The 42,085-nt window shown below is 49.0% G+C and carries 30 protein-coding genes and 4 pseudogenes; 18 read left to right on the top strand and 16 right to left on the bottom strand.

Features of this window, described 5'->3' with window-relative positions; all coding sequences use genetic code 11:
- Positions 1 to 131 precede the first annotated feature (131 nt).
- The 5 genes from SIK97_RS29655 to SIK97_RS29635 all read right to left on the bottom strand — a co-directional run bounded on the left by SIK97_RS29655 (position 132) and on the right by SIK97_RS29635 (position 4,583).
- Positions 132 to 803, bottom strand: a complete 672-nt coding sequence (locus SIK97_RS29655) for a hypothetical protein (RefSeq protein WP_224239842.1) — start codon at positions 801 to 803, stop codon at positions 132 to 134.
- Positions 804 to 1,183: 380 nt separating this feature from the next.
- Positions 1,184 to 1,495, bottom strand: coding sequence for a PTS lactose/cellobiose transporter subunit IIA (locus tag SIK97_RS29650; RefSeq protein ID WP_049594032.1), 312 nt, complete (start codon positions 1,493 to 1,495; stop codon positions 1,184 to 1,186).
- Between the two features lie 10 nt (positions 1,496 to 1,505).
- Complete coding sequence (locus SIK97_RS29645) at positions 1,506 to 2,885, bottom strand: glycoside hydrolase family 1 protein (RefSeq protein WP_049594011.1); 1,380 nt, start codon at positions 2,883 to 2,885, stop codon at positions 1,506 to 1,508.
- Between the two features lie 38 nt (positions 2,886 to 2,923).
- The gene (locus SIK97_RS29640) at positions 2,924 to 4,258 is read right to left on the bottom strand and encodes a PTS sugar transporter subunit IIC (RefSeq protein WP_049594012.1); all 1,335 of its coding nucleotides are present in this window, start codon (positions 4,256 to 4,258) and stop codon (positions 2,924 to 2,926) included.
- 19 nt (positions 4,259 to 4,277) lie between these two features.
- Positions 4,278 to 4,583, bottom strand: a complete 306-nt coding sequence (locus SIK97_RS29635; protein ID WP_012540235.1) for a PTS sugar transporter subunit IIB — start codon at positions 4,581 to 4,583, stop codon at positions 4,278 to 4,280.
- Between the two features lie 1,200 nt (positions 4,584 to 5,783).
- Here SIK97_RS29635 and SIK97_RS29630 point away from each other — a divergent pair.
- From SIK97_RS29630 to SIK97_RS29620, 3 genes are all read left to right on the top strand, one after another.
- Positions 5,784 to 7,073, top strand: coding sequence for a carbohydrate porin (locus SIK97_RS29630; protein ID WP_049594013.1), 1,290 nt, complete (start codon positions 5,784 to 5,786; stop codon positions 7,071 to 7,073).
- A 125-nt stretch (positions 7,074 to 7,198) separates the two neighbouring features.
- Entirely contained in the window at positions 7,199 to 8,098 is a 900-nt protein-coding gene (locus tag SIK97_RS29625) for a MalM family protein (RefSeq protein ID WP_224360808.1), read from the top strand.
- A 101-nt stretch (positions 8,099 to 8,199) separates the two neighbouring features.
- On the top strand, positions 8,200 to 9,216 hold the full coding sequence (locus tag SIK97_RS29620) for a LacI family DNA-binding transcriptional regulator (protein WP_224239844.1): 1,017 nt from the start codon (positions 8,200 to 8,202) through the stop codon (positions 9,214 to 9,216).
- 738 nt (positions 9,217 to 9,954) lie between these two features.
- On the opposite strand, the gene SIK97_RS29615 is transcribed toward SIK97_RS29620, so the two are convergent.
- The gene (locus SIK97_RS29615) at positions 9,955 to 12,294 is read right to left on the bottom strand and encodes a glycoside hydrolase family 9 protein (protein WP_077260801.1); all 2,340 of its coding nucleotides are present in this window, start codon (positions 12,292 to 12,294) and stop codon (positions 9,955 to 9,957) included.
- Between the two features lie 541 nt (positions 12,295 to 12,835).
- On the opposite strand from SIK97_RS29615, the gene SIK97_RS29610 reads away from it, so the two are divergent.
- From SIK97_RS29610 to SIK97_RS29600, 3 genes and pseudogenes are all read left to right on the top strand, one after another.
- Positions 12,836 to 15,562 (top strand): glycoside hydrolase family 3 protein, encoded by a 2,727-nt coding sequence (locus SIK97_RS29610; RefSeq protein WP_053094427.1) that lies wholly within the window; start codon positions 12,836 to 12,838, stop codon positions 15,560 to 15,562.
- 293 nt (positions 15,563 to 15,855) lie between these two features.
- A protein-coding gene (locus tag SIK97_RS29605) for an IS3-like element ISEc52 family transposase (RefSeq protein WP_319611000.1) occupies positions 15,856 to 17,024 on the top strand; the annotation gives its coding sequence in 2 pieces (ribosomal slippage) (positions 15,856 to 16,105 and positions 16,105 to 17,024; 1,170 coding nt in all).
- An 8-nt stretch (positions 17,025 to 17,032) separates the two neighbouring features.
- Positions 17,033 to 17,596, top strand: a pseudogene (locus SIK97_RS29600) (ArsA-related P-loop ATPase); the annotation flags it as partial.
- A 30-nt stretch (positions 17,597 to 17,626) separates the two neighbouring features.
- Here SIK97_RS29600 and arsC read toward each other — a convergent pair.
- Genes arsC through arsR form a run of 5 tightly spaced genes read right to left on the bottom strand, consistent with a single transcriptional unit; the run spans position 17,627 to position 21,934 of the window.
- Positions 17,627 to 18,052 (bottom strand): glutaredoxin-dependent arsenate reductase, encoded by a 426-nt coding sequence (gene arsC / locus SIK97_RS29595; protein WP_049594017.1) that lies wholly within the window; start codon positions 18,050 to 18,052, stop codon positions 17,627 to 17,629.
- Positions 18,053 to 18,064: 12 nt separating this feature from the next.
- Positions 18,065 to 19,354, bottom strand: coding sequence for an arsenite efflux transporter membrane subunit ArsB (arsB, locus tag SIK97_RS29590; protein ID WP_049594018.1), 1,290 nt, complete (start codon positions 19,352 to 19,354; stop codon positions 18,065 to 18,067).
- 47 nt (positions 19,355 to 19,401) lie between these two features.
- Positions 19,402 to 21,153, bottom strand: a complete 1,752-nt coding sequence (gene arsA / locus SIK97_RS29585; protein ID WP_049594019.1) for an arsenite efflux transporter ATPase subunit ArsA — start codon at positions 21,151 to 21,153, stop codon at positions 19,402 to 19,404.
- A 17-nt stretch (positions 21,154 to 21,170) separates the two neighbouring features.
- Positions 21,171 to 21,533: an arsenite efflux transporter metallochaperone ArsD gene (gene arsD / locus SIK97_RS29580; RefSeq protein ID WP_000783215.1), complete on the bottom strand. Its 363-nt coding sequence runs from the start codon at positions 21,531 to 21,533 to the stop codon at positions 21,171 to 21,173.
- 47 nt (positions 21,534 to 21,580) lie between these two features.
- Positions 21,581 to 21,934 (bottom strand): As(III)-sensing metalloregulatory transcriptional repressor ArsR, encoded by a 354-nt coding sequence (gene arsR, locus SIK97_RS29575; RefSeq protein ID WP_001114073.1) that lies wholly within the window; start codon positions 21,932 to 21,934, stop codon positions 21,581 to 21,583.
- Between the two features lie 276 nt (positions 21,935 to 22,210).
- Between arsR and SIK97_RS29570 the strand changes: the two are divergent.
- The 3 genes and pseudogenes from SIK97_RS29570 to tnpC form a co-directional block, all read left to right on the top strand.
- Positions 22,211 to 22,525, top strand: a pseudogene (locus SIK97_RS29570) (transposase); the annotation flags it as partial.
- Positions 22,526 to 22,601: 76 nt separating this feature from the next.
- Positions 22,602 to 22,949, top strand: a complete 348-nt coding sequence (tnpB, locus tag SIK97_RS29565; protein WP_064355312.1) for an IS66 family insertion sequence element accessory protein TnpB — start codon at positions 22,602 to 22,604, stop codon at positions 22,947 to 22,949.
- A 49-nt stretch (positions 22,950 to 22,998) separates the two neighbouring features.
- On the top strand, positions 22,999 to 24,537 hold the full coding sequence (tnpC, locus tag SIK97_RS29560; protein ID WP_163473372.1) for an IS66 family transposase: 1,539 nt from the start codon (positions 22,999 to 23,001) through the stop codon (positions 24,535 to 24,537).
- Positions 24,538 to 24,572: 35 nt separating this feature from the next.
- Here tnpC and SIK97_RS29555 read toward each other — a convergent pair.
- The 3 genes and pseudogenes from SIK97_RS29555 to SIK97_RS29545 form a co-directional block, all read right to left on the bottom strand.
- Positions 24,573 to 25,043 (bottom strand): annotated as a pseudogene (locus SIK97_RS29555) (transposase); the annotation flags it as partial.
- Between the two features lie 45 nt (positions 25,044 to 25,088).
- A complete protein-coding gene (locus tag SIK97_RS29550; protein WP_004181990.1) occupies positions 25,089 to 26,009 on the bottom strand; it encodes a response regulator in 921 nt (306 codons plus the stop codon).
- A complete protein-coding gene (locus SIK97_RS29545; RefSeq protein WP_049594023.1) occupies positions 25,972 to 29,352 on the bottom strand; it encodes an ATP-binding protein in 3,381 nt (1,126 codons plus the stop codon). The genes SIK97_RS29550 and SIK97_RS29545 overlap by 38 nt, the downstream gene beginning before the upstream one ends.
- Positions 29,353 to 29,566: 214 nt before the next feature.
- Between SIK97_RS29545 and urtA the strand changes: the two genes are divergently transcribed.
- Genes urtA through SIK97_RS29515 form a run of 6 tightly spaced genes read left to right on the top strand, consistent with a single transcriptional unit; the run spans position 29,567 to position 35,444 of the window.
- Entirely contained in the window at positions 29,567 to 30,847 is a 1,281-nt protein-coding gene (urtA, locus tag SIK97_RS29540; protein WP_224239845.1) for an urea ABC transporter substrate-binding protein, read from the top strand.
- Between the two features lie 56 nt (positions 30,848 to 30,903).
- Entirely contained in the window at positions 30,904 to 31,830 is a 927-nt protein-coding gene (gene urtB / locus SIK97_RS29535; protein WP_004181993.1) for an urea ABC transporter permease subunit UrtB, read from the top strand.
- A gap of 18 nt (positions 31,831 to 31,848) precedes the next feature.
- Positions 31,849 to 32,955 (top strand): urea ABC transporter permease subunit UrtC, encoded by a 1,107-nt coding sequence (gene urtC, locus SIK97_RS29530; RefSeq protein WP_004197508.1) that lies wholly within the window; start codon positions 31,849 to 31,851, stop codon positions 32,953 to 32,955.
- Positions 32,952 to 33,701, top strand: a complete 750-nt coding sequence (gene urtD / locus SIK97_RS29525) for an urea ABC transporter ATP-binding protein UrtD (protein WP_049594025.1) — start codon at positions 32,952 to 32,954, stop codon at positions 33,699 to 33,701. The genes urtC and urtD overlap by 4 nt, the downstream gene beginning before the upstream one ends.
- Before the next feature lie 10 nt (positions 33,702 to 33,711).
- The gene (gene urtE, locus SIK97_RS29520) at positions 33,712 to 34,401 is read left to right on the top strand and encodes an urea ABC transporter ATP-binding subunit UrtE (protein WP_049594026.1); all 690 of its coding nucleotides are present in this window, start codon (positions 33,712 to 33,714) and stop codon (positions 34,399 to 34,401) included.
- A gap of 35 nt (positions 34,402 to 34,436) precedes the next feature.
- On the top strand, positions 34,437 to 35,444 hold the full coding sequence (locus SIK97_RS29515; RefSeq protein WP_004181997.1) for a formamidase: 1,008 nt from the start codon (positions 34,437 to 34,439) through the stop codon (positions 35,442 to 35,444).
- Between the two features lie 207 nt (positions 35,445 to 35,651).
- On the opposite strand, the pseudogene SIK97_RS29510 reads toward SIK97_RS29515, so the two are convergent.
- A pseudogene (locus SIK97_RS29510) lies at positions 35,652 to 36,166 on the bottom strand (IS1 family transposase); the annotation flags it as partial.
- Between the two features lie 274 nt (positions 36,167 to 36,440).
- On the opposite strand from SIK97_RS29510, the gene SIK97_RS29500 reads away from it, so the two are divergent.
- A complete protein-coding gene (locus tag SIK97_RS29500; RefSeq protein WP_049594027.1) occupies positions 36,441 to 37,181 on the top strand; it encodes a tyrosine-type recombinase/integrase in 741 nt (246 codons plus the stop codon).
- Between the two features lie 801 nt (positions 37,182 to 37,982).
- Here the strand turns inward: SIK97_RS29500 and SIK97_RS29495 are convergent.
- Positions 37,983 to 38,993 (bottom strand): RepB family plasmid replication initiator protein, encoded by a 1,011-nt coding sequence (locus SIK97_RS29495; RefSeq protein WP_049594028.1) that lies wholly within the window; start codon positions 38,991 to 38,993, stop codon positions 37,983 to 37,985.
- A gap of 740 nt (positions 38,994 to 39,733) precedes the next feature.
- Here SIK97_RS29495 and sopA point away from each other — a divergent pair.
- Together sopA and SIK97_RS29485 are read left to right on the top strand one after the other, a co-directional pair.
- Positions 39,734 to 40,900 carry a plasmid-partitioning protein SopA gene (gene sopA, locus SIK97_RS29490; protein ID WP_000523815.1) on the top strand — a complete coding sequence of 389 codons (1,167 nt, stop codon included), beginning with the start codon at positions 39,734 to 39,736 and terminating at the stop codon, positions 40,898 to 40,900.
- Positions 40,900 to 41,865, top strand: coding sequence for a ParB/RepB/Spo0J family plasmid partition protein (locus SIK97_RS29485; protein WP_049594029.1), 966 nt, complete (start codon positions 40,900 to 40,902; stop codon positions 41,863 to 41,865). The genes sopA and SIK97_RS29485 overlap by 1 nt, the downstream gene beginning before the upstream one ends.
- Positions 41,866 to 42,085: the final 220 nt, after the last annotated feature.

The raw sequence follows: 42,085 nt of genomic DNA, 5'->3' as shown, positions 1-42,085 counted from the left end.
CCTGAAAGAGAGGGACTCATGAACTTAAGAGCAAACCCACCATATTTAACATAATCTTTGTTATCCGCACTGATGTTGTAACTCCCATATTCTAATGTCACTTTCGGGGCTGCGGATGTATTCCTGGACTGTTATGTTGTGATCCCAAGATGCTGCCGGTACTTCACCGGACTCATTGCACCTAATAAGAGCGCATTCCCGGAGACCATCTGCGGCAGTGCGCTAAGCAGCGCTTCAATCCTGAATCTGTCATAGCACCGGACGGAATCCACAAAACGGGATCTGAACAGCGCGACGTACAGGTCCGCAATCACGCTGGCGGACATTTCTGCAAGGGGCCGGATTTCCCCGCCTGCACTTATAAAACGTTTTAGTTCACCATTTCGCTTCCGGGTCGTTTTCGTCGAAAACGACTCTTTAATTCGGTAAACCTCAGGCGCCTGGCCAAAGGCCGGAATGGAATTGAGCACGCATCCACGAAGGACCGACGAAAGTCGGTTAGTTTTCGTCGGGAGAATCACCTTATGTTCGGGAGCCGCAGGCAGAATGATTTCGTCATAGGATATGGGATAATCCTGCCAAACATTCAGGCCGGGATATTTTTTATTCGTCACGAAATATGCGGCAGTGATATCCCCATTGTTTTCGGTATGCCAGAAATCGAATGTTAGTATTTTTTCGTCCATAAAAAAGCGAACAACGTCTGGGTGCATATTCACACTGCCACCGTACTTCAGGTATGTTTCCTTGTAGAGGTCAAAATCCGAAGGTACCCATCCGCACAGCGCATGCTTTAATTTCATGTTTAATCACCCTTCAAGCCGAGGTAACTATCGATATTTTCGTCAGAAATAATCAGATAGCATCAGGTCCGTCTTTGTGTGCGCCGTCCGGGGCGATAAAAGCGAAGTAAACTGGCATTTCCATGACCGACTGCTGGTAGTAAAAAGCCGAATACTAATTCGGTAATATAGCGTTTACCAATTTACTGATCGTAGCCGGCTTAATTATGCTGTTATGAAGCTTATTCGCATAGTCAAATGTCCATGCTTCGCGGCTAAGTTCAGCTCTGAAAATAAACCATGACGTAGACCCTTATAGAAGGACGCCCCGGATAATAGGGTCACGCTATCTTTGCTGAGCGAGCGCGGTTGCGAATCCAGGACGCCTTCTTTATTCAAGGCTAATTCAATTTACTTTTATAGATCTGAACCAACTCGGTTATCATTTCGCGACACAGGATAGATGTCATCAGATGATCTTGCGCATGTACCATCACAAGCGTCATCGTCGTTTTCCCCATTCCTTCGTCTTCTTCAATCAGCTTAGTCTGTATGGCATGCGCTTCTTTACCCGCTTCAGCGGCCATCTCAAGTAATTTGCTGGCATGATCAAAATCACCTGATTTCGCATGATTTAATGCTTCATAGCATAAACTTCTTGAATGGCCGGCATTAACAATAATACCCATAACGACTTCTTCGGTATCTAACATACTATCCTCATCAAAATCCATTATTCACGGAAACTTCTGCAAACCATTCACCGCTCTGTTTCACGGTGCGAACTTGAGAATCCAGGTCCAGGCTAATGAAACCATATCGGTTTTTGTAAGCATTCATCCACGACCAGTTGTCAATAAAGGTCCATAAATGATATCCCTGGCATTGAGACCCTTCGCTAATAGCACGGTGTACCCACTTCAGGTGCTCCCGAATAAAATCAATTCGGTAATGATCTTTTACCTGCCCGTCATCAGCAATAAATCGGGTCTCGTTCTCAACACCCATGCCATTTTCAGAAATATAGCAAGGGATATTTCCATAGTTATCGCGTAGGTTGATTAAGATATCGTAAATACCCTGTTCATAAATTTCCCAGCCACGATATACGTTCATTTTACGGCCAGGCATTTCATAGTTTTCAAAAAACCAATCGGGCATGAACGGTGAATCAGGATTGATCATCGTTGCCCTGGCTTTGACTCTTCGCGGTTGGTAATAGTTAACGCCGAGGAAGTCAACCTTACCCTGCTGGATGATTTCCAGGTCTCCACTTTCGTATTCTGGCAACTGATCGTAGGTTTTTAAAATCTCTATTAGTTCGACCGGATAGATACCATTTATTGCTGGCTCCAGGAATGAACGGTTGAAGAATAGGTCAGCAATAAACGATGCTTTCAAGTCCTCTTCATTATTAGACCGAGGGTATGAAGGCGTCAGATTAAGCACTATGCCAATTTTACCGGATAGCCCCATGTCTTTATACGCTCTTACCGCTTTACTGTGTGCCAGCATGATATGAAACGCAACTTGCGCCGCGCTGCGGAAATTTACATTATTCGGGTAGTGGAAGTCGTATAAATATCCCCCTTCCACAACGACAACCGGCTCATTAAAGGTAACCCAGTGCTTAACTCTATCACCAAACAGTTCAAAACAAACTTTGGCGTAGGTTTCATAGGCTGCAACCGTTTCCCTGCTTTGCCATCCTCCTCGCTCCTGCCAGTATAGCGGCATGTCGAAATGGAAAAGCCCGAAAATCGGTTCAATGCCATTTTCGATTAAATCATCAATGACATTATTATAAAATTCGACGGCTTCCCGGTTGATTTTTTCGCCATCCGGCATCAATCGGGCCCAGGAGATAGATGTCCGGAAGCTGTTATGTCCAATACGCTTCATCAACAGAATATCTTGATGATAATTCTTGTAAAACGTGGATGTTTCAGCCGGACCAATTTGCTCATGAAATCTGTTCGGCTCAAGATTATACCAATGATCCCATATGTTTTTTGCTTTTCCATCGCCATCAACCGAACCTTCTGATTGCGTCGCAGATGAAGCGCTCCCCCACCAAAACCCATCCGGGAATTTATATTCCATACATCACCTCATGACTTAAAATATTTAAAATTAACGTATTAAACTTTTTCTGACTTTAATTCAAAACTTTCTTCATTTTTACTTTCAACGTTTGAATTATCGGCTGCCAGCAACGTTTTCTCGTATGCTTTGACGAACGGGTAATACATTAACGCGGCTATAGCCATACAGATAAAGCACAGTATTACCGGAGCAATAGCCCAGTTAGTTGCCCATGATGCGCCAATGGGAGCGGGAGTCGTCCATGCGGTCATCATAACCACTTTCTCTACCAGCCCCAGATCGATGGCATACCATGCAAGAATGGCGTTAATCACAGGGATAAACACAAACGGAATGAACAAAATCGGGTTCATGATGATCGGCGCGCCGAACAATATCGGTTCGTTGATGTTGAAAAGACCGGGTACAAAGCCCATACGGCCGATAGTCCGAAGATGAGCAGCCCTACTTCTGATCAGCAGAATTGCCAATGGTAAGGTTGAACCCACACCTCCTATAAACAGGAAATGATCCCAGAAGCCTTGTACAAAAGTATGCGGGATCGCTTCTCCTGCTGCCAATGCGGCCTGGTTAGACGCAAGGTTCGCCATCCAGAAAGGGTTCATGATCCCGGTAACAATCATCGTCCCATGTATACCCGCGAACCACAGGATTTGGCACAACAGCACGGCCAGAATCACCGCTAAAAGGCTATCCGATGCCGCGACTAAGGGCTTAAGCATCGCCATAATAGCTTCAGGTAAAATCATACCTGTAGCATGCTCAATGAAAAGATTCAGAGGATGTAAGGTAATCATAATAACAATGACCGGGATCAGCACCTCAAACGACCGGGAAACACCAGGCGGCACCTGCTCCGGTAATTTAATTGTAATATTCCGTTTTTTCAGCCAACGATAGACCTCTGTCGCATATATTGAACAAAGCAACGCGGTAAAGATACCTTGGCCAGAAAAATACTGCATTGACAGGGCGCCGTTCTTAAGGTCGGCGGCAACCAGCATAAACGACATCAGCGAAAGAAGACCCGTTGTTATAGGATCTAAAGAGTATTGTTTTCCTAAACTTGCCCCTACCCCGACTGAAATAAATATGGTCATTAACCCCATACTCATATTAAACGGTAACATCAACTGTTCGCGATAGTTTGCAGAGAAATTCAGCCAGGCTTTCGCAAATTGAAAAGTGGTATTAGTTGATATTGGAGGAAAGATAAAAACAAGCATAAAGCTGCCAACAATCATAAACGGCAGCGCGGCGATGAATCCATCACGTATTGCCAGGACATATCGTTGCTGAGCAATAACACCAGCCATCGGCGCAAGCCGTTTTTCAATGATGCCAACCAAAAAATTATAAAATGAGTTCATCTGATGTTTCACCCTACCGTCATTTAGCCAGTTCTAATGCAATATCCAGAACCCGATCTCCGCGCAGCATCCCATAGTCCAGCATCTCGATAGGTTGGACTTTAATTCCATAAACGGACGCTTTAGACGATAAATTATTCTGCATATACTTAATTTGCGGTCCAAGCAGCACGACATGGTAGTTGGGCATGTTTTCATCAAATTCAGCTACGCCAAAAGCCTTGATTTCAACATCCAGGTTCTTCGCTTCCGCGGCTTCTTCCATTTTTTTTACCAGCAGGCTTGTAGACATACCTGCGGAGCAACAAAGCATGATCTTTTTCATTTTTAAATCTCCATATTGATAGTTCGAAGCAATATAAATCCATATCATTTTTTAGGAAATCGATTTCAATCATAAATGCCGTAATCGTGACAGCGATCACTATCCTTATCATTAAAGTCTATATATATCAATGTGTTATAAAAATAACATTCAAATTTTATCGTTATAACCTTTTTTATTGCTCTAAGATACCGGTATCAAACACAATCTTTACCGCAGTCGTCACCGATGTAACCCACTGCGCCAGCCCGCCGTTCAGCGCAAACCTGTGGAAATTACCGATGGAGCTATCCGCTCTGCCTGCCGCTACGACGCATGAAATCTCAAGCTGACATACCCTGACTGCTCGGTTGCTTTAGAGGTAAAACCACCAGGGTTTGAGCGCTGCAGCTTAGGGAGCGAATGACTACAAGTCAGACCAATATGAAACCGATATCTAAAAATAAAAAGAAAAAACCGAATTTTATGAAATGATAATATTGACGCATTGACAGTATAAAATCTATTAGAATCAACATATTATCACATATTACCAAATGTGACGGAACGCACACTTCCTGACAAAAGGTTAAAATTCAGTTGATCATGAAACCGATTTCTTAGAGATTGAATGTCAACCGATGTCTAATGCTGATTTAAGGCTGCCTAAACGCCTTAAATGGGATCTAAGATGACACAAGCGAAACAGGGTCAGGTGAATACCCCTCTTATCTCATTGTGACTTTTTAATTATGCAAAACTTCGATGGAGATATGGCTCAGGAAATTAATTGATAACGGGATATCATTGATACGCCAAAAGTGTAAATCAGCAGCAATCTCAGCGCCTGAAAACGAACGCTGTCGCAGCGTATTTAAATTCCCCTAGCATCTGGTATTAGTTTGCAGGTTAAGAATAGACAACGCGAGTCGAATTTATATAGAACAGTTATCGCTTTCACAGATACATCGCTGATGATCGGTAAAAGAATAGTCATTATTCTGTTCACTATTAAGCTATTAACCCAAACGGTTGATCTCATCATTGATCAGCTGCGCCCCGACTTTCATTTTATTTCATGAAGCAAGGGGAGAACAGAATGCTAACAAAAAACAAAAGTAATGGGTTAATAACCCTTTGCTTTAATAGCACTACCCTCTGGATTAAAACTTTTTACTTAAAGACTTTTAACTTATCAATACATTTTGAAAAGGGATTGTTATGAAAAAGAACTACCTCGCAAGTTCAATTATGCTCTGCTGTGGAATGTTACTTTCCTCACAGGTAACGGCGAGTGAAACCATTGGTTTTCACGGCTATATAAGAGCCGGGTCCCTTTTTGATGCCAGAGATAACTTTAGCAAAGCGGGTTATGCAGATGAGATTGATAAAAACATGGGCCGTCTGGGGGCTGAAGTTGACAATAGCTGGGAAGGTCGGCTGAATAAATTATGGAATTTAAATGACGGTAAATCTGTCGATATTCATCTGACAATCGAGTCTAAAGGGGATGGTTTACAAACCCGTGCGGCACCGCGCGAAACAGGTATTTCAGAAAGCTACGTAGAACTCGGCGGCATTACCCCGACGGGTAAACTATGGGGTGGCCTGAGATACTACGATCGTGAAAACTATGTATTCACAACCGATTATTTCTATACCGATTACTCAGGTACCGGTATTGGGGTTAAAGACCTTGAATTGGGTGGTGGGAAATGGGATATGGCTTACATCGTCAGTAATGATGCTAACCATACTGAACGCCCGGATGGTAATTCGGCGATCATGCACACCGTGCACTCCAGCGCAAAATATGGCGCATGGGATTTTGAGATCGCCGCTAAACAGATGCCAGATAACTCATTTATTGGTGATGACCACAAATATGCAACTAAAGGCATAGAAGGAACCGTCATCTACTCCAGGGATGATTTCTTTACCGCCACTGGCGGTTTTTCAAAAGTCATTTTACAGGCAGGACGCGGACTGGGTTCCGGAGATCTCTTGGGCGCGACATTAACGGATACGTCGATGTATCGTAAAAGCTCTCTGTATCAGAAAACAATGCAGGATGTAAATAACGGCTATAAACCCTATCAAACTAAGGTCCAGGAGGGCGACCAGTCCTATCGTATGTTTGTATGGGGAGGCTGGTATGGTGCTAACGTCAATATTTTACCCACCTTCACCTACCAATATAATGACTATGAAGCAGGCCACCATGACTCATGGTATGCAGCATCATTACGCTCAGTTTTCCCGTTTAATGAGTTCTTCTCAATACAGACAGAAGTCGGCTACGTCGATAACGATCTTGTCGTGAATAATATGGACCAGAGCAGCCGCTCCAGTAAGATTAGCTTTGTTCCGACATTTACCGTTAACACCGGAATGGGGCCATCACCGGAGATTCGACTGCTCGCGACCTATGTCGATCGTAAATACAATGTGAGCTGGATGGACAGTCGTGGTGACTTCCTTGTAGGTGTCCAGGCCGATATGTGGTGGTAATGACGCCAGGTCGATAGTAAAGCGGATGTAACGATCCGCTTTACATCAGATGCAGCGCTCAGCCCACGATCACAATTTTACAATACGCAATCTTAAAACTTACTATCACCGAGTCTCTGTTAAGCATGAAACATAAAAAATCTTCGCTAAATCTCTCTCTGCTACTACTCAGCCTGATGGTTACTGGCTGTCATTCATTTGTAGCATCGACATCAGGCACAAGCGCTCATTCACTGCAGGAACAGGTGGCCATCGACCGGAATGCGCTTGCGGCAAAGTCAGCCATTGATAAGCTCAGCGATATTAAGTACACCCCTATCCAGGGTGATAACGTCATGGCCCAGATCAATGAAAATAGCCAGGTTTTTTCTTTTAACTCAGAGAAGAGTTATGTTGCGGCCTATTCTATCGAAGGTAAACAGGTGGGTCGGTCGGTAAAATTAAGTTCGCCACTCGATTTTAGCGTGTTCATCCCTTCCGTGATGATTTTAGATGAAAACTTTAACGTTGTTAATGTAATAAAAAGTAGCCACTTCCCCTACACCGAGGATTCATTCGGCGCCAATCTTTACAAAGGCACATTCTCATTACCGGATGGTTATACAAAACTGTATTTATTAATTTACACAACCGCTAAAGACGCTTCCGGAAGTACCGTTATTGACAATGAATTGTTACAAAATAGTATGCGTTACGACAGGGTTTCTGATGTCGGTAAATTTTCTAGGCTAGCCGTCCCCCATTCCACCACGGGACGTATAAAGCTTGAACTTATAAAAAGTGCTGATGACCGCTATGTTACAGAAGAGGCCCCGGTAAGGACGCCTGTATGTCTGCAAAATAGGCCCAACACTGCTGCTGGTATAAGCGCACAGGAATATTATGAAAAAATAAGAAAACTCTTATCTTTCAAAGACTATGAACAAGCTATTCAGTATGTTCGTGAAGCTGAGTGTTCAGGCTTTACAAAAGCCAGAGATGTTTTCTTTTCTGTGATTGAGGATAATGAAAGGAAAAATTTATAGTTGAGAACTCGCCATATCTATCGTAACCTTGCTCGATGGGTAACCATGATGATTCTATTGAACCATTAAATGTAATAGAGAGCCACGTGAAGAAAGCCAGGATGAAAAGCACGACAGTCTACGATATTGCTCGTGTCGCAGGTGTCTCTGCAAGTACTGTTTCTCGTATATTGACAGGATCGGCTAAAGTTGCTGAAGAGAAGCGTATTGCGGTCGAGCAGGCTATAAAGGAGTTAGATTTCCGGCCCAATCTCATGGCGCAATCATTAAAGAGCGGCCAGTCAATGACGCTTGGCGTGCTGACACAGCATCTTGATAGTCCGTTTTCTAATGAAATGTTGCGTGGTGTGGAAAAAACCCTTGAAGGTACCGGCTACGTACCTGTTGTCGTGAGCGGTCACTGGAAGTCGAAGCAAGAACTCGAACGTATGCAGTTATTGATTGACCGTCGCGTGGATGGAATAATTATATTAACAGGACACATTAGCCAACAAAGTCTCATCGAGTTATCCCTTCAGGTCCCTATCGTAGCAGCCGGCCATGATATTAATACAGCGCAGGTTCGTTCATTTAATGTCAACAATAGCCTCGGCGGTTATATGGCGACGCAATACTTATTAGATCTTGGGCATCGAAAGATTGCCCATATTCTTGGCAAGATGGATCAAAAGGATGCGGTTGATCGTCTTAATGGCTACCGCCAGGCCCTGAGCATTGCAGGCATTGAGTATAATCCAGACCTCGTTGTACAAGGTGACTTCAGCGAAGAAGGTGGTCGCCAGGCGATTAAGCATCTGGTCTCCAATAATATTGATTTCAGTGCCGTATTTTGTGCCAACGATCAAACCGCATACGGTGCGATACTCGGCCTCAAAGAGGCTGATTTAGACGTGCCTGATGATATTTCCGTGATTGGCTTCGATGACCTGCCCTTTTCAACATATAGTAATCCTCCCCTTACCACCATCAAACAGCCCATTTATGAAACCGGCGTTAAGCTGGCGCAGACGCTGCTTAGCTTAATTAATGGTGGTGATGATGAAGTGACAAAAGAAAGTGAATCCCTGCTTCCTGAACTGCAGATTGTTAACCGGAAAACCGCCTTGGAATTCAAATGACTTACCCTTTATCCGTAAGCTTTTCCGAACAATATGATTTTACGGCAAGCTCACGGGAAGTTTAAATTCTCTTATTAATAATCACGATGAAAAACCCTTGCCTTTATCGTTCGGAGGGTTTTGTCTGATGACGCCGGTCTACTCTCCTGCCCGCCTGAAAAATGAATACGGCTCTTTTCCCGGTCTGCACCCATCATTCGGTAATTGTTAAAGATATCAATTACTATAATAACCCTGTGCAATTATTATATCTTTGCAGCTACAGAGATCATGCTGTCTTTATGAAATAGCCCCGCAATACTCAGACAGCCGATATGGCGGCAATAACGGATAATCTGAATATGTGGTTTGTTGGCCAGTCGTGAGAGACCGGATCAGCGGCATTTAAGACCAGAAAAGCCGACTCGGCGCGGCTCAAGGAAATAGCGGGACTATAAACGGCGTATGGCTACCGGCGCTGCCGGCGAGGAGGTCTGAGATAGCATCCCCAGTGAACGCTCCATCGAAACGTAGTCCCGGGTGGACAAGAAAACACCAGCGGTTGGCTGACTTAAATGGCGGTGATGGTGCTGACCAATAAAACGAACAGGACATCCCCCTTCTTGCCAGAGAACGGCGAATAAGCACCCCGGTTACTGCCACCACTCAGCCCATTTCATGACCCGTCGGTCTTATTGTCAGCAATAAAAAAGGTGCGGCATATATCACAATGTCGCACCTCATATTATATCTTTAACTTTACTTATTCAGATAACCTTCATCTATATAGCTGGTTGTCCAGAAGAAAGGAGCATTCCAGTTGATAGTGACTTCATTCAGAGTCCATGAGCCAATTTCATCTTTCCAGCATGTTTGCCCGGTACAATGTCCTTTGAGACTGGCAGCGATAGGATCGCTGAAGCTGATCGAGTTTGGCCCACCGGACATCACGCCTGGCGGCACCAGCGGTGATGACGGATCGAGCTGCTGAGCCCAGAATCTATGGTGCGGATTCTTGAGCGGTCGGCTACCGTAACCCGACACATAGGATTGATCGAGCGGGTTGCGTCCAAGAACATAATCCATGGCGTCAGACATCGCCTGGACATATTTGCGGTCGCCGGTGAAATCATGCGCCAGCCCAAGGAAAATACTGCGGTTCATCAGGTTCGAGTTAGAACCCCATGGATACTCCACTGCAGAATAAGGAATCAGATACCCCTCAGTCTGTACGCTTTGCGCGTAGGCATTCGCAGTATTAATAATCGTCTGTTTGGCTTTTTTAACGTCTTCAGCAGGAAGATCGTTCGGAACCAGCGCCAGGGTAATAGTCCCGGCAGCAGAGACGTCCTGCCAGAAGAGATCGCCCGTAGCGTCTTTATCGCCTTTAGGGCTGGTTAGGTAGTAGCGTGAGTTTTTTATCGCATCGAGATATTCAGCTTTTCCTGTTGTGGTAAACAGTTCCGCCGCAGCCCAATAGAACTCATCATCCACTTTGGTATCATCATACGGGCCTGAACCGACAAAGTTGTCGTAGGCAAAAACATTTGGATGCTTATTAGCCGATTTCCATGCTTTCTCTGCCGCTGCGAGGCAGCGTTTCGCATAGGCTGCGTCCGTATCTTTCCAGACGCGCGCGCATTGCGCTGCAGTCGCCGCCAGATTTAAGGTCGCTGCAGTACTCGGCTGGCTTAAATAACGCGGCTGGGGATCTTTATGTGGCGGAAGCGGCATGCCAGTCCAGGCCTCATCGGCCACTTTATGAAACGCCATCCCTGAAGCATCGATCTCTGTCAGCTTGAGTGCCTCAAGATGACCGGACTGATCGCCGACGGGTACCCACGCCTTCTTGCCATCAGGAACCTGCATTGCCAGCATAAAGTCCATCATCCAGCGCGCTTCATCCAGAAGATCGTTCTTGCGATTGTTATTTTCGGGGATTTTTACTTTACCATCGCTAAATGCGCTTTCCTTAACGTTGCGAGAGTATTTCTCGTGTTCAAAGAAATTCATTAATGTCCATGTGGAAATACCGCCATTCACAACGTATTTACCCTGGTCCCCCGCATCGTACCAGCCACCGGTAACATCCAGCTTATAATCACAGCCAGGCCATTTATTGCCTTTGGCGTCGGTCTTATTAAAGCACGTTACTCGTTCTGACGGATGCCCTGCCGGACGGGCAAGATCGGGCCGTTGAACGTACTGTTTCTCGATAGGAATACCGCTACGCTGCTGATAGAAGAAAGAGAGCGCATCGTACTTCAGCTGTTGATAGAGTTTGCTGCTGATATTAAATGGGTGGCTCTTTTTATCACCCACCACCAACGTTAACTCGTCTGTTTCTTCCGTGTACTGGCTGAAATCGATAATATGCACATTTTCATTTGATGCACGGTTGATACCGAAGGGTTTAGTCTGACCCTCGGCCACTTTCGTCCCCATGCTATTGAGTAGAGTCCAGCTCAATGGCTGAGTCGAATCACTCACCATGGTTGCTCGCTTCAACGCGTGCGGCAAGTATCCGACCTGGTTTACCCTAATCGGCGCAAAGTTCGACGCGACTTTCAGCCGAGGCCCCTTCAAAGAAACGTTGCTGAGGCAAACCGTGGTCGGAGACTGAGTGCCCAACTGTAGCTGGAACTGAGCCTTCTCGTCTGCTGATTTAGGGGTGAATTTAAAATTAAAGTCTTTCCGTGTTTCGTTTAATTCAACGTCCTGGGCGAAATAGTTCGTATATGGTGCGCCATCTTGTTGAACCAAAATTTTGGCATTAATTGGCTTCTTGGTTACCGCTGTAAAGCTAAGATTATAAGACTGGCCTTCCGCCAGAGGGATCCCGGACTGAGCAAAAATGACATCCCAGGGGTTCGCTCCACCGTTAGTGAAAGTAAAACAGCCCATATTGTCTACACGATCCAACTGGCCTCCTGCGGCCCACCAACCATCCGTCCCCGCGGCAAAACTCCCATTATTCACTAACTCCTCTGCCGGGCTGGCACTCTGTTGAGTGCTACTACCATCGCCGTTAATACAACCCTGTAAAGCAAAAAGACTTGAGAAAATGAGTGAGAACTTAACTGTTCTGCGTGTGTTCATTGAAAACTCTCCGAATTAAACACCCTAAACATAATGATTCCAAAAAATAGACAACAGAAAATAGATCACCGATGAAATAGATTGATACGGCAGCCACCATCGCCTTGTGATAAATCGACCTGTTTACGCTCTAAATGTTTTGTAGCTTATCTTGAGTGGTAAATTCTTATGCGTAGCCTATTCCAAAATAACGATCGGCGTGGTCGGTGTGACCGAAACGATAGTAACTCAATAGCGGTAAGAATAGCTGACATAGGATTTCCATCAGAAACTACATGTAATGCACCTTGGGTCATGTACGACTTCATTGCCATCATATCCACATCACGATTCTTCTGAAATCGATTTCTAGTCAGCTGTGCGATTTTTGTGATTTCCATCTCTGTTTAGAAGATGAGCCTTGCTATTCCTTCATCAAGACATAGATCACAAAGGTTGTTCATGCTCTTATGGCTCACGGATACGGCATGCATAAAACATGAACACGTCACTAGCATGCACGTGAAATCGATTTCTATAAAACTTACTCTGGGGTTTGTGTATGAAAATCATGCTGGGGGCTAACTGCACATTGATTGCCTTATTGAGCGCAAATGTCGCGTTGGCATCTAATGAAGTTGCCGTTGCACCTTACTTTTCCGATTGGCCGGCAATACATAGCGTCATTACCAAAGACGAAACGATTGAAAATAGAGTCAAAGAGATTCTTGCAAAGATGACTCTTGATGAAAAAATTGGCCAAATGCTGCAGCCTGATTTTCGGGAAATCACCCCTGAGGAAGTGGCTCAATATAAAATTGGTTCGGTACTTAACGGTGGCGGTGGTTGGCCTGATAACAATAAACACTCTCTGGCTCGGAGCTGGGTCACTGAAGCAGATAAATACTGGATTGCAACGGATAAGGCCTTTGCTGGTCGTGGCTTCAGAATTCCCTTTATGTGGGCTACCGATGCGGTTCATGGTCATAACAACGTCTTCCAGGCCACTCTCTTCCCACATAATATTGGCCTGGGAGCCGCCCACGATCCTGATTTAATTTATAGAATTGGCCAGGCAACGGCTCTCGAAGTTGCCGCGACAGGTCTTGACTGGACCTTTGCTCCCACCGTCGCGGTGCCACGTGACGATCGTTGGGGACGCACCTATGAAGGTTATTCTGAGGATCCCTCCATCGTCTATGCCTATGCAAAAGAGATGGTCAGGGGCCTACAAGGTTCTGCATCTGATCTGAAGGGACAACATCATGTTATTTCAACCGTTAAGCACTTTGTTGGCGATGGCGGAACGCTGTACGGCGTTGATCGCGGTGATACTAATTATTCAGAGAATGACCTGCGTAATATTCACGCGGTAGGATATTTTTCAGGCCTAGACGCGGGCGCTCAGGCCGTAATGGCGTCGTTTAATAGCTGGAAAAACGATAAAAATTCCGCTATGGGAATTAAGGTCGGGAGCGAGTACAACGGCAAACTGCACGGCAGCTATTATATGCTAACGCAGGTACTTAAGGACAAAATGGGTTTTGATGGCATAGTCATATCTGACTGGAACGGCCATAGTGAAATCTCTGGTTGTAGTATGGGAGACTGTGAAGCTGCAGTGCTGGCTGGCATAGATATTTTCATGGTGACAGCAAGAAAGGACTGGATGTCATTTCGGACCAGCTTACTCGATAGTGTTAATGACAAAACCGTCCCAATGTCCAGAATTGACGACGCAGTCAGTCGCATTCTGAGAGTCAAAATGCGTGCTGGTATGTGGGACAAACCTATGCCGTCTCAGCGTACCCTTGCAGGGAAACAGAGCATTCTTGGGAATCCTGACCACCGCGCACTGGCAAGGGAGGCAGTTCGTAAGTCCCTAGTATTGCTGAAGAACAAAAATAACATTTTGCCTCTTAGCCGAGACCTCAACGTGCTGGTTGCCGGTAGCGCTGCGAATGATATCAGCAAGCAAATTGGCGGCTGGAGCCTCACCTGGCAAGGGACGGAAAATAACCTGTCTGATTTCCCTGACGCCGTTACCGTCGCAGGAGCCATTGAGAAAACCATTGGCAAACACAACGTAATGACACTCTCCTCAAGCCAGCTGGATCTTAAAGAACGGCCCGATGTGGCTATCGTCGCCATGGGCGAAGACTCATACGCAGAATGGTTAGGTGATATTCCTGATAATAAGACGCTATCCTACTCCGAGCTGAAGGCTGGCTATTCCGGAGATCTCAAATTATTAAAAAAACTTAATAAAGCCGGTATCCCGACGGTTGTTATTTTGCTTTCTGGCAGACCGCTCTACGTCAACGAAGAGATCAATCTTTCCGATGCATTCGTTGCCGCCTGGTTACCAGGCACCGAAGCAGAAGGCATTACCGATGTCATCTTCCGCGACACTAGCGGTACGATAAGTCATGATTTCCAGGGGGCTTTGTCGTTTTCATGGCCAGCACAGAAATGTGCGACCACAATCAACGCGGCACCAACCAATATCGCTGGCTGGCAGCGTCCGGAATTTGAACAGAAGCCGGATAAAGAGCATGTGTTATTTAATTTTGGTTACGGATTGACCTACAACCCGCCTTCACGAACGGCGGCTAATTATCAAGATTTGGATCGCTTACCGCTCGATAATCGTCGCCTGGGCTGCCGGGAGTTGAGCATGGAAAAATCGCCGGTGGCCACCACCCGACTCGAGCTGTTCGGTGAAAAAGCCTCCGATGAGCATCGTTTAAGAATGGGAGATGAGAGTAACTGGACCGGTACCGAGGTATCAATAAACGGTAAATCCGCGATGCAGTATATTAGCGTACGCCCTGTCGATTATAAACGTCAGCAGGATGCGCGCGAGGTAACATTTATGGGGACCAGCGAGAGTACCGGTGCATCTATCCAACTCCAGACAACCAATGTTAAAGGGATTAATCGGAATAATTATCTCAAGGCAAACAGTAACTTAATGGTGACTTTGCGCGTTAAGAAAAAACCAGATCGTAAAATGGAGATAGGTATGCAGTGCGGTTGGCCATGCGCTTCCTCTATCGCTATCAACGAGACCTTAAATACTCTCCCGTTAAATAAATGGGTCACCCTCAGCATTCCGCTAACTTGTTTCAAAGAAAATATGGATTTTTCTAAAACTAATACACCCTTTATTCTGACGACCACGGCGAATGCCAAACTCGATTTGGGATTAATTAACTGGACTCCAGCTGGCGTTAATCCGGAGATGGATAACCTCGTCCAGGTTACTTGTGATGGAACCCCGAGATAAATCCACGATGTAAATCACAGTGGCTAACCCTATTCGACAGTCTCTGTATATGGCTGTCGGATAGATAGCCTATCAGGAGCTCCTGCTATCCGCTTTCTACACCCGCAGAAATTAAGTAATGCTGGTGCGACTAATTTCTCCCTTTTCATTAAGCCCTGTAACATATTCCTTTCCCTCTTTAGCCTATTACATTATCTTGGCTATATCCTTATTTCTACCCTTGAAGTGGTTTACTGAATTTGGCCACCTGAACAGAGGTGATATGCTCACCTCAGAACAACACAGGTGTCATAATGAAAAAAAGAAATTTCAGCGCAGAGTTTAAACGCGAATCCGCTCAACTGGTCGTTGACCAGAACTACACCGTGGCAGATGCAGCCAGCGCTATGGATGTCGGCCTTTCCACAATGACGCGATGGGTGAAACAATTACGTGATGAACGGCAGGGCAAAACACCAAAAGCCTCCCCCATTACCCCGGAACAAATTGAAATCCGTGAGCTCAGGAAAAAGCTACAACGTATTGAAATGGAAAATGAAATATTAAAAAAGGCTACCGCGCTCTTGATGTCAGACTCCCTGAACAGTTCTCGATAATCGGGAAACTCAGGGCGCGTTATCCTGTGGCCACTCTCTGCCATGTGTTCGGGGTTCATCGCAGCAGCTACAAATACTGGAAAAACCGTCCTGAAAAGCCAGACGGCAGACGGGCTGTATTACGCAGTCAGGTACTTGAACTGCATGGCATCAGCCACGGCTCTGCCGGAGCAAGAAGCATCGCCACAATGGCAACCCAGAGAGGTTACCAGATGGGGCGCTGGCTTGCTGGCAGACTCATGAAAGAGCTGGGGCTGGTCAGTTGCCAGCAGCCGACTCACCGGTATAAGCGTGGCGGTCATGAGCACGTTGCTATCCCGAATCATCTTGAGCGACAGTTCGCCGTAACGGAACCAAATCAGGTGTGGTGCGGTGATGTGACCTATATCTGGACGGGTAAGCGCTGGGCGTACCTCGCCGTTGTTCTCGACCTGTTCGCAAGAAAACCAGTGGGCTGGGCCATGTCGTTCTCGCCGGACAGCAGGCTTACCATGAAAGCACTGGAAATGGCATGGGAAACCCGTGGTAAGCCCGTCGGGGTGATGTTCCACAGCGATCAAGGCAGCCATTATACGAGCAGGCAGTTCCGGCAGTTACTGTGGCGATACCGGATCAGGCAGAGTATGAGTCGGCGTGGAAACTGCTGGGATAACAGGCCAATGGAGCGCTTCTTCAGGAGTCTGAAGAACGAATGGGTGCCGGCGACGGGCTATGTAAGCTTCAGCGATGCAGCTCACGCAATAACGGACTATATCGTTGGATATTACAGCGCACTAAGACCGCACGAATATAATGGTGGGTTACTGCCAAACGAATCAGAAAACCGATACTGGAAAAACTCTAACGCGGTGGCCAGTTTTTGTTGACCACTTCAGTCCTGGAAAATCAGGGCAAAGGATTAGATGCAGAAGGGCTGGCGGTGCTGGAGGAAGACCTCCGCTCGCCATGCACTGAAGAGATTGCTGTTTTCCAGGCATTCTCGCGGGTAATCAAAGAGGCAGACGACCATTTTGTCATTATGGACACCGCGCCAACGGGTCACACGCTTCTGCTACTGGATGCGACTGGAGCCTATCACCGGGAAATGGTGCGCCAGATGGGGCAAACACATGACCATGTGATGACGCCAATGATGCAATTGCAGGACCCGGAGAAGACGAAGGTGATTATCGTGACGCTTGCCGAAACGACACCTGTACTGGAAGCAGCTAATCTGCAGCAGGATCTGCGTCGCGCTGGCATCGAGCCGTGGGCATGGGTTGTTAATAACAGCCTGGCAGCTGCTCAACCGTCTTCACCTTTCCTGAAGACCAGGGCGAACCGCGAGCTGCCTCTCATCTCTGATGTGGAAGAGCAGTATGCAAAGCGTATTGCATTAACAGCGCTACAGAGTGAAGAGCCTGTTGGTATTGACCTGCTGGAAGAGATGGCGAAGTAATAATGAAGGGGGCATTTGCCCCCTTCATCTTTATTTCAGTCTTTTACCTGTATCATCAACGACTTTTTCACCATCTTCCTTGGTGAAAGCCGCTTTCTGAGCATCCGGAAGAATATCCAGAACCGCCTCTGAAGGACGGCAAAGTTTAGTTCCGAGTGGCGTCACGACAATCGGACGGTTAATCAGAATAGGATGTTGCAGCATAAAGTCGATGAGCTGGTCGTCAGTAAATTTATCTTCTGCAAGACCCAGTTCCTCATACGGCTCGACGTTCTTACGCAGCAAAGTACGGACGGAAATGCCCATATCTGCAATGAGTTTGACCAGCTCATCGCGTGAAGGTGGAGTCTCAAGGTAAAGAATAACGGTCGGCTCGATACCGCTGTTGAGGATCATCTCCAGCGTATTACGCGACGTGCCGCAGGCTGGGTTGTGATAAATGGTGATGTTGCTCATATCAGTATCTCATTACAAAGTGAAAGAGAGACGTAGCGCCAGCGCGGCCAGCGTTACAAACAGCACAGGCAGAGTCATGACGATCCCGGTGCGGAAATAGTATCCCCAGGTGATGGTCATATTCTTCTGTGAAAGGACATGCAGCCAGAGCAGCGTTGCCAGGCTACCAATAGGCGTAATTTTTGGCCCCAGATCGCAGCCAATCACGTTGGCATAAATCATCGCCTCTTTGATAACGCCTGTTGCGGTGCTGCCATCAATAGAGAGAGCGCCAACCAGCACGGTAGGCATATTGTTCATGATGGAAGAGAGGAAAGCCGTCAGGAAGCCAGTACCAAACGTCGCGGCCCAAAGTCCTTTATCTGCCAGCACGTTCAACACACCGGAGAGGTATTCTGTTAGTCCGGCATTACGCAGACCATAGATCACCAGATACATTCCCAGAGAGAATATGACGATCTGCCATGGCGCACCGCGAAGCACTTTGCCAGTGTTAATGGCATGACCTCGCTTCGCCACCGCAAACAGAATGACAGCCCCTACAGCAGCAATCGCACTGACCGGGATACCCAACGGCTCAAGGACGAAAAAGCCAACCAGAAGAAGGATCAACACTATCCAGCCGGTTCTGAAGGTTGCCAGATCTTTAATCGCTTTTGCCGGTGCTTTCAGGAGAGCCAGGTCGTAAGTAGGCGGAATATCTTTGCGGAAGAACAGATGCAGCATCACCAGCGTGGCGATAATGGCTGCGATATCCACCGGTACCATTACCGACGCATACTCAGTGAAACCCAGCCCAAAGAAGTCTGCAGAAACGATGTTAACCAGGTTGGACACGATAAGCGGCAGACTGGCCGTATCGGCAATAAACCCGGCGGCCATGACAAATGCCAGCGTAGTACCTTTGCTGAAACCTAATGCAAGCAGCATGGCGATGACAATTGGCGTCAGAATCAATGCCGCACCATCGTTGGCAAACAGTGCCGCCACCGCTGCGCCGAGCAAAACGATATAGGTAAACAGCAAACGCCCGCGACCGTTACCCCAACGTGAAACGTGCAGCGCCGCCCATTCGAAAAAGCCCGATTCATCGAGCAGAAGGCTGATAATAATCACGGCAATAAAGGTCGCCGTCGCATTCCAGACAATATTCCACACTACAGGGATATCACCAAAATGGACTACGCCAGAGATCAGCGCCAGTACCGCGCCCAGCGTCGCACTCCAGCCGATCCCTAATCCCTTCGGTTGCCAGATAACCAAAACGATGGTCAGGACAAAAATAGCGCCTGCCAGTAACATAAATCCTCCAGACAGGACGGCTTTGCCGCCCTGTATATACAAAAAAATTAAACGGCCAGCTCTCTGAGTTTCTCGATGCCAGTGGGCTCTACAGCCATTACCGGTACTAACGCTATGCGGCTTGCATGCTGGTTTTTCACAACCTCGATTTGAGGAAGCTCTTGTAGGGCACGCTGGCAAAGCAGCGGCGATTGCGTCTGTGCAATCGAAAGGCTGTTATTGATAATCCAGCCCCAGGGATGAATCCCCGCACGTTCAAGATCGGACTGCAGGTTTGCCGCTTCCAGTACAGGTGTGGTTTCAGGCAGAGTGACCAGCAAGACTTTGGTACGTTCCTGGTCCTGAAGCTGCATCATCGGAGTGGTAAAATGACCTTTATCCCCCATTTTCCTGGCAATCTCACGGTGATAAGCCCCGGTAGCATCAAGCAGTAATAGCGTATGCCCGGTAGGTGCCGTATCCATGACCACAAACCGTTTGCCAGCTTCTCGAATTACGCGTGAAAACGCCTGGAACACCGCAATCTCTTCTGTGCAAGGAGAACGTAAATCCTCTTCGAGCAGCCGTTTCCCAGCCTCATCCAGATCCCTGCCTTTCGTCTCAAGAACATGCTGACGATAGCGTTCAGTTTCATCGTGAGGGTTGATTCGGCTGACCTGCAGATTTTTGAGGCTGCCATTGAGCGTTGTACTGAGATGTGCAGCAGGATCTGAGGTGGTGAGATGCACATCAAAACCCTTATCCGCCAGACTGACGGCGATAGCCGCAGCCATTGTGGTTTTGCCCACACCACCTTTGCCCATCAGCATAATCAAACCGTGTTCACTGCGGGCGATATCATCAACCAGGACAGACAACGACATATTCTCTGGCTTGTTCTGTGGGCTTTGTTCAGGAAGCGATGTTATCTCAGCGTGTTCGTTGAGCAGGTCTTTCAATGCGGACACACCAACCATGTTCAGCGGCTGCAGGTATAAGTTGTCTGTCGGCAAATCAGATAACCCGGCAGGAAGATTTGCCAGCGCCTCTTGCTCCCGTTGCCATATTGCAGCGGCCAGTGCATCACGTTCTGCTTCGCTCGCAGGCAGGACACCGTTAATGACTAAATACTGATTTTTAAGGCCAATAGCTGATAATTCGTCATGAGTACGAGCGACTTCCTGCAGAGTTGATTTTTGCAAGCGCGCGACCAGCACAAGGCGAGTTCGTTCAGGATCGGATAATGCCTCAACCGCATGAGCATATTGCTCGCGTTGTTTTTCCAGCCCAGCCATTGGACCAAGACAGGAAGCACCATCCGGGTTACTTTCGATGAAGCTGCTCCAGGCTCCGGGAAGCTGAAGAAGGCGAATAGTGTGGCCAGTTGGGGCAGTATCAAAAATGATGTGATCAAAGCGGGTCAGCAGAGAAGCGTCAGTCAGTAAGCCAGTAAACTCGTCGAATGCAGCGATCTCTGTCGTACATGCTCCTGAAAGCTGTTCACTGATGCTGTTAACAACGTCATCAGGCAAAAGACCTTTAATAGGGTCAACGATTCTGGCGCGGTATTGCTGGGCGGCGTCCTGCGGGTCAATATCCAGAGCCGAAAGACCAGACACAGCAGTCACGGGCTGGATAGTGTTACCGATAGTCTGATCGAATACCTGACCGACGTTGGAAGCCGGGTCGGTACTGACAAGCAGAACACGCTTTCCCAGTTCAGCCAGACGTATAGCCGTTGCGCAGGAAATCGAAGTTTTGCCTACACCTCCCTTACCGGTGAAAAACAGGTAAGACGGGATATTCTCTAAGAATTTCATATGTCCTCCTGACATACTCAACAACAGGAAGTTTTACCACCACAGCAACTGGTGGAAGCTAAACCCACCTTTTCCAGCGGTATACCAAACCAGCGAGCCAGTTCAGCGCGTTTTGGGTATCGCCCGGCCATCACCGTTTCACCATCAAGCAACAGCAGCGGAAGCCCTTCAGCTCCAGAAGCCTCAAGGAATGCTTTCGCTTTTTCGTTCTCAACGAAGCTCATAGGCTGCTGCGCCAGGTTATAACGTTCGATCTGAACCCCACGCCCTTTCAGCCATTGCACATCAGCAGAAAAATTGACCAAAACCTGATCGACATCTGAACCACAAACGCCGGTACTGCAGCACATCGCCGGATCAAACACCGTTAACATTTTCATCTTTAACACCTCACATTCGTAAAAACACATATGTACAGGCAAAATTTTTAGATACAAACAGCCTTACCGCTGCCAGAGCAGTTGGCCGATGCCAGCTTACGGGCGATGGCCTGTACGTCGTCCTGTTGGCTTAACCAGGCCTGCTCAATCACCAGGGCAGCCCAGGAAGGAATATGCGGGGATAAGCGATAATGAACCCATTTCCCCTGTTTGCGATCCAGCAACAGGCCACTTTCCCGAAGCATCGCCAGATGGCGGGAGGTCTTGGGTTGTGATTGTTCCAGCGCTGTGCAGAGATCGCATACGCACAGCTCCCCCATCTCCCTGAGCAGTAGCACGATACCCAGGCGGGTTTCATCAGATAGTATTTTGAAAAGTTGTAGGGATGCAATTTCTGGCATTATGTACTCCTGCTATGAATGGGTATTGTCTCTCCACCAAAACAAGAAATCAAAATCATATGTGTTTTCTCGCATGTGAGTGCAGGTGTCACTATGCGATTGAAAAACGACCTGATGTGCGATCGTTACGTTAGTTGGGTAGGTAAAAAAGTCATTTGAGGCTAAAACATTGCTTAGTGCGGGCTTTCGTTCATAGAGAAGAATGAATAATATCAATTATAACAATTGGTTATTTCCTTAGCGTACGTTTTCGTTCCATTGGCCCTCAGACCCCATGAACTGCGGCGTAAGAAAATCAGCGCCCTTATCCCTCCCCGAAAAGGTGCGGGTTACTGGCCCGGTGAATATGCAGACCGTAACCGTGCAGTGGCTAATCAGCGAATGACCGGGAGTAATGCGCGGTGGAAATGGACAACAGATTACAACCGTCGCTCGATAGCGGAAACGGCGATGTACCGGGTAAAACAGCTGTTCGGGGGTTCACTGACGCTGCGTGACTACGATGGTCAGGTTGCGGAGGTTATGGCCCTGGTACGAGCGCTGAACAAAATGACGAAAGCAGGTATGCCTGAAAGCGTGCGTATTGCCTGAAAACACAACCCGCTACGGGGGAGACTTACCCGAAATCTGATTTATTCAACAAAGCCCTGATACAGGAACTGAAGCGATGATCCCGCTACCAACAGGCACCAAAATCTGGCTGGTTGCCGGTATTACCGATATGAGAAACGGCTTCAACGGGCTGGCTGCAAAAGTGCAGACGGCGCTGAAAGACGAACCGATGTCCGGCCATGTCTTCATCTTCCGGGGCCGCAGCGGCAGTCAGGTTAAACTTCTGTGGTCCACCGGCGACGGGCTGTGCCTGGTGACCAAACGGCTGGAGCGCGGGCGCTTCGCCTGGCCGTCAGCTCGCGATGGCAAAGTGTTCCTGACCCCGGCGCAGCTGGCAATGCTGCTGGAAGGCATCGACTGGCGACAGCCGAAGCGGTTGCTGACCTCCCTGACCATGCTGTAGGCTTCTTTATCCTGGTTGTCGCAGAATAAGCCTGGTAAAATGCTGGCTTATGAATGACATCTCTTCTGACGACATCCTTCTGCTGAAACAGCGCCTTGCCGAACAGGAAGCGCTGAACCGTGCCCTGCTGGAAAAGCTGGCAGACCGGGAGCGCGAAATAGACCATCTGCAGGCGCAGCTGGATAAACTTCGCCGGATGAACTTCGGCAGCCGTTCCGAAAAAGTCTCCCGCCGTATCGCACAAATGGAAGCCGATCTGAACCGGCTTCAGAAAGAGAGCGATACGCTGACCGGTCGGGTGGATGACCCGGCAGTACAGCGCACTCTGCGTCAGACCCGCACCCGCAAACCGTTCCCCGAATCACTCCCCCGCGATGAAAAACGCCTGCGGCCAGCGGGTTCCTGCTGCCCGGAGTGTGGTGGTGCGCTGAGTTACCTGGGTGAGGATGCCGCTGAACAGCTGGAGCTGATGCGCAGCGCCTTCCGGGTGATCCGGACCGTACGGGAAAAACATGCCTGCACAAAATGTGATGCCATCGTGCAGGCCCCCGCGCCTTCGCGCCCCATTGAGCGGGGTATCGCCGGACCGGGGCTGATGGCCCGCGTGCTGACCTCAAAGTATGCAGAGCACACACCGCTGTATCGTCAGTCTGAAATATACGGTCGCCAGGGCGTGGAACTGAGCCGTTCACTGCTGTCGGGCTGGGTGGATGCATGCTGCCGGCTGCTGTCCCCGCTGGAGGAGGCGCTTCAGGACTATGTCCTGACTGACGGTAAACTCCATGCCGATGATACCCCGGTCCAGGTGCTGTTGCCGGGCAATAAGAAGACGAAGACCGGGCGGTTGTGGACGTATGTTCGTGATGACCGCAACGCCGGGTCAGCGCTGGCACCGGCGGTGTGGTTCGCCTACAGCCCCGACAGAAAAGGCATCCATCCGCAGACCCATCTTGCGGGGTTCAGCGGTGTGCTACAGGCGGATGCGTACGCCGGGTTCAACGAGCTGTACCGCGATGGCCGGATAACGGAAGCCGCCTGCTGGCCTCACGCCCGCCGTAAAATCCACGATGTGCACGTTCGCACGCCGTCAGCCCTGACGGAGGAAGCCCTGAAGCGTATCGGCGAACTGTATGCCGTGGAGGCGGAAATAAGAGGAATGCTGGCGGAACAACGGCTTGCTGAACGTCAGCGGAAAACGAAACCGCTGCTTAGTACCCTGGAAAGCTGGTTGCGTGAAAAAATGAAAACGCTGTCGCGACACTCGGAGCTGGCAAAGGCGTTCACGTACACCCTGAACCAGTGGCCGGCCCTGACGTACTATGCAGAAAACGGCTGGGCCGAAGCCGATAATAACATCGCTGAAAATGCGCTGCGGATGGTCAGTCTGGGTCGTAAAAACTGGTTGTTCTTCGGCTCAGACCACGGTGGTGAGCGGGGAGCGTTGCTGTACAGTCTGATCGGGACGTGCAAACTGAACGGCGTGGATCCAGAAAGCTACCTTCGCCATGTCCTTGACGTCATAGCTGACTGGCCGGTCAACCGGGTCAGCGAGCTGCTACCCTGGCGCATCACACTGCCAACTGAATAACACATCCTCGTCAATACGGTTCTCGCTGTACGCTTACGGAAGAACTTCTCCGGGATGTGCTGTTTCAGGCGCGCCACGATGTCCCTCTGCGTCAGCGTCTCTGTGGCCAGCTCGCCCGTGTTGTGGTCGTGGTAGCGAAAGCTCAGCGTGGCACTTCCGGCGTAGTGCGCCAGCCGGGAGCCCGCTATCGGCGGCTTTTTCAGGTAACGCCCCAGGTATTTCACGGTGTTTTTGCCACCGTCCGTCTTTTTTGACATGTAGACGTGCCAGTAGTCGCCTCCGGCCGTCGGTATCAGACTGCGCCATTGTGATTCGGTGGTGATATGTGACAGGGACGGCGGCAGGGCCACGCCTTCGAACCAGACGCTCAGCAGAAGCTGGCGGATATTCCACATCCAGCGGGCGCGCATGGCATCCTTACGGAAGCTGATTTTCTTCCACTTCCCGTGCTCATCGATACCGCCACAGGTGACGGAGACGTGGACATGAGGGTGCCAGTTCTGCCTGATAAAAATGTCAGGGCAGGTCTGCGCGAATACGCCTCATTGTCGCTACATTTTCTCCCTGGCATATAGCGAATTTATTGCCAACGCTGCCGCTGCGGTGCGATTGTCCACACTCAGCTTTGGAAATACAATTTCAAGGTGTTTATTCACGGTTCTGGGGCTAAGGTTTAAAATATCGCCAATTTCGCGGTTTGTTTTTCCTCTGGCAATCCACAGGAGGACTTCGGCTTCTCGTTGCGTCAGCCCTAGGTTGTTTTTCAGGCGTTTCACCGCTTCGACTTCTTCATGTCCTTTGATCTCTTCAATACGTAGCAAACTTTCTCCTTCAGCGGTCCGGCGTGAAAGATAGAATTTCAGAGCGATGCCTTGCGATGAAAGATCTAAGGGTATTTTTAAACCTTCCGTATTGTTCAGCCAACCGATGATCCGGTTTACTATTTTTTTATTGGGTTCATACCCGGTATCGCTGAAGTTTTTCATCAGTTGCCATGCATTGGGCGTGGCCCAGCGTAGTTGCCCCTCTTTGCTAAAAACACATAAGGTCTGGCCAACGGAATCCATCGCGCTATAGGCACTGACCGTTAATTTTGAGTTCCGCAAGTGGGTACGCATTCTGACAACCAGCTCTTCCGTGCGTATCGGCTTAATTACGTAATCGACCACCCCGGCATCAAATGCATCAACGATATTCTGCGTATCACTCAGGCCTGTCATGAAAATAATCGGGGTATGCCGCAGCCCCGGATTTTGCCGCAGGCGCTTACTGGTTGAAAACCCATCCAGATGCGGCATTACGGCATCAAGCAGAATGATATCCGGGGTTATCTGGCTGGTTATCGAAAGGGCTTGATTACCCTCCAGAGCGACCAGAACGGTAAAACCGGCTTCATCAAGCGTGTCATTCAACATACTTACCGTGTTGATATCATCATCGACGATAAGTACCGTCGGCTTTGCTATTGCCATTTTTCTCTCCCTCCGGGCGTTCAAGACTCTCGACTATCTCTTTGAATCGAAAGCGCCTCAGCAACTCGGCAAATTTTTCGCCCTCGGCTTTGCTGATCTGGTTAGCGGAAATATGTTTGTCCAGCAGTTCACGAAACCCTCTCACATAACCCAATCTGGCCATCTCTTTTAACGACTCAATCTGGACGCGGGTAAGCTGCGAGCGTGGTTCATGTATTTCCGGCTGCTTTGGCGGCTGACATTCCGTGCGCCACTGGAGATGCAATATTTCACCGATGTTCTCCAGTAGTAAAGGGAAACGCAGCGGTTTAACCAGGTAGCGAACTTCCCCTTCGCCAGTGAAATGGCGGCATTTACCCTCATCCGCTTCCGCAGAAATCATAATTACCGGCGCTAATTGTCCCTTATTACGTAACTGACGTAGCAGTTCCCACCCCGACATTTCAGGCATTGCAACATCCAGAAGAAGAAGGTCGATATGATTTTGCCGGGCTAAATGTAGCGCGACATGACCATTTTCGGCTGTTAGCAGCGTGAAGCCTATGGGCGTGAGTAAATCCATCATCAGCTGCCGATGGGATTCATCATCGTCAACTACCAGCAGGGTGTGTCGCTTGCCTGGATATCCGGTGATTACCGCAGGCTCGGCGGGTTGGTAGGCATCCCCGCTATAGCTTGGCAGCATCAGGGTGAGTTTAAACGTTGTGCCTTCGCCACGGATGCTTTCCACCTGGAGATCGCCACCCATGATATAAGTCAGAAGCCGGGTAATCGTCAGCCCAAGGCCCGTCCCGATCCGACGACTATCGCCGGATACGCGTTCGAAAGGCTTAAAGATGCGTTCCAGGTTCTCAGGGGCGATGCCGATGCCGGTATCGTGAACCGAGAAAAACGCCACCTCGCTACGATACTGGAAATCGAGGGTTACACTGCCTCTGTCCGTGAATTTAACCGCATTAGAAAGCAGATTGATAAGAATTTGCCGGAGGCGTTTCTCATCCGTCATCACCGCCTCGGGCAGCCAGTGTGGGGCGTTGTAGTGAAATGTCAGTCCTTTATCTCTGGCCTGTTGTTCAAACATGGCGACCAGTTGCTGCACCAAATCGCCAATGCGCACTTCTTCACGATATATTTCTAATTTTCCCGCTTCAATTTTCGAAATATCCAGTAATCCCTCAATTAGATTAGCCAGATGCTCGCCGCTTCTGCGCATAATACCGATACCGCGCTGCCGGGCTGGGGGGATATCATCAGCACGTTCGAGTAATTGCGCATAACCCAGCATCGCATTGAGCGGCGTTCTGAGTTCATGAGTAATGCCGGTGAGATAGCGGCTTTTGGCCTGATTAGCATCGTCGGCATCTTCCTTTGCCTGCTGCAATTGCCGGTCCGTCGCTTCATGGGCAATAATTTCTTTCATCAGACGGTCGCTTTGCAGGCGCAATTCCTCTTGCGCAATCTGGCGACTTTTATTTGTCAGGACAAATAGCCAGGTGGTGACGCCGGTTACGATAAGCAGGATAAAAAAAACTTTCCATAACGCCGCGGCGAGAAGGTCCTGCTCGCTGCCGAATTCATCGCGCATCTGAGCGAAAACCAGCATCAAAAGCAGGCCGATGACGGAACTGAATAACAGCAAAATGCTGATAAAACTCCACACTCTGGGATCAATTTTGCGTAATGATTTTTCTTTAATAAATATCCCGATAAGCTTTGAAGCCTGTTCCGTATAGCGCGCATGAGGTTTGCAAGTATCGTTGCACTGGACATCGAGAGAACAACATAGTGAGCAAATACTGCCCTGATAAAAAGGACAATAGCTCATCTCTGGTTTTTCAAAATAATTACCGCAGACACAGCATTCCGTTGCCGTGACCTGCACCGGCGTCCGGGAAAAATAGTAACGTCCGCGAGTCAGCCAGGCGATGAAGGGGGCGGTGATAAACGTCAGACACAACGATAACATTGAGGCAAAAACCTGTAGAGGATGACCAAACCATCCCATCCAGGCTGAGAGACCGCAGAGCATGGCGAGCGTCATCGAACCGATGCCGACAGGATTGATATCGTAGAGATAGGCCCGGCGAAACTCTATTTCCGCTGGTCGTAATTTAAGCCACTTATTTAACGTGAGATCGGCAACCACGCTGCCAAGCCAGGATGTGGCCGCCACCGCATAAATGCCCAGGATATCCTCAAATACGCGATAAACGCCAAGTTCCATCAATAACAGAGCAATACCGACATTAAAAAACAGCCACACGACGCGCCCTGGATGACGATGGGTCAGGCGCAGGAAAAAATTAGACCATGCGATCGAGCCGGCATATGCATTGGTGACGTTAATTTTGAGCTGGGAGAGCACCACAAAAATACCGGTTAATGCCAGTAGCGTTGATGATGAATGGGTGACATAGCTAAATGCCACCAGATACATATGGGTGGGTTCGCTGGCCAGTTCCGCGCCGAGTCCGTAATTAAACGCCAGCACGGCGAGGAAGGAGCCGAGCAGGATCTTGATGGCGCCGATGACAACCCACCCCGGACCTGCGGCAATTACTGCGCCATACCATCTCCAGCGGGCCGGATGTTGTGGCTTTGGTAAAAAACGAACCTGATCGACCTGCTCTCCCACTTGACTTACCAGTGAGAGCAGTACGGAACAGACGGCGCCGAGCTGAAGGAAATCGAAAGAACCATCGCGGGCTGTAATAAAACCAGGGAAGTCGATCCAGTTTTGCAGCACATGATGTTCACGTATTAAAATGAAAATAAAGGGTAATAGCTGTAGCGCCAGCCAGCAAAACTGGGTGAACTGCTGAAAACGGGAAATAAAAGTGAACCCCCAGGTGACGAGGGGAATAACAACAACGGAACCAATCAGATAACCAAAGTGCAATGGCAGGCCAAACAGCATATTAAGCGCCATCGCCATAATAGCGGCTTCCAGGGCGAAAAATATAAAGGTGAAAGAAGCATAGATTAACGAGGTCACCGTGGAACCAAGGTAGCCAAATCCGGCGCCGCGGGTCAGCAAATCAATATCCAGGCCGTTTTTTGCGGCATTAATGGCAATCGGCATTGATAGCGCAAAGATAATAATGCTAACTAAGATAACCGCCACCACCACATAATTAAATCCATAGGTTAACGTCAGCGCGCCGCCAATGGCTTCAAGCGCCAAAAAGGTAATTGCGCTGAGCGCTGTCATAACAACTCGCTTTGCGCTCCAGCGTCGTGCCGAGACCGGCGTATAGCGGAGCGCAAAATCCTCGAGAGTCTGATTGGTCACCCACTGGTTGTAGCGTCTGCGCGATTTAAACGCCTTTTGCTGAACGGTCATTCACTGCTCCTGAAATGATAAAAATGCTGAACTTAACCACAGGCGCGTCTTAGTATTTTCTTGTTATCGCGCACGTGAGCATGTCTTGATTATGAGAATTAACCAATACGTTAAATGACGTAGCCGCTGCGTTACCTCGCGCATTGTTGGATTGATGGACTCTCTCGCATGATAGCCCCAGTTGAGATGAACCATAACGATTATGAGGGCTACCATGAACATTCGTGATTTACCCCAGCCACATAGCAATATGAAAATCCCGAGCCCAGGCCGGTTTCACCAGGCGTGCCTCAAAGCGAAACTTTTGGCGATTGCCGGCCTGATGATGGCAGCTAATACGGCCATCGCCGCCCCGGCGACGTCAGTGGTTAATACCACGGGCCTGGCGGTCACCGACAATAGCGTCAAGGTCGGGATACTGCATTCATCCACAGGCACGATGGCCATCAGTGAAACCGGCTCGATCCAGGCTGAAAAGCTGGCTATTGAGCAGATTAACGCTGCCGGAGGGGTACTGGGGAGAAAAATTGAATATGTACAGGAAGACGGGGCCAGCGACTGGCCGACCTTTGCAGAAAAAGCGCGTAAGTTACTGGTCAGTGATAAGGTCGCCGCTATCTTCGGCGGCTGGACTTCGGCTTCCCGCAAAGCCATGCTGCCGGTACTTGAGCAATATAACGGCATGCTCTATTACCCAACCTTTTACGAAGGGCTGGAGCAATCGCCAAACGTTATTTATACCGGACAGGAAGCTACTCAACAGATAATCTCCGGCATTGATTGGGTAGTTAAAAATAAACATGCAAAAACCTTCTACCTGCTTGGCTCTGATTATATTTGGCCGCGTACTGCAAACAAAATCGCCCGTCACCATATTGAAAAGCTGGGGCTGAAAGTCGTTGGCGAAGATTATTACCCACTCGGTAATACGCAGTTCAATTCGGTTATAAACAAAATAAAACTCAAGAAGCCTGATGTTATCTATGCCATTGTTGTCGGCGGTTCGAATGTGGCCTTCTATAAGCAATTGAAGGCGGCGGGGATCGATATGACGCAGGAGAAACCGCTGCTGCTGACCATCTCCGTCACGGAAGATGAGATCCGCGGTATTGGCGGCGAAAATATCGTCGGCGCCTATGCCTCGATGAAGTATTTCCAGAGTATGGATAATCCGGCAAATAAAAGCTTTGTCGCCGCATTTAAAAAGCGCTGGGGTAATGACATGGTTATCGGCGATGTCACTCAGGCGGCCTATCTTGGCCCATGGTTATGGAAAGCGGCGGTTGAGAAAGCTGGCTCGTTCGACGTGGACAAAATTCGTAAGGCCTCGCCCGATATTGAGTTCAAAGATGCGCCGGAAGGGTATGTACGCATCCATGATAACCATCATCTGTGGTCCAAAACGGTTATCGGTCGCGCTCGTGCGGATGGGCAGTACGACGTGATTTATCAGACGCCAGAACTTATCGAACCGAACCCATTCCCGAAAGACTAACCGACGCTTCCCCCCATATAGTGTGGGGGGTCTTTGACTTCACCGAGGATACTTCCATGTTCAGCGATTATAACTTCGCCGATTTGGCTTCCATTTTTGTCATGCAGGGGTTTTCGGGGCTCAGCCTGTTCGCCGTGTTTGTTCTGATGTCGCTTGGACTCGCTATTATTTTTGGCCAGATGGGCGTGATTAATATGGCTCATGGCGAGTTCATGATCCTGGGTGCTTATGTCACATGGTTGACCGGTAAGTTTTTCAGCGCTTATCTGCCTTCAATCTTCGGCATCTACTTCTTTGTTGCCATTGCCCTTGCTTTCCTGTGTACCGCCTTGCTGGGTACGCTCGTTGAGAAAATCCTGATACGGCATCTGTATAAACGCCCCCTCGACACGCTGCTGGCGACATGGGGTCTGAGCCTGATTCTACAGCAGTGCTATCGTTCGCTATTTGGTCCCCGCGAAGTCGGCGTTGACTTACCTTCATGGCTAATGGGGTCGTATCAGTTTGCCGACAATATTGATATTCCTGTTAATGGGGTATTTGTTCTGCTGCTGACCGTAGTTATTACCGCTTTTACGGCCTGGCTGATTTATTTCTCCGCCTGGGGAATAAAAGTCCGCGCGGTGGTACTTAACCGCCAGATGGCCAGCGCGGTGGGTATTAATACGGCTCAGGTCGATAGTCGAACCTTCGCACTGGGGTGCGGCATCGCCGGGATCGCCGGAAGCGCCTTTACCATGATCGGCTCAACAGGTCCAACGGCTGGCCAGCAGTATATCGTTGACACCTTCCTGGTGGTGGTGTTTGGCGGCGCGCAAAGTTTGCTCGGCACGCTCGCCTCCGCATTTGCCATTTCACAATCGCAATCCACGCTGGAGTTTTTCCTGAGCGGTTCAATGGCGAAGGTGATTACGCTACTGATCGTGGTCGGCATTCTGCTATTGCGTCCGCAAGGTCTTTTCGCCAACCGGGTCCGCCGCTAGGAGTTTATGATGAAACGCATGCAAAATTATCCGCTACTGGGTATTGCCCTGGTGATAGGCCTTATTTTTATCGTCATGCCGCTAACCCTGGATCTTTTCCGTTTAAACCTGATCGGTAAATACCTGACTTATGCATTTGTTGCCGTCGGGCTGGTACTTTGTTGGGGCTACAGCGGTATTCTGAGCCTGGGGCAGGGCATCTTTTTTGGCCTCGGCGGTTATTGTATGGCCATGTTTCTCAAGCTGGAAGCTTCCTCGCCAGCGGAAACAAAAATGCAAACCACCCCGGGCATCCCGGATTTTATGGACTGGAATCAGCTAACCGCTTTGCCCTCGTTCTGGCAGCCATTCCATTCTTTTAGTCTGACAATTCTGGCTATTTTAATCGTGCCCACTATTTGCGCATGGATTCTCGGCAGCGCAATGTTTAAACGCCGCGTTGGCGGGGTGTACTTCGCTATTATCACCCAGGCTATCTCCGCGATCCTGACGATTCTTATTATCGGACAACAGGGTTACACCGGGGGAATTAACGGCATCACGGATTTACGCACGCTTTTAGGTTGGGATATCCGTACTGATTCTGCACGCTATATCCTCTACTTTATTAATGCTGTTTTACTGATGCTGGTTGTGAGCGCGGGCTATTTTATTGTGAATAGCAAGCTCGGCCGACTGATGGTTGCCATTCGCGATAAGGAAGACCGCGTTCGTTTCTCTGGTTATGATGTCGCGAATATCAAAACGGTGGTTTTCTGCATTAGCGCTCTGTTTTCGGCGATCGGTGGCGCGATGTTCACTCTGCAAGTAGGGTTCATGTCGCCAGGGTTTATTGGCACTGTTGCTTCAATTGAAATGGTCGTTTTCTGTGCCGTGGGCGGGCGAGGTTCTTTGCTGGGGGCAGTATATGGCGCCCTTATCGTCAATGCCGCCAAGAGCAGTATTTCCGAGTCTTTTCCTGAACTCTGGACGATTGCCATGGGCCTGCTCTTTATTGCCGTCGTGCTGATTTTCCCGAAAGGACTGGCAGGGCTTTATCAGCAATATATTCACCCGATCGTGATGTCGCTGCTGCGCAAAAAGAGTATGACCAAACCCAGAGTAAACACCGGAGTGCTGAAATGAAAAATCCGATAAAAGAAATAATTTTAGCGGTAGAGGGATTAACCGTTTCATTTAATGGCTTCAGAGCCGTCGATGATTTTTCAATGTACATCGATGAGGGGCAGATTTACGTTATTATTGGCCCAAATGGCGCGGGTAAGACAACAGTGCTTGATCTCATTTGCGGGAAAACAAAGCTAACCAGCGGCAGCATCAAATTTCGCAATAAGGAACTGAGTAAACTTCGGGAAAATAAAATTGTTCATGAAGGGGTTGGGCGTAAATTCCAGAATCCATCAATCTATGAGAACTTAACGGTATTTGAAAATCTCGAGTTATCTTATCCCAAAGCCAGAACCGCGTTGGGCGCCATGTTCTTTCGTCGCACGCCAGAAATAATCGCTGCGGTCGAACAGGTTGCTGGCGAAATTTTCCTTGCCGATTACCTACATACGCAGGCTGACCTTCTCAGCCATGGGCAAAAGCAGTGGTTAGAAATAGGGATGCTACTAATACAAGATCCTAAGCTCATGATGCTGGACGAACCCGTGGCAGGCATGTCTGTCGCCGAACGCCAAAAAACCGCGCAGCTCCTGCGCAAAATTGCCGGGGGACGTTCTGTACTGGTGATTGAACACGACATGCAGTTCGTCGAAGACATTGCCGATCATGTCACCGTCATGCACCAGGGAAAAGTATTGTCGGAAGGTAGCATCAATAAAGTCAAAAACGACCCTCGGGTTATTGACGTTTATCTTGGTCATTAAGGAGACACGGATGCTGAAAATTTCTGATTATGCTGTCGCATATGGTCAGAGCCAGGTCATCAGTGGACTGAATCTGACGTTAGCAGAGGGTGAAATCGTCGCTCTGGTAGGGCGCAATGGTATGGGTAAAACCACGCTGATGAAATCACTGATTGGTATGATACCGTCCTGTGCCGGTGAGTTAGAGTTTTCCGGTACAAATATTACCGGCTTGCTTAGTTACCAGCGCGTTCAGCATGGCATTGGCTTTGTCCCGCAGGGGCGAATGGTATTTTCAACCATGACGGTTGAAGAAAATATAAAAACGGGGATTCGCCAATCCCGTTCGTTACAGGTTCCTGAATACCTGTATGACTATTTCCCTGTGCTGAAAGAAATGCGCAAACGGATGGCGGGAAATCTTTCCGGTGGTCAGCAGCAGCAGCTCGTTATGGCCAGAGCTCTCGCCGGTAAACCCAAATTACTTTTGCTGGATGAACCAACGGAGGGAATTCAACCGTCAATTATTAAAGAAATGGCAAAAATATTACGTAAGATTCGTGATGCAGAAGGGTTGACCATATTAGTTTCCGAGCAGGTTTTAAGCTTTGTACTCGATGTGTCAGATAAAATTGTTGTTATTGAGAAAGGCAATATTGTTCATCAACAGGCGCGTTCTGGTGCTGATGAAGAACAAATTGCGTCATATCTGTCAGTTTAAATTTATATCACCAACTTAACTACGAGAGGTCTGCTATGGGTAGCACCGGAAGTGTAAGCTCCTGGGATGAAGCGTTATTAATTGCCGCCATCCAATACCCCGTTCCCGTTATTAAAGGACCGGAGGATATCCAGATACAGGTCGATAAGATTTGTAAGGCCGTCGACTCCACCAAAGCCGGATATCCGGGACTTGATGTTATCGTCTTCCCGGAATATTCAACCCAGGGACTGAATACTAAAATCTGGACCTATGACGAGATGTTACTCACTCTCGATAGCCCGGAGATTGGTCAGTTCAAAGAGGCCTGTATCCGCAACGGCATCTGGGGGGTATTTTCCTTAATGGAGCGCAATGAAGACCCGTCTCTTCCACCGTACAACACCGCTATTATCATTAACGATCGGGGCGATATCGCTCTGCATTACCGCAAGCTGCAACCATGGGTTCCGATTGAGCCCTGGATGCCGGGAAATATGGGAATGCCGGTATGCGATGGGCCTAAAGGTTCTAAACTCGCCGTCTGCATATGCCATGACGGCATGTTCCCGGAACTGGCGCGTGAGGCTGCTTATAAAGGCTGCAATGTCTATATCCGTATTTCGGGCTATTCCACGCAGGTGAACGATCAGTGGATCTGGACCAACCGGACGAATGCCTGGCAAAACCTGATGTATACCGTTTCGGTGAATCTGGCCGGTTATGACGATGTCTTTTATTACTTCGGCGAGGGTACGGTCTGCAATTATGACGGTAACGTCATTCAGCAGGGGCACCGCAACCCATGGGAAATTGTTACCGCAGAGCTGTTCCCGCGCCTGGTGGATAAAGCGCGTGAAAACTGGGCGTTGGAAAACAATATTTTCAACCTTGGCTGCCGGGGCTATGTCGGCAAACCGGGAGGCGAACGCGAGAATTACCTGACCTGGGTGCGCGATCTTGCCAATGGCGAATACAAACTTCCGTGGGATGAAAATGTCAAAATTCGCGATGGCTGGAAGTATTATCCTGATGGGGTGCAATTAGGCCCGCTACCTAAATAAATTGAGTGTGCCAGGCGCTAAGTCAATCACTTTAAAGACTGAAGTCTGGCGCAGTAGCCCCTGAAAGTTGAATATCCAATTCCAATGAGTAGGGGGCTGAGCCATCCGGTAAGGGCTGAATTTGCCTGCGGGATTGGCTCAGCCCGCCAGACCGGTTTGGTGTTGCGCCGGACAATGTCCGGCGGCAAAGAAGGTAATGACTCCAACTTACTGATAGTGTTTTATGTTCAGATAATGCCCGATGACTTTGTCATGCAGCTCCACCGATTTTGAGAACGACAGTGACTTCCTGCCCAGCCTTGACAGATGCTGCCTCAGATTCAGGTTATGCCGCTCAATGCGCTGCGTATATCGCTTGCTGATAACGTGCAGTTCTCCCTTCAGGCGTGATTCATAAAGCGGCCAGCCATCCGTCATCCATACCACGACCTCAAAGGCCGACAGCAGGCCCAGAAGACGCTCCAGCGTGGACAACGTGCGTTCACCGAATACGTGCGCCACAACCGTCCTCCGTATCCTGTCATACGCGTAAAACAACCAGCGCTGGCGTGATTTAGCGCCGACATAACCCCACTGTTCGTCCATTTCCGCGCAAACAATGACGTCACTGCCCGGTTGTATGCGTGAGGTTACCGACTGCGGTCTGAGTTTTTTAAGTGACGTAAAATCGTGTTGAGGCCAACGCCCATAATGCGGGCGGTTGCCCGGCATCCAACGCCATTCTTCTCTTCTTTTTCCTGCCTAACATGTACATCCTGGCATTACTCCAATTCTCCCAAAAACCGTAAAACGGCCCTCAGCCCGCGTCATGACTGGCTTCAGCGTGGATCTGTGCTCAAAAAGGATCCTTTACGTATTTGGTTTTACCCGCAATAATGCGGGATAAGACAACAAAAGGATCCGCGCGCTGCGATTTATTGTGATGGCAGGATCGGGCTATTCAGGTCAGAATAACTGTATCCATAACCAGTGCATGCGCTACGTGAAAAATAGCCGATGAACAACATCATTCCCCTGCAGAATTCACCAGAACGCGTTTCGTTATTGCCGATCGCCCCGGGCGTTGATTTTGCGACCGCGGTGGCACTCCGGCGGATGGCCACCTCAACAGGTGCCACGCCGGCTTACCTCCTGGCGCCGGAAGTGAGCGCCCTCCTCTGGTATATGCCTGACCAGCGTCACCACATGTTGTTCGCCACCATGTGGAATACCGGGATCCGTATCGGTGAAGCCCGGACGCTCACCCCGGAATCGTTCGACCTGGATGGTCTGCGCCCTTTTGTTCGGGTGCTGTCGGAAAAAGTGCGGGCACGTCGTGGCCGGCCGCCAAAAGATGAAGTGCGTCTGGTACCGCTGACGGATGCCAGTTTTGTGCGTCAGATGGAAAGCTGGATGGTCACCACCCGCCCCCGCCGGCGTGAGCCGTTATGGCCTGTCACGGATGAGACAATGCGCAACTGGCTGAAGCAGGCAGTGAAACGGGCTGAAGCTGACAACGTGCATTTTTCGATCCCCGTGACCCCACATACTTTCCGGCACAGCTATATCATGCACATGCTGTATCACCGGCAGCCCAGGAAGGTCATCCAGGCACTGGCCGGGCATAAGGATCCGCGCTCAATGGAAGTCTATACCCGGGTATTCGCGCTGGACATGGCCGCCACTCTGGCTGTTCCCTTTACCGCTGACGGTCGCGATGCCGCAGAGATCCTTCGTTCCCTGCCACCGCCCGGATGAGAATGTCGGGCTGGCGGCGGGGGTTTTCGCCGCTACGTGAAAGGGAAAAAGATAAACTCCGCGCCACAGGTGAGGCAGAGGCAATCCTTTCAAAGTCCCTCACCGTGCTGCGTGGTACTTATCCGGTATGAGCCGGGCATCATTTCCGTCCGGTTCTGGTCTCATACCGCATCACGTTCCCCCTCCCCCTTCTCATTGCACCATAACATCATCCGTATTAAGGAGGCCCGTCCTCAGATGACAGCTGGCATTTTCATACCGCAGACAATAAAACTCACTGAGATCCGGATATCAGCAGGAGTCCTGCGCGAGCAGGTTACAGTGAATGTACCTGAGGGGCCTTTCCAAACCGGCAAGCCTGGTCGTTATTCAGTACGAACATATCGTTGGGGACTGCGTCCGGGGCGGTTCTGACAGCCATGGGCTTTCTCTTTACGATTGCAGGCGGGCAGCGGGTACGACAGGATTAGTGAACTTCGGAGGACTGGTTTTAGCGGCAATGCGGGAATCAATGCTCTGCTGAGCGGTTTCATTCAGTGCGGACCGGGGATGTACTGAAATATTGACTGTGGGATGCAGTCATGTGGAGAGCATTCAGCTGGCCGGGTAACGCTCACGTCAAACTTACATACTGCAGTCAATATCAGCATATTCTGGCCAAAAATAACATACCGCAGTCAATATTGTCCGTTCTTCACAAGCAGGAAAGAGAGCGAATATTGACTGTGGTATGCGTGATGCATATCACAGTCAATAACTGATCACTTATGCATACGGCAGTCATGGTAATGCATATCGCAGTCAATTTACCGGCTTCATTGCCGAGAGCGCTTCAGCAAGTTTCTGAGGATCGATGCCTGCAGCCTTCAGAGCCTTAATGACTTCGTCATAATTCTGCTCCGGCGCCAGCTCCTCTTCCTCCCTGCGCGGTACCTTCACCGTCCCGCTGATGAGTTTGGGATTGCGATAATGCACACTGAAGTAAGTCGCCCGGCCACGTTTAAACTCGGTGTAATCCAGATAGCCGATATCCTGCAGCTGCTCCATCGCCTTTCGGACCGTGTGGTTCTGCGTATAGATGTTTGAGGTGAGATTCAGCCTGTCCCGCATACGTTTCATGGAGATAGGCGCGGGATTCTGGGGAAGGCTCTCGATGTAGGTATACAGAGCCTGGGCCGATTCCTTCCGCTGCAGGGCGTCAATCGCTTTCAGCCGAAGCAGTACCCGCCTGTCCATGTGGTAAAGCTCAAAGAGCTTGGGTTCAGCCTTGATCTCCACGATATCCTCGTTGATGTCATAATAGGCTGACTGCACCAGATGGGTGGTCCATCCTTTGGTCTCGCTCTGGAATTTCAGGGTAACCGAGGCGAGTTTAAACAGGGAATTACTGATGCGATCGCGCATTTTCTTGTTTGAGCGCCGGGAGTCAAATCCACACATCTTAACGAATTCAACGAACGACAGTTCCAGGGTATCACTTTTTACCCCATACTCTGACATGGAGCGAATGATCCCGAGCCAGACTTTAAAATCCGTGTCCATATCAAGACGCGAACCGGTGATCTTAACGTCGGTGTACCCTTCGCTTTTAGCAATGGACAGCTGTACAAGCTCCTCAGTGGCATCTGTGACGTTTTTCCGGTTTGCCTTACTCCTGGAGGTTGATTTCAGGGTTGGAACGAAGAGACCGAGCCTCATGAGCGCTACCGGCTGCACAGTACTGGTACTGTTGACATCCAGCTTAACAACTTCGCCGGTTGTCTTGTCCACTTCCTGAAGATTGAGAGGTAAGCTGTTATTTTCGCTCGTCATCTTGATCCTCAACGGTTATCCACAAAAGAATGTCGTCATACGTATCGCAGTCAACGGATATACATACCTCAGTAAATACCGTTGCATATCACAGTATTAGATTTTGCATACAGCAGTCAACATTTTACATTCCACAGTCGATCCAGTATGACGTTCAGGCCAGTCACAGCGCCTGCTGCAGCGATCCGGGGATCTCTTTAGGATCTCAATATGATCTCTTTGGGATCAATTATTGGATCGAAGCAATGAATAACGCTGATCCATGCCCTATCTTCCACACTACATTCAGGGCCCTGCATGAATAACTAGAATGCCGCATGAGTAGCGCTCCCTGATTCAACATTAAATCTTGACTGCGATATGTAGAATCTTCTTTTGCTGTGAACCAGCCTTCAGCTTTTTAACTTCATACCATAGTCAATTTTTTACATATTACAGTCAATTTCATGAAGAGAGACTGATCCGGAGAAGTCGCCGGCATCGTAGCGTTCGTGCTTTGTGCAGCCTCTGTACTTTTCCGCTTCCTCGCCGCGTTCTCACTACGTGAGATCGCTTACTGCGGCGAGCGGCAGTGAGAAATATTGACTGCGGTATGTGATTCACTCCCTTTTCCCCGGTTTACTGCCTTCATTACCATCAGCTTTGCAATTTTCAGATGGCTTTGCGATTTTATTGTTGCTTTGCAAAAAATTCCAAGATTTAATAAAATAATGCAAAGCGATGATTAAAGGATGCTCAGAATGGGACTGATGGACACACTTAACCAGTGCATTACTGCTGGACATGAGATGACGAAGGCTATTGCCATTGCGCAGTTTAATGACGACAGTCCGGAAGCCAGGAAGATCACACGCCGCTGGAGAATAGGTGAAGCGGCGGATCTGGTTGGAGTTTCTTCTCAGGCAATCAGGGATGCAGAGAAAGCCGGCCGGTTACCCCACCCGGATATGGAAACCCGTGGCAGAGTTGAACAGCGTGTTGGTTATACCATCGAACAAATCAATCATATGCGGGATGTGTTTGGTACCCGACTGCGACGTGCAGAAGATGCTTTCCCACCGGTGATCGGGGTTGCCGCTCATAAAGGGGGGGTTTACAAAACCTCCGTTTCTGTTCACCTGGCTCAGGACCTGGCCCTGAAAGGTTTACGCGTCCTGCTTGTAGAGGGTAATGATCCTCAGGGCACAGCCTCGATGTATCACGGATGGGTGCCCGATCTTCATATACATGCTGAAGATACTCTCCTGCCTTTTTATCTTGGTGAAAAGGATGATGCCAGTTATGCGATAAAACCCACCTGCTGGCCTGGCCTTGATATCATTCCGTCCTGCCTGGCACTGCATCGCATTGAAACTGAGCTGATGGGCAAATTTGATGAAGGAAAACTGCCCACAGACCCGCATCTGATGCTCCGCCTTGCCATTGAAACGGTCGCTCATGACTATGACGTGATTGTGATCGACAGCGCACCGAACCTCGGTATTGGCACGATTAATGTCGTATGCGCTGCTGATGTGCTGATTGTTCCCACTCCGGCAGAGCTGTTCGATTACACTTCTGCACTGCAGTTTTTCGATATGCTTCGTGATTTGCTCAGGAATGTGGATCTTAAAGGCTTTGAGCCGGATGTCCGTATTCTGCTTACCAAGTACAGTAATAATAATGGTTCACAGTCACCGTGGATGGAAGAGCAAATTCGCGATGCGTGGGGAAGCATGGTTTTAAAAAATGTGGTACGTGAAACCGATGAAGTAGGTAAAGGCCAGATCCGCATGAGAACCGTTTTCGAACAGGCGATTGATCAACGTTCTTCGACCGGTGCATGGCGAAACGCACTTTCAATCTGGGAACCTGTTTGTAATGAAATATTTGATCGTCTGATTAAACCACGCTGGGAGATTAGATAATGAAGCGTGCACCCGTCATTCCAAGACATACAGCAAATACTCAGGCAGTTGAAGACACGACAGCGCCAGCTGCACCAATGGTGGATTCGTTAATTGCACGTGTCGGGGCTATGGCTCGCGGCAATGCAATTACGTTACCGGTGTGTGGTCGGGAAGTGAAGTTTACCCTAGAGGTGCTCCGGGGTGATGTTGTTGAAAATGCTTCCCGGGTATGGTCAGGTAACGAGCGTGATCAGGAACTACTGACCGAAGATGCCCTGGATGATCTCATTCCTTCATTTTTACTGACCGGTCAGCAGACTCCGGCTTTTGGTCGTCGGGTTTCCGATATCATTGAAATTGCAGATGGCAGCCGTCGCCGCAAGGCCGCTATCCTGACAGAAAGTGATTATCGTATTCTGGTCGGTGAACTTGACGATGAGCAGATGTCAGCATTGTCCAGACTGGGCAACGATTATCGCCCGACGAGTGCTTATGAGCGTGGTCAGCGTTATGCAAACCGACTGCAGAATGAATTTGCCGGAAATATTTCTGCACTTGCCGATGCGGAAAACATCTCACGTAAGATTATTACTCGCTGTATCAACACAGCCAGACTGCCGAAATCCGTTGTCGCCCTTTTCTCTCATCCAGGTGAATTGTCTGCCCGGTCAGGTGAAGCCCTTCAGAAAGCTTTTGCAGATAAAGAAGAATTACTGAAGCAGCAGGCCGTGACTCTCCATGAACAGAAGAAAGCGGGTGTCATCTTTGAAGCAGAAGAAGTCATAAGTCTTTTAACATCGGTACTGAAAACGTCTCCTGCATCAAGAGTGAATCTGAGCTCACGTCATCAGTTTGCGCCGGGGGCAACAGCATTGTACAAAGGCGATAAAATGGTTCTGAACCTTGACAGGTCCCGACTTCCAGCTGAGTGCATTGAGAAGATTGAAGCCATTCTAAGGGACCTCGAAAAACCGATCTCCTGATATGTAGATGTTTAATACTGACCTCTATTGCTTGTATTATCCCCTGTCTCTCTGATTTATTCCTCAGGCCAGTAAAACATCACTGGCTTTAACCTGCTTTCCATCATAACGTTCGTCAGCTACGAGAATCTTCCCGGGACCACGGTCCCACCTGCATCATCTGTACCGGCATTGTGCCCGGGACCATGGTCCCACCTGCACCAACTGTGCAGGAATTCTG

The organism is Klebsiella sp. JN_Kp126, from assembly GCF_033843325.1.
Taxonomy (GTDB): domain Bacteria; phylum Pseudomonadota; class Gammaproteobacteria; order Enterobacterales; family Enterobacteriaceae; genus Klebsiella; species Klebsiella michiganensis.
The sequence above is the reverse complement of the archived record's forward strand: the minus strand, read 5'-3'. Positions and strand labels throughout refer to the sequence as shown.

Bases quoted from the DNA above. Each gene is read 5' to 3' on its own strand.
- SIK97_RS29655 (WP_224239842.1), bottom strand. From the start codon at position 803: ATGAAATTAAAGCATGCGCTGTGCGGATGGGTACCTTCGGATTTTGAC.
- SIK97_RS29650 (WP_049594032.1), bottom strand. From the start codon at position 1,495: ATGTTAGATACCGAAGAAGTCGTTATGGGTATTATTGTTAATGCCGGC.
- SIK97_RS29645 (WP_049594011.1), bottom strand. From the start codon at position 2,885: ATGGAATATAAATTCCCGGATGGGTTTTGGTGGGGGAGCGCTTCATCT.
- SIK97_RS29640 (WP_049594012.1), bottom strand. From the start codon at position 4,258: ATGAACTCATTTTATAATTTTTTGGTTGGCATCATTGAAAAACGGCTT.
- SIK97_RS29635 (WP_012540235.1), bottom strand. From the start codon at position 4,583: ATGAAAAAGATCATGCTTTGTTGCTCCGCAGGTATGTCTACAAGCCTG.
- SIK97_RS29630 (WP_049594013.1), top strand. From the start codon at position 5,784: ATGAAAAAGAACTACCTCGCAAGTTCAATTATGCTCTGCTGTGGAATG.
- SIK97_RS29625 (WP_224360808.1), top strand. From the start codon at position 7,199: ATGAAACATAAAAAATCTTCGCTAAATCTCTCTCTGCTACTACTCAGC.
- SIK97_RS29620 (WP_224239844.1), top strand. From the start codon at position 8,200: ATGAAAAGCACGACAGTCTACGATATTGCTCGTGTCGCAGGTGTCTCT.
- SIK97_RS29615 (WP_077260801.1), bottom strand. From the start codon at position 12,294: ATGAACACACGCAGAACAGTTAAGTTCTCACTCATTTTCTCAAGTCTT.
- SIK97_RS29610 (WP_053094427.1), top strand. From the start codon at position 12,836: ATGAAAATCATGCTGGGGGCTAACTGCACATTGATTGCCTTATTGAGC.
- arsC (WP_049594017.1), bottom strand. From the start codon at position 18,052: ATGAGCAACATCACCATTTATCACAACCCAGCCTGCGGCACGTCGCGT.
- arsB (WP_049594018.1), bottom strand. From the start codon at position 19,354: ATGTTACTGGCAGGCGCTATTTTTGTCCTGACCATCGTTTTGGTTATC.
- arsA (WP_049594019.1), bottom strand. From the start codon at position 21,153: ATGAAATTCTTAGAGAATATCCCGTCTTACCTGTTTTTCACCGGTAAG.
- arsD (WP_000783215.1), bottom strand. From the start codon at position 21,533: ATGAAAATGTTAACGGTGTTTGATCCGGCGATGTGCTGCAGTACCGGC.
- arsR (WP_001114073.1), bottom strand. From the start codon at position 21,934: ATGCCAGAAATTGCATCCCTACAACTTTTCAAAATACTATCTGATGAA.
- tnpB (WP_064355312.1), top strand. From the start codon at position 22,602: ATGATCCCGCTACCAACAGGCACCAAAATCTGGCTGGTTGCCGGTATT.
- tnpC (WP_163473372.1), top strand. From the start codon at position 22,999: ATGAATGACATCTCTTCTGACGACATCCTTCTGCTGAAACAGCGCCTT.
- SIK97_RS29550 (WP_004181990.1), bottom strand. From the start codon at position 26,009: ATGGCAATAGCAAAGCCGACGGTACTTATCGTCGATGATGATATCAAC.
- SIK97_RS29545 (WP_049594023.1), bottom strand. From the start codon at position 29,352: ATGACCGTTCAGCAAAAGGCGTTTAAATCGCGCAGACGCTACAACCAG.
- urtA (WP_224239845.1), top strand. From the start codon at position 29,567: ATGAACATTCGTGATTTACCCCAGCCACATAGCAATATGAAAATCCCG.
- urtB (WP_004181993.1), top strand. From the start codon at position 30,904: ATGTTCAGCGATTATAACTTCGCCGATTTGGCTTCCATTTTTGTCATG.
- urtC (WP_004197508.1), top strand. From the start codon at position 31,849: ATGCAAAATTATCCGCTACTGGGTATTGCCCTGGTGATAGGCCTTATT.
- urtD (WP_049594025.1), top strand. From the start codon at position 32,952: ATGAAAAATCCGATAAAAGAAATAATTTTAGCGGTAGAGGGATTAACC.
- urtE (WP_049594026.1), top strand. From the start codon at position 33,712: ATGCTGAAAATTTCTGATTATGCTGTCGCATATGGTCAGAGCCAGGTC.
- SIK97_RS29515 (WP_004181997.1), top strand. From the start codon at position 34,437: ATGGGTAGCACCGGAAGTGTAAGCTCCTGGGATGAAGCGTTATTAATT.
- SIK97_RS29500 (WP_049594027.1), top strand. From the start codon at position 36,441: ATGAACAACATCATTCCCCTGCAGAATTCACCAGAACGCGTTTCGTTA.
- SIK97_RS29495 (WP_049594028.1), bottom strand. From the start codon at position 38,993: ATGACGAGCGAAAATAACAGCTTACCTCTCAATCTTCAGGAAGTGGAC.
- sopA (WP_000523815.1), top strand. From the start codon at position 39,734: ATGGGACTGATGGACACACTTAACCAGTGCATTACTGCTGGACATGAG.
- SIK97_RS29485 (WP_049594029.1), top strand. From the start codon at position 40,900: ATGAAGCGTGCACCCGTCATTCCAAGACATACAGCAAATACTCAGGCA.